A 56017-nucleotide genomic window follows, 5' to 3' on the forward strand; every position below is an offset into this window, starting at 1 on the left:
GAAAGGAAGGCTTCCGACTCCTTGTCGCCGTGCAGGATATTGCGCTCGCCGCCTTCTTCGTAATTGAGCACGAACGACAGGGCGATGCGGGCATTGCCCGGCCAGTGAGGGTGAGGAGGGTTGGAGCCGTAACCGATCAGGTCGCGTGGGTAGTCAGCGCTCACTGCAGTCTTCCTTCTTATCGTGATAACGGTGGCGTGGCGGGGCCTGGGGGGAAGGACAGGCTGGCGTCACAGCGATAGGCTGATTGTATACAACTTTTCATTCAGTTTGTAAGCCCGATTTTTTGCATTTTTCATCGATTGTGTTCATGCCTGGGTACTGCAAGAAACCTGCCTGGTTGGTCAGCTAATGGGTGAAAAGTCTTCTGTCCTCATGGTGTAGCCGCTGATCAAGAGAATACGGGGGCTTGCTTGAGGTACCCGGAAATGGGTGATTTTTATTGTGTACAATTTTTTTTAAAAGTGTCTTAATAAATTCCTCGCCGTATCCTTTCGTGCTCCGAAACGGTGCGGTCTCCTTATCAACTGACTTCAGGAGGCGCGAGGTCTGGACGTGTGAGCGCGCACAGACACGCAGAATCAATGGGACGTTTGACTACACACGTGTTGGATGCCGCGCATGGCTGCCCAGGCAGCGCCATCAAGGTCGAGTTGTACCGGGTCGAAGGTACGCAGCTGGAACTGGTCGCCAGTGCCTTGACCAACGGCGACGGCCGTTGCGATGCGCCGCTGCTGCAAGGCGATGACTACCGCACCGGGGTTTACCAGCTGCAATTCCATGCCGGTGATTACTACCGTGCCCGCGGCGTACAACTGCCCGAACCTGCGTTTCTCGATGTGGTGGTGCTGCGCTTTGGCATCTCGGCCGAGCAGGAGCATTACCACGTACCGCTGCTGATCTCGCCCTACAGCTATTCGACCTACAGAGGAAGCTAGGACTTTCCCCCCCCCACGAAGCCTGCGCAAATAGCTTCTTTGGTCTTTCGCCCGCTCACACTGCGGGCTTTTTTTCGCCCGTCGAAAATGGGGGCATCGCGAGCAAGCTCGCTCCTACAGGTTTGCAGCAGCTCTCTGTAGGAGCGAGCTTGCCCGCGATGCTTTCAGCGGCTCAACAGCGACGCGGCACCGGCGCCGCTGAACAGCCCGGCGCTGACCCGGTTGAACCAGCTCTGGCCCTTGCCGCTGCGCAGGTAGCGCGCCGCGCCGTGGGCGCCCAGGCCATAAGCCAGCTTGCACAGCAGGTCGAGCACGGTCCAGGTGGCGATCATGATCAGCAACTGGGGCAGGAAGGGTTGTTCGGCACTGAGAAACTGCGGCAGAAACGCGGCGAAGAACAGAATGTCTTTCGGGTTGCTGGCACCCAGCACAAAAGCGCGCCCGAACAGTGCGCGAAAGCGTGGTTTTGGTGCGGCCTCGGGCACTTCGGCGCCATGAGACGGCTGCCGCGATTGCTGCCAGCTTTGCCAGGCGAGATAGAACAGGTACAGCGCGCCGACGATTTTCAGGGCGCTGAACAGCTGCTCCGAGGCCAGCAGCAGGGCGCCCAGGCCCAGGGCCGAGGCGCTCAGCAGGCAGATCGAGGCAAACACGCCGCCGAGAAACGCCGGGGAGGATCGGCGCAAACCGTAATTCAGACTGTTGCTGATCATCAGCAGGGACAGCGGGCCCGGAATCAGGATCACCACCAGTGCGGCGCCGCTGAACAGCAGCCAGGTTTCCACGCTCATTACCTTTCTCCTTATGCGCAAAAGCCTCACCCGACGGGGTGAGGCTGTTTGAAACCGATGTACCTACAAGAAAATGAACTTGGCGATAAAGATCGCGCACAGCACCCACAGGCTGATGGAGATTTCCTTGTACTTGCCCGTCCCGGCCTTCAAGGCCACGTAGGTGATGAAGCCCAGGGCGATACCGTCGGCGACCGAGAAGGTCAGCGGCATCATGATGGCGGTCACGATCGCCGGGATGCTGTCGGTGGCCTCTTCCCAATCGATGTGGGCCATGCCGCCCATCATCAGCATCGCCACATAAATCAGCGCGCCGGCGGTGGCATAAGCGGGGATCATGCCAGCCAGCGGTGCAAAAAACATGGCTGCGATAAATAGCACACCTACGGTCACTGCGGTAAGACCAGTCCGACCACCTGCGGCGACGCCCGCGGCACTTTCCACATAGCTGGTCACGGGCGGAACGCCGACCACCGCGCCAAATACGCTGGAGGCGCTGTCCGCCTTCAGGGCGCGGGAGAGGTTCTCGATCTTGCCATCGGGGTTGACCAGGCCGGCGCGCTGGGCCACGCCCATCAGGGTGCCGGCGGTATCGAACATGTGCACGAAAAGGAACGCCAGCACCACGCTGATCATGCTGACGTTGAACACCCCGGCCACATCCATGGCCATCCAGGTCGGTGCCAGGCTCGGCGGGGCCGACATGATGCCCTCGTAGTGCACCAGGCCCAGGCCCCAGCCAGCCAGGGTCACGGTGATGATACTGATGAGGATCGCGCCGAATACCCGGTGATAACTGAGCACGGCAATCATCAGGAAGCAGATCGCCGCCAGCAGCGGGCCGGGTTCGCGCAGGGAGCCGAGCTTGATCAGGGTCGCCGGGCTATCGACCACGATGCCCGCGGTCTTCAAGCCGATCAGCCCCAGGAACAAACCCACGCCGGCGCCCATGGCGAAGCGCAGGCTGGCCGGAATGCTGTTGAGCAGCCATTCGCGGATCCTCGAGAAGGTCAGGAACATGAACAGCACGCCGGAGACGAACACCGCACCGAGGGCGGTTTCCCAGTTGTAACCCATGGTTCCGACCACGGTGTAGGTGAAAAAGGCGTTCAGCCCCATGCCGGGCGCCAGGCCTACCGGCCAGTTGGCGTACAGCCCCATCAACAGGCAACCCAGGGCCGCGGCGATGCAGGTGGCGACGAAGGCCGCGCCGTGGTCGATGCCGGCGTCGGCCATGATGTTGGGGTTGACGAAGATGATGTAGGCCATGGTGATGAAGGTCGTCAGACCGGCGATCAACTCGGTCTTCACCGTGGTGCCATGCAACCTGAGTTTGAAGATGCGCTCCAGCCAGCCACTGTTCAGCGGCGGCGAGAGTTCCAGCGTAGGGGCTTCGGATTTGCGGCTTTCCACAGCGAGTACTCCTCAAGAGTTTTATTATTTTTTCCAGAGCCGGGCACGTGAGGGTGGGCAGCGGCTCTTTGAGGCATGTAAGGCTTGCGGGCTTTTATTGACCTTTAGGTCAGGAACTCGCACGTGGCGAATTATGCTTTTGTATACAAAGAAAGCAAATAATGTTTTTTAGGTTGTGTGCGAAAAGTTCGCCAGAAAGGCTATATGCCCTGTAGCCGCTGGCGCAGCCTGCGATCGAGCGCGCAGCGGTCGTAATGGGGCTGACGCGGTCCTGCAGAAGCATCGGATATGCAGGTTGACGACCGCTGCGTGCTCGCGGGATGTGGTGTCAGCGGTTGTCGCCCAGAGCCTTGTTCACCGCCAGCCAGCCATCCACTGCCGCCTCGCCGGCCTCGGCGAATACCCGTTGCAGCAGCTTGACCTGCTCGCGCCGCAGCGATTGCTCAAAGCGCGCGCCGTCTTCCGTCAGCTCCAGCAGGCGTTTGCGCTTGTCACTCTGCGAGGCAACGCTGTTGACCAGGTGCATCTCCATCAATTGGCGCAGCGGGATATTCAGCGCCTGCTTGCTCACGCCCAGCGCCGTGAGCAGTTCTTTCACGCTCAGCCCCGGATAGCGGGCGATGAAAAACACGATGCGCTGGTGCACGCGACTCAGGCCGCGACGCTCGAGCATTTCGTCGGCCTTGGCGGTGAACGCCTGGTAACCAAAGAAGAAGGCTTCCATGGCGGCTTGTTGGGTGGCCTGGTTTTTAAGGTCAAGCATATTGACGTATCTGAGAAAGTCAGCGTAATTTCGGTCAAGCAGTTTGACGTATTTTCCTCCGCCTTTGCTACGGGTAACCTCATGGCCTTCTCCGAACGTGTCTCGCGTCTTAAAAGCTCACTGATCCGTGAAATCCTTGCCGCCGCGCAGCGTCCGGAAGTGATGTCGTTCGCCGGAGGCCTGCCCGCCGAGGCGATGCTGCCGAAGATCGATTGGCAGGCGATGCCGGTGTCCATGGGCCAATACGGCATGAGTGAAGGCGAGCCACAGCTGCGCGAGGCCCTGGCGGCGCAGGCCCGGGCGCTGGGCGTGCCGTGCGAGGCCAGCCAGGTGCTGGTGGTCAGCGGCTCCCAGCAGACCCTCGATCTGGCGGCCAAGCTGTACATCGACAAGGGCACCGAGATCATGCTGGAAGCGCCGACTTATCTCGCGGCACTGCAGATCTTCCAGCTGTTCGGCGCCGATTGCCTGACCGTGCCGCTTCAGGCCGATGGGCCGGATCTGGCGCAATTGCGCGCCCGCCTGGAGCAGCATCGTCCCGCGTTCATCTACCTGATCCCGACCTTCCAGAATCCTTCGGCGGTGCGCTACAGCGAAGCCAAACGCGATGCCGTGGCGGCGTTGCTCGACGAGTTCGGAGTGACCCTGATCGAAGACGAGCCTTACCGCGAACTGACGTTCGATGGCGGCAACGCCACCCCAATTGTCGGGCGCCTGCGCAAGGCCAGCTGGATCTACACCGGCACGGTGTCGAAGACCCTGCTGCCAGGGTTGCGGGTCGGTTACCTGATCGCCAGCCCGGACCTGTTTCCCCATCTGCTGCGGTTGAAGCAATCGGCGGACCTGCACACCAACCGCGTCGGCCAATGGCAGGCGCTGCAATGGATAGGTACCGAGCAGTACCAGCAGCACCTGGGCGAATTGCGCGATTTCTACCGGGTGCGCCGCGACGGTTTTCAGGCCGCCCTGCAACGTCATTTCGGTGATCTGGCCGATTGGCAGGTGCCCCAGGGCGGGCTGTTTTTCTGGTTGACCTTGAAACAGCCGCTGGACACCCGCACTTTGCTGAAAGCGGCGCTGGAGCAGGACGTGGCATTCATGCCGGGCGAACCCTTCTTCTCCGAGCCGGACCGCAATCCAGGTCACCTGCGGTTGAATTTCAGTCATATCGATCCGGCGCGTCTGGACGAAGGTCTCAAGCGGCTGGCCACCGTGGTACGTCAAGCACAGGCTGCACAGGCAGCCTAAGAGGAGAGGGCCATGTACAAGGTTTATGGGGATTACCGGTCCGGCAACTGCTACAAGGTCAAGCTGATGCTCAATCTGCTCGGTCAGCCTTACGAGTGGCACGCGGTGGACATCTTGAACGGGGATACGCAGACCGAGGCGTTTCTGGCAAAGAACCCCAACGGCAAGATCCCGGTGCTGGAGCTGGAAGACGGCACCTGCCTGTGGGAGTCGAACGCGATTCTCAACTTTCTCGCCGACGGCAGCGAATTCCTGCCGAGCGAGCCGCGTTTACGCACGCAGGTGCTGCAATGGCAGTTTTTCGAGCAATACAGCCATGAGCCGTACATCGCCGTGGCACGTTTCATCCAGCTCTATCTGGGGCTGCCGCAAGAACGCCAGCACGAATACGAGAAGCTGCAAAAGCGTGGTTACAAGGCCCTGGATGTGATGGAGCACCAGTTGGCGCGAACGCCGTATCTGGTGGGCGAGCAGTATTCGATTGCCGATATCGCGCTCTATGCCTACACCCATGTCGCCCATGAAGGTGGCTTCGACCTGGCGCGCTACCCGGGAATCCAGGCGTGGATGCAGCGGGTGGAAAGCCATCCGCGGCATATCGGGATGCTCGACTGAGCTGTTGCGGGAAACAAAAAACCGACCCTTGGGTCGGTTTTTTATGGTCTGGCGCTTGTGGGCCAGCCGGCGATTGCGCGTTTCAGGCGGCGGAGAAACGCTTGTCCAGATAATCGATGATCACCTTGGACTCGTACATCCAGGTGGTCTGGCCGTTTTCTTCGATACGCAGGCACGGCACCTTGATCTTGCCACCTTGCTCCAGCAGGGTCTGGCGATCCTGTTCGTTGTTTTTCGCGTCACGCAGGGCCACCGGAACGTTCAGGCGGTGCAGGGTGCGGCGGGTTTTCACGCAGAACGGGCAGGCGTGGAACTGGTACAGGGTCAGGCCCTTGGCGGCCTGTTCGACCTGGGCTTGAGCGGCGGCGGGGCGCTGCTGCTTGCGTGGGCGGGTGATGAAGTCGATGAAGATGATGAGCTGGCCCAGGCCGACTCGAAGCGCTTTGACGATCACGATATTGCCTCTTGCCCATGAAAGAAGGGGCGGCAGCTTACCTGATTTTTGCCAGGCGAAAAAAAACCGGCGATGAACGCCGGTTCTTTCGGGCAGCCGTTTACTTGATCAGGCTGAGAAACTCGCTGCGGGTTGCCGCGTTTTCGCGGAACTCGCCCAGCATCACCGAAGTGATCATCGACGAGTTCTGCTTCTCCACACCGCGCATCATCATGCACATGTGCTTGGCCTCGATCACCACCGCGACGCCCAGGGCGCCGGTCACTTGCTGGACTGCGTCGGCGATCTGGCGGCTGAGGTTTTCCTGGATCTGCAGGCGGCGCGCGTACATGTCGACGATGCGCGCGACTTTCGACAGGCCCAGCACCTTGCCACTCGGAATGTAGGCGACGTGAGCCTTGCCGATGAACGGCAGCAGATGGTGCTCGCACAGCGAGTAGAGCTCGATGTCCTTGACCAGCACCATCTCGCTGTTATCGGAGCTGAACAAGGCACCGTTGGTGACTTCTTCCAGCGTTTGTTCATAACCGCGGCAGAGGTACTGCATGGCTTTGGCGGCACGTTTTGGCGTGTCGAGCAGGCCCTCGCGGGAGACGTCTTCGCCCAATTGGCCGAGGATCGCCGTGTAATTCTGTTCCAGGGACATGAAACTACCTGTGGGATTTTACGCAAAGGGCAAGGGTACGGTGGCGGACCGGGCGCTGCAAGCGCGACGAAGTGGCTTTACTCGTCGCGGCCTTCCATCATGGTGCGTTTGAGCATCACGTAGACCGCCCCGGCACCGCCATGTTTGGCCTGGCACGAGGTGAAGCCGAGCACCTGAGGATGCTGGCGCAGCCAGGTGTTGACGTGGCTCTTGATCATCGGCCGCTTGCCGTCCAGGCGCACGGCCTTGCCGTGGGTGACGCGCACGCAGCGGATTTCGAACTTGGTGGCTTCGGCGAGGAATGCCCAGAGGGTTTCCCGGGCCTTTTCCACGTTCATGCCGTGCAGGTCGAGGCTGCCCTCGAAAGGGATCTGGCCGACCTTGAGCTTGCGCATCTGGCTTTCCTGAACCCCATCGCGGGCCCACATCAGATCGTCTTCCGGGCCGACGTCGATCACGAACTGATCGGACAGCCCGTCGACGGTCGTGGTTTCGGTGCGCACGCTGGCAGCCTGGCGCAGCTTGGCGATCTGCGCCCGGTCAGCCTTGGGTTTGCCGGTTTCGGCGCGATCGTGCTTGATCGGCTTGACGCCTTGGATCGCGCTTTTGAACAGGGAAAAATCGTCGTCTTGCATGTCAGCCTCCGCGAAGACCGAGCAGTTTACCCAACTCGACGGGAGAGGGGCGGGACAAAACGTGTTGCCGTCGATTCAGTCATGTTTCTTCATCAGGTGGGGAGCCATGTTCAGGGTCTGCGGCTGGCGCATGCGCCGCCGGCAGCGACGCCACAGCCAGACGCCGACATACAGCAGTAACAGACCGACCGCTAGAATCACCGCGGAACCCGCCGGACTTGCATTCAATTCGCCCAGCGCCGGAGGGCGCCCCAACAGGCTGGCGGCCCCGGCCATCGCCAGCAGCACACCGAAGGTCGCCAGCAACGCGGAGAATCCCGCGCCCAGGCGCAAACGCCAGTTCCGCGGGCCTTTGGGCCGCAGACGACGTGCGTCAAAACCATCGGATATCTTCATTCCGACCTTCCTCAATGGGTATCGGCCCTTCGACCGAAAGATGACCGGGTGGTTCCTGAGGCTAAGGCAATTACGGCAAATGAGAGGCTTTTACGGATGAGCGGCCTTGCCCCTGAAGGCGCGCCGCTCATTGCAGGTCGATCAGATCAGATCTTTGGTCAGGGCGAGGGTGGCGAAGTTGTCCGCCATGATGGCCATTTCGGTCTGCTGCACGTGCTCGGCGCTGAGGATGCCACCCTTGTAGGGCAGGTCGCGAGTGGCGCAGGCGTCTTCCACCAGGGTGCAACGAAAGCCCAGGTTCTTCGCCGCGCGCACGGTGGTGCTGACACTGGAATGGCTCATGAAACCGCAGACGATCAGATCCAGGGAGCCCAGGTCCTGCAGGCGCTTTTCCAGTTCGGTGCCATGAAAGGCGCTCGGCAGCAGCTTGCCGATGATGGTCTCGTCGCCCTGGGGTTCGAGGCCGGGGATGAATTCACCGCGCTCGCCCTGGGGGTCGAACAGGCCGCCGACGGTGCCGAGGTGGCGCACATGCACAACCGGGCGGGCGGCGGAGCGGGCGGCAGCGACCAGTTGCTTGATGTTGGCGACCGCAGCGTCCATGCCGGACAGGGCCAGGGGACCGCTGAGGTACTCTTTCTGGGCGTCGATGATCACAAGGGTCGCGTGGCTCAAATTAGCCGCTGCATAACCACGACCGCTGAGTTGAAACATCGTCTTTGGAACGGACATTCTGGGGCTCCTGTGAGTGGGGCTTTTGCGACATTGTCCTCTGGCGGAGCGCTTCTGTGAATCGCTACTAACGTAAGGTGCGTGGTTGCTGGCCTACAGCCGTGTCAAGGGCTATGGAGAATCGGGTCGAATGCGGGGAAAAGCGCCCGAACGCCCCGTAGACTCAGATTTTTCATGCGTCGTCCTCAGACGTTTTGGCTGTTAGAATCGCCAGTCGTTTTTTCAGGAGTCTGTCCCGTGATCACTTCCCGCCTGCGCACCCTGCGCGACCACATCCGTTGGGCTGTCAGCCGCTTTCATGGGGAGGATCTGTTTTTCGGCCATGGGACCGACAACGCCTGGGACGAAGCCCGCCAATTGGTACTGGGTGCCTTGCACCTGCCGTGGGAAATCGCCGACAGCTATCTGGATTGCGCACTGGAAGACGACGAACTGGTCAACCTGCAGCGCCTGCTCAAGCGTCGCATCGAAGAGCGCGTACCGACCGCCTACCTGCTGGGCGAGGCCTGGTTCTGCGGCCTGTCGTTCATTGTCGATGAGCGGGTGCTGATCCCGCGCTCGCCGATCGGCGAGCTGATCGAAAAACGTTTCGAGCCCTGGCTGGGCACCGAGCCCGCGCGCATTCTCGACCTGTGCACCGGTTCCGGCTGCATCGGCATTGCCTGCGCCTACGAGTTCCGCAATGCCGAAGTGGTGCTGGCCGACCTGTCGTTCGAAGCCCTCGAAGTGGCGAACCAGAACATCGAGCGCCATGGTGTCGATGAGCGGGTGTTCACGGTGCAGGGCGACGGTTTCGACGGCTTGCCGGGCCAGCGTTTCGACCTGATCGTGTCGAACCCGCCGTATGTGGATGCCGAGGATTTCGCCGACATGCCCGAGGAGTACCAGCATGAACCGGAGCTGGGCCTGGCCTGTGGCGACGATGGCTTGAACCTGGTGCGGCGCATGCTGGCCGAGGCGGCGGATCATTTGACCGAGAAGGGTCTGTTGATCGTCGAGGTCGGCAACAGCCAGGTCCATGTCGAAGCCCTGTACCCGGAAGTCGATTTCGCCTGGCTGGACTTCGAGCGCGGCGGTCATGGCGTGTTCATGCTCACCGCCGAGCAGTGCCGACAGCACCAGGCACTGTTCAGCTCCCGGGTCTGAGCAACCAGCGAAGCACCACAAAAAAGCCCGCCAATCGGCGGGCTTTTTGTTGTCAGCGGTGGGTCGCGATCCAGATCAGCAACCCGGCCTGGAACACCGCAAACGCCACCAGGCAGGTGATGGTAAAGCGCAGCCCGGTGTCTTCGCGCTTGTACTTGGCGACCTTTTCTTCGTGCTTGCGCAGCTTCACTTCCTGTTCTTCGAGGTTCTGCTCGGCCTGCTGCAGCATTTGCGCGGCTTCGAGGATCTCGACGAATTGCAGCTTTTCGGTGTTCCAGTTGGGCAGCAGTTCACCGACCTGCACATGCTTGACGCTGCCCTTGAGATGCTGGGCATCGGCGTAAACCACATCGAAACCCTGGACCCGCAGGAAATGATCGCGCCGCAGGCGCGTGGCCTCGTTCAGTGCATCCTTGTTCGCCAGTTCGAAACCGTCCACGCGGTAGTGCGGCCATTTCTTCTGGGCCCAGCTTGCCCCCTGCGCCAGCAGAAAGCGGCCGATGCCGCGGTTCGCCGGTTCGATCTGCAGGTTTTCCGGCTCGAAGCGCACCCGACGAGTCGTGTGGTCGACCCAGACATCCAGGTGATTCTGTTCCTTGCGCACTCGTTGGCCCGGCAGTTGGAGGGTCATGCGCAACAGGCTGTGTTCCTTGTTGCTGCGCTCGGCATAACCGAACTCGATAAAGCGCAGAGGCCGTCCGCCCGTGGCGCGATCGGTTTGCAGCGGGGCCAGGCGAAGCATCCGGTGATGCTCGGCATGGACGTCCGCCCACGGCAACGCCACGGCTTCGGGAGCGGGGTTTTCAACCTCGGTTTCGGGAGGGTTCTGGGTATCGGTCATAACGGCGAGATCCTGTCCAAGCGCTACTTGCCGACGGCAAGTGAACGGCCGGCAAAGGCTTATCGGCCGTTTTTTTCAGGACTGGAGGGGAAAACGCGTCAACGGGCGTGAAGTCCGTCAATAAAGCTGATGATGCGGGTGCCGAGTTCCGAGGCCAGGGGCAGTTGCGGATCCTTGTAGGAGGCCAGTTGCCGCTTGACGTCGTTGGGCACGATACGCAGGACATGGTTCATGCCTTCGATCAGTGCCAGTTGGGCGTCCGGCTTGGCGGCCTTGAGCATCTGCGCATCGCCGACACCGACCTGGATGTCATTACTGCCCTGGACGATCAGCGCCGGCATTTTCAGGCGGGCGAACGCGGCGGCCGGGTCTTGCCTGAACAGGGTGATCAGGTACGGCTGCACGCTGGGGCGGAAGATCACTTCCAGTTGCGGCGGCACGTCAGTGTCGACCCGGCCAGCCTTGAGGCTGTCGAGCAGTTCGTTGCTGCGCAGCATCAGCGGCGCTGGCAGGCGGTAGCTCAGTTGCTGGCGCAGCACTTGGTCCACCGGGCGGGCGGTGCCGGAGATGGAGATCACCGCCGCCGCATCGACCTGGGGCGCGGCCAGGGTGGCGATCAGCGCGCCTTCGCTGTGGCCGAGCATGATCAACGGGCCCAGGCGCGGGTCGCTCTTGAGCTTCTTGCCCCAGGCCACGGCGTCGGCGACGTAGGCGTCGAGGGTCAGGTTGCGCTCGTCCGGGGTGGCGGCGAGGCTGGCGGCCACTCCGCGCTTGTCGTAGCGCACGCTGGCGATGTTGTGCTTGGCCAGCACCCAGGCCAGGCGCTTGAGGCTGTCGTTGCGCCCGCCGTCGGGGTTGTTGCCGTTGCGGTCGGTGGGGCCGGAGCCGGAGACGATCAGGACCACCGGCACCGGGGCGTTGGACTTGGGCAGCAGCAGCGAGCCGTATAACTCGCCAGTGCCAGTGTCGAGGCTGATGGGACGTTGCAGTACGGCCGCCTGGACCAGGCCGGTGAACAGGGTAAGGCTCAAGAGAAGAACTCGCAGCATCATCACGCCATCATGGAGAAGGTGCCGGTTGGACTTCCGGACACGGATAAGGTTCGAGGATGAACTAGTTGGGGAGCCTGCGTATACTTCCCGGCTCAGTAATCCAGATTGAGTTATTTCGGCTGATTTCATGGAGCGTCCTGCATGTCCGGCAATACCTACGGCAAGCTGTTCACTGTCACCACCGCGGGCGAAAGCCATGGTCCGGCGTTGGTCGCCATTGTCGACGGCTGCCCGCCGGGTCTTGAGCTGTCGCTGGACGATCTGCAGCGCGACCTGGACCGGCGCAAGCCCGGCACCAGCCGCCACACGACCCAGCGCCAGGAAGCCGATGAAGTCGAAATCCTCTCCGGCGTGTTCGAGGGCAAGACCACCGGCTGCTCCATCGGCCTGCTGATCCGCAACACCGACCAGAAGTCCAAGGACTACTCGGCGATCAAGGATCTGTTCCGCCCGGCCCACGCCGATTACACCTACCACCACAAATACGGCATCCGCGACTACCGCGGCGGCGGTCGCAGCTCGGCGCGGGAAACCGCCATGCGCGTGGCGGCCGGGGCGATCGCCAAGAAGTACCTGGCCAGCCAGGGCATCGTGGTGCGTGGCTACATGAGCCAGCTGGGCCCGATCGAAATCCCGTTCAAGACCTGGGACTCGGTGGAAGACAACGCCTTCTTCAGCCCCGACCCGGACAAGGTGCCGGAGCTGGAAGCCTACATGGACCAGCTGCGTCGCGATCAGGACTCGGTGGGCGCCAAGATCACCGTGGTCGCCGAGGGCGTGATGCCGGGCCTGGGCGAGCCGATCTTCGACCGCCTGGACGCCGAGCTGGCCCATGCGCTGATGAGCATCAACGCGGTCAAGGGCGTGGAAATCGGCGCCGGTTTCGCCAGCGTCGCCCAGCGTGGCACCGAGCATCGCGACGAGCTGACCCCGCAAGGCTTCCTCAGCAACAACGCCGGCGGCATCCTGGGCGGGATTTCCTCCGGCCAGCCGATCGTCGCGCACCTGGCGCTCAAGCCGACCTCCAGCATCACCACCCCGGGCCGCTCGATCGACATCGATGGCAACCCGGTGGACGTCATCACCAAGGGCCGTCACGACCCGTGCGTGGGCATCCGCGCCACGCCGATCGCCGAAGCCATGATGGCCATCGTGCTGATGGATCATCTGCTGCGTCATCGTGGCCAGAATGCCGACGTGCGCGTCAGCACGCCGGTGCTGGGCCAGTTGTAATGGCGTCTCTGCCAGTCGCCACGGTCTGACGGCCGTGGCGGCGATCCCGTACTGGCGGCTCTCCAGTTTCTACCTGTTCTATTTCGCCTTGCTGGGGTCGACCGCGCCGTTTCTGGCGCTGTATTTCGATCACCTGGGGTTTTCCAGCGCGCGCATCGGCGAGCTGGTGGCGATTCCCATGCTGATGCGCTGCGTGGCGCCGAACCTCTGGGGTTGGCTTGGCGACTACACCGGCCGGCGCCTGGCCATCGTGCGTTTTGGCGCGATCTGCACGCTGCTGAGCTTTTCGCTGATTTTCGTCAGCAAGAGCTACGCCTGGCTGGCGATGGTCATGGCCCTGCATGCGTTCTTCTGGCACGCGGTATTGCCGCAATTCGAAGTGATCACCCTGGCGCACCTGCAAGGCCAGACCGCTCGCTACAGCCAGATCCGCCTGTGGGGCTCGATCGGTTTCATCCTCACGGTGGTGGCGCTGGGGCGATTGTTCGAGTGGTTGAGCCTGGACATCTACCCGGCGGCGCTGGTGCTGATCATGGCCGGCATCGTGCTCAGCAGCGCCTGGGTGCCCAACGCCCAGCCAGTGGCACAGGGCAGCCGCTTGGCCGCCGGGGGCTTTCTTGGCCAGCTGCGCAGCCCCGGCGTCCTGGCCTTCTATGCCTGCGTGGCGCTGATGCAAATGAGCCACGGTCCTTACTACACCTTCCTGACCCTGCACCTGGAACACCTGGGCTACAGCCGCGGCTTGATCGGCCTGTTGTGGGCGCTGGGGGTAGTCGCCGAAGTCTTGATGTTCCTGGCGATGAGCTGGATTCTCTCGCGGTTTTCGGTACGCCGGGTGCTGCTGGCGAGTTTCCTGCTGGCAGCCCTGCGCTGGTTGCTGCTAGGCGCCTTTGCCGAACACCTGTGGGTGTTGTTGTTTGCCCAGGTGCTGCATGCCGCGACCTTCGGCAGCTTTCATGCCGCGGCCATTCATTTCGTGCAACGCAGCTTCGGCGACCGCCAGCAAGGCCAGGGCCAGGCCCTGTACGCGGCCCTGGCCGGCACCGGCGGCGCATTGGGCGCGCTGTATTCCGGCTACAGCTGGAACGCCCTGGGCGCGACATTGACCTTTAGTATTGCAAGCCTCGCAGCGCTGGCGGCAGCCGTTATCATTGCCACACGTATGCAAGAGGAGAGGCCATGAGCCTTACCCGCGAACAGCTGGCACAGGACATCATCGAGGTCGGACGCTTTCTGTATGCCCGCGGCTGGTCCCCGGCCACCAGCAGCAACTATTCCACGCGCCTGTCGCCGAGCGCGCTATTGCTCACGGTTTCGGGCAAGCACAAAGGCCAGTTGGGCCTGGATGACGTGCTGGCCACCGACTTGTCGGGCAACAGCCTGGAACCGGGCAAAAAGCCCTCGGCCGAAACCCTGCTGCACACCCAGCTGTACCGCTGGAACCCGCAGATCGGCGCCGTGTTGCATACCCACTCGGTGAATGCCACGGTGCTGTCACGCCTGACCGCCGAGGACTTCATCGAGTTCGAGGGTTACGAGCTGCAAAAGGCCTTTGCCGGCATTTCCAGCCACGAGTCGCGGGTGTGCGTGCCGATTTTCGACAACGACCAGGACATCGCCCGGCTGGCGACCAGGATCCAGCCCTGGCTCGACGCCCATGCCGATTGCGTCGGCTACCTGATTCGCGGTCATGGCCTCTACACCTGGGGCGCGCGCATGAGTGATGCGCAGCGCCAGATCGAGGCCTTCGAGTTTCTGTTCGAGTGCGAGTTGCAGACTCGCGCCCTGTTAAACCGTTAAGGCTTGCTTCGACTGAAGTAGCCAGCGCCTGATGATATGCACTGCCTGACCGGCCTGGAAAAAGCCGCAAGGCACTGCCGATAACGAGGAATTGCCAAGATGAGCAGCCTGTCCGTTTACCACGTATCCAGCCCGGACCTGCCGAACAAGGTGCTGACCCATTTCGACGATATCGCCGCGACCCTGGCCGAGCAGGGCGTGCGCTTCGATCGCTGGCAAGCCGCCACCAGGATCCAGCCGGGCGCCAGCCAGGAAGAAGTGATAGGCGCCTATCAGGAACAGATCGACCGCCTGATGACCGAGCGCGGCTACATCACCGTCGATGTGATCAGCCTCAATGGCGATCACCCGCAGAAGGCCGAGCTGCGCGCCAAGTTCCTCGACGAACATCGGCATGCCGAGGACGAGGTGCGCTTTTTCGTCGCCGGCCGCGGTCTGTTCAATCTGCACATCGGCGACTACGTGTATGCCGTGCTCTGCGAGAAGAACGACCTGATCTCGGTGCCGGCCGGTACCGCGCACTGGTTCGACATGGGCGAGAACCCGTACCTGGTGGCGATCCGCATGTTCAACAACCCGCAAGGTTGGGTCGCCAACTTCACCGGTTCCGATATCGCCAGCCAGTTCCCGCTTCTGGAGGATTGAGCGGATGCCGATCAAGGCCATTCTCACCGACATCGAAGGCACCACCAGCGCGGTGAGCTTTGTCTTCGAGGTGCTGTTCCCCTACGCGGCGCGGCACCTGCCGGACTTCGTGCGCAAGCACGCCAGCCGGGCCGACGTTGCCGAGCAGTTGCAGGCGGTGCGCGAGGCAAGCGGCGAGCCGGCGGCGGACGTCGAGCGGGTGATCGAGATCCTCCTGGGCTGGATCGCGGAAGATCGCAAGTCCACGCCACTCAAGGCGCTGCAAGGCATGGTCTGGGAGCAGGGGTATAGGGCCGGACAGCTCAAGGGCCATGTCTACCCGGATGCGGTGGCGGCGTTGCAGCGCTGGCACCAGGCCGGCTATCGGCTGTACGTCTATTCGTCGGGTTCGATCCAGGCGCAGAAGCTGATTTTCGGTTGCTCCACTGCCGGGGACCTGGCGCCGCTGTTCAGCGGTTTTTTCGACACCACCTCGGGGCCGAAACGGGAAGTGCAGTCTTACCAGCGCATTACCCAGGCCATCGGCTGTGCGCCCGGGCAGATTCTCTTTCTGTCCGATATCGTCCAGGAGCTGGATGCGGCCCGGTCCGCCGGCCTGGCCACCTGCGGCCTGGTGCGCGAAGGCGGGGTATTGGCGGGGCATGCGAATGTGGCGAGCTTCGCCGATATCGATCCGCAGGGTTTCTGAAAAGCAATCAGGCCGTGTCAGCGCAAGGCTGGCACGGCCGGATTGGGGGTATCTGTTATTCAGCTGCCGGTGATCACCGCGAATCCGCAGCGGTGCGGATTTAAAGCGAGTGATACGACGGCAGGGCAAAACGGTTCTGGCTTTGCAGCAGGGAAATCTGTGGCAATTCGCTGGCCTGTTCGGCCAGGTCGCGACGCAACGCGCTGATCACCCACGACAACTGATCGCCCGCATGCAACTGCGCATAGGAGATCGAGCGCTTGAGCTGTTTACCTTCGCTGTTACGCAGCGTCAGCAGGATGCCGCCATCGGGCCGTGGCTGAGTGGTCACTTCGTAGTTGGAGAACAGGGAAGCGAATTTTTCTTGGATCAGGCTCATGTCTATCAGCTCCATTGGTTCTTGAATGGCAAACCTGGAGTGATAGGTGCAGCGATTGTGCCAGCCTCAATTTATTATAAAAATCGTTATAAATCATGTTGTTATAAAAATACGTCGTTTGCGTGTCCGTGCAATTTGCATGAATGGCCATCGTGCATCCTGCATTTTGCGAGATTGCGGGCCTGGGCAAGGGCTGCGGCGTAACGCTGTGACTGCCGGTTCACGCAAAAGATTCAACCGGCAAGCCCGGCCCTCAAGCGCGAGGCACCTGGCGGCGCGGAGGAGATACAAAACTTTGCAAAAACTCCATGTACAGGCCAAGAAGCGCTGACGTATTTTTTTGCCAGCGACAGGCTTGGCGCAGACTCTTTGCACAAGCCCAAGCCCTGATGTTCCGGGCTGTACAGGTCAATCAGACGTTTCACCGACATGGACAGTCATGCGTCGTGATCCCTTGGATCATGGGCGCCTGATAATAAGAAAATAGGACGTCATCATGAATGCCACGCTCTGCGTTACTGCCAATAGCATGCCCGCTGTTTCTCCCCTGTTTGCCGTGGCGGCCCGCCCTCGGCCCCCAGCTGAATAGCCCCATCGACCCTTGTCCGCCTGTCCGGCCTGGCCCCGTGCAGGATCCTTTTGCGTCGAACAGGAACCGTCATGAGCACTCATCAGCACGACATGATCACCTGGGGCATGATGCTACGGAAGTTGCCCTCCATCGCCCGGGCGTTGCCGCGGGTCATCAAGGGCATGCAGATAGCCAACGTCAAGCGCGCCGATCAACCCTGCGGGCTGGGCTGGACCTTCGAGCAGGCCACCCAACGCAACCCCGACGGCCCGGCGCTGCTGTACGGCGACCGGGTGTTGAGTTATGCACAGGCCAACCAGTGGGCCAACCGAATCGCCCATTACCTGGCGAGCCAGGGCCTCGGCAAGGGCGACGTGGTGGCGATCTTCGTCGAGAACCGTCCCGAGTTGCTGGTGAGCGTGCTGGCGGTGGCCAAGCTCGGCGGCATCTGCGCCATGCTCAATACCGCGCAGACCGGCAGTGTGCTGGTGCACAGCGTGAATCTGGTGAAGCCGGTGGCGATGATCGTCGGCGGCGAACTGCTGGATGCCTACTCGGCGATTCGCGATCAGGTCGCCATCGACGAGGCGCGCACCTGGTTCGTCGCCGATCCGGAGGTGGCGCCCGGGCCAACGCCTGCCGGTTGCATCGACCTGATGACTGCCAGCGCCGCCAGCGAATCGTCCAACCCCCCAAGTACCGCGCGGATCTACCTCGACGATCCGTGCTTCTATATCTACACCTCCGGCACCACCGGGCTGCCCAAGGCCGGCATTTTCAAGCACGGCCGCTGGATGCGCAGCTCGGCCAGCTTCGGCATGATCGCCCTCGACATGCAGCCGGCCGATATCCTGTACTGCACTTTGCCGCTGTATCACGCCACCGGGTTGTGCGTGTGCTGGGGCTCGGCCATCAGCGGCGCCTCGGGCTTCGCCATTCGCCGCAAGTTCAGCGCCAGCCGTTTCTGGGAAGACGCCCGCCGGTTCAAGGCCACCACCATTGGTTACGTGGGCGAGCTGTGCCGTTACCTGGTTGACCAGCCTGCCAGCGAGCACGACCGTGACAACCGCGTGGTGAAGATGGTCGGCAATGGCCTGCGCCCCGGCGTGTGGGGGCCGTTCAAGCAGCGTTTCGGCGTCGAGCATATCTGTGAGCTGTATGCCGCCAGTGACGGCAATATCGGCTTTACCAACGTGCTCAACTTCGACAATACCGTGGGTTTTTCCCTGGCGCCCTGGGCGCTGGTGGAGTATGCCCACGACACCTGCGCGCCGATCCGCAACGGTTCCGGCTTCATGCAGAAGGTCGCCAGGGGCGGGCAGGGCCTGCTGCTGGCGAAGATCGACGACAAGGCGCCGCTGGACGGCTATACCGAGCCGGAAAAGAACCTGAAGGTGATCCTCACCGACGTGTTCGAGAAGGGCGACCGTTACTTCAATACCGGCGACCTGCTGCGCGATATCGGTTTTGGCCATGCGCAGTTCATCGATCGCCTGGGCGATACCTATCGCTGGAAGGGCGAAAACGTCTCCACCACCGAGGTGGAGAACATCCTCCTGCGCCATCCGCAGGTTGCCGAGGCGGTGGCCTATGGCGTGGAGGTGCACAACACCAACGGTCGTGCCGGGATGGCGGCGATCACTCCGGCCGAATCCCTGGCGACCCTGGATTTCACCGAGCTGTTGCAGTTCGCCCGCGAGCATCTGCCGGGCTACGCGGTGCCGCTGTTCCTGCGGGTCAAGGTGAAGATGGAGACCACCGGCACCTTCAAATACCAGAAGACCCGGCTCAAGGAAGAAGCCTTCGACCCGTCGAAAACCGGCGGCGATCCGGTGTACGCCTGGTTGCCGGGTTCGGCGACCTATGTCCGGGTGACGGAGGCGGTGCTGGCGGATATTTGTGCCGGTCGGCACCGTTATTGATTCTGGCTATGGCCGCTCTTGAGAAAAAAGGGATGACAGGGCAGGAGCCGCTTGGGGACACTAGCGGCTTTCCGATTGGCCGAAAGTGGAGTTCCCGATGTCAGACAAAAGCCGCCAGATGACCGCAGAAGAAGCCGCCGAGTTCACCGAGCAGGTCTTCAACGTCGCACGTCAAGGCGACGCCCAGATGCTCGACAAGCTGGCGAGCAGCGGTCTGCCGGTCAACCTGCGCAATCACAAGGGCGACACCCTGCTGATGCTGGCCAGCTACTACGGGCATGTGGACGCGGTGCAGGTGCTGCTCAAGCACAAGGCCGACCCCGAGATCCGTAACGACAACGGCCAGAGCCCGATCGCCGGCGCGGCCTTCAAGGGCGACCTGGCGGTGGTCAAGGCGCTGGTGGAAGGCGGTGCCGAGGTGGAAGGCTCGTCCTTCGACGGGCGTACCGCGCTGATGATGGCGGCGATGTTCAATCGCACGGAAATCGTCGACTACCTGATCAGTAAGGGCGCCAACCCGCGAGCCACCGACGCCAACGGCGTGAGTGCACTGGACGCGGCGAAAACCATGGGCGCCGTCGACACCACCGCGCAGTTGCAGAAGTTGCTGGGCTGAGCTGAACGGCGCATGCCGCCGGGCCAAGGCCAGGCCTTGGTCGCGGCGGTAGGTTCGCGGGGCGGGTTTAGGCTATCCTGCGCGCCCGCCATTGACCCGTAACAGGATTCGCCCATGAAAACCGTCCTCGCCGAACTTATCACCAAAATCAGCTCCGGCTGCATGGGCGAAGAAGAAATCCTGCGGATCGCCGACGAGGCCGCCCAAGCCTACGCCGATCCCCAGGCCTTCCTGGCCGCCAATCCGGACATCAACTACGACGACAGCTTCCCGATCCCGCTGGGCGAATGGGTGGTGGTCGGCAGCCTGCCTGAAACCGTACTGTTCCAGGCCGACACCTACATGGACCTGTTCGCGCAGATCGTCGCGTCTTTCGGCCCGGGCGTGGCGTTCAACATCAAGCCCAAGCAACTGGCCAAGACCGAGGCCCTGACCGCGCTCAACCGCATCCAGATCCAGATGGGCAGCATGAACCCGGAAAACGGCGGCTACGTGCTGATGAACTTCAGCCAGCTGCTGGACGACGAGCTGCAAGTGGTGCTGGTCTACGGCAACGACGTGCCGCGTGTGCTGCAGCTGTGCGCCGAAGCCGGCATCGCCGCCGCACCGTCCCTGGAAGCGCTCAAGGTCGCGGTTCACGTCTGAGCTGCCGAGCCACTGACCTGACCGCGCGGGCAATAAAAAGGAACCCCGGTGCTGGCCGGCTATCCTAAGTGGGCAAGCCCTCACTTAGGAGCGACACCATGGGTTCCACCTTCAATACGCTGGTCGGCCTGATCATCCTCGCGCTGGATATCTGGGCGATCATCAATGTGCTTAAAAGCAGTGCCGAAACCGGGATGAAAATCCTCTGGGTGTTGCTGATCATCCTGTTGCCGGTTCTGGGCCTGATCATCTGGGCGATTGCCGGGCCGCGCGGCAACGTACGGCTCTGAAGGCTGGCGCGGGTTCGAAAAAGGGCCGCCAGGCCCTTTTTTATGTGACCAAATATGCGCTGCACGAAATTTTCACAAAGTCTCCATGACAATTCGCCAGCGCTGTTTTTCCGCTGCACCCCGTGCGATCTCCGGTTGCGATCCCTGACTCTGGCCATTGCCGGCCGGGTGAGGGCGCCTGCCAGTAATCAATGGCAAAGCCGCTGCTGATCGTGCAACATTTGCGCACCGCGCCATCCCCCCAGCCCTGAATGGCTACAAGAGGGCAAAGCGCAGCTGCATTCTTTTCGCAACTTCAACTTCCATTGGGTCCTAAAACGATATGGCAAACCCGGACGTCCTGAGTCAGCAGCGAGCCTCGAGTCGCCTGCTGCAACCGACCGTCAAATCGCACCTGGCTTATACGCTGCTCTGCGCGCTGGCCATGATGGTCATGCTGTCTTTGCTGCGCGTGGCGCTGCTGGTCTACAACCGCGAGATGATCCTCGACACACCGGCCTCGACCTTCCTTGAAGCCTTTGCCAACGGCCTGCGCTTCGACGTGCGCCTGGTGGTCTACCTCAGCATCCCGCTGCTGCTGGCGCTGTTCAGTGCCCGGGCCATGGCGGCTCGCGGTTTCTTCCGCTTCTGGCTGACCATCGTTTCGAGCATCGCGCTGTTCCTCGGCCTGATGGAGATGGACTTCTACCGCGAGTTCCACCAGCGCCTCAACGGCCTGGTCTTCCAGTATGTGAAGGAAGACCCGAAAACCGTGATGAGCATGCTCTGGTACGGCTTCCCGGTGGTGCGCTACCTGCTGGCCTGGGCGCTCGGCACCTGGCTGCTGAGCCTGGCGTTCAAGGGCGCCGACCGCGCGACCCGGCCGCGTGGCCCGTTCAGCGGCGGCAGCATCGGCACCCGCCAGGTCGCCCCGTGGTACGCCCGTATCGGTGTCTTTGTGGTCTGCCTGCTGGTCTGCGTGGTCGCCGCCCGCGGCACCCTGCGCCAGGGCCCGCCACTGCGCTGGGGTGACGTCTACACCACCGAATCGAACTTCGCCAACCAGCTGGGCCTCAACGGCACGCTGTCGCTGGTCGAGGCGGCCAAGAGCCGGATGGGCGAGGACCGCAGCAATATCTGGAAAGCCACCCTGCCGCAGCCCGAGGCGCAGCAAGTGGTGCGCGACCTGCTGGTGATGCCGGACGACAAGCTGGTGGACGCTGATATCGCCGCCGTACGCCGTGACTACACGCCACCGGCCGACAAGACCCTGCCGATCAAGAACGTGGTCGTGATCCTGATGGAAAGCATGGCCGGTCACTCGGTGGGTGCCCTGGGCGCTCCAGGCAATATCACCCCGTACCTGGACCAACTGTCCAAGGAAGGCCTGCTGTTCGACCGCTTCTTCTCCAACGGCACCCATACCCACCAGGGTATGTTCGCCACCATGGCCTGCTTCCCCAACCTGCCGGGTTTCGAATACCTGATGCAGACCCCGGAAGGCAGCCACAAGCTGTCCGGCCTGCCGCAGGTGCTGAGCGCCCGCAAGTATGACGACGTGTATGTCTACAACGGTGATTTCGCCTGGGACAACCAGTCGGGCTTCTTCAGCAACCAGGGCATGACCAACTTCGTCGGTCGCAACGACTTCGTCGATCCGGTGTTTTCCGATCCGACCTGGGGCGTGTCCGACCAGGACATGTTCAACCGTGGCCTGGAAGAGTTGAAGGCACGGGAAAACGGCAAGCCGTTCTATGCGCTGCTGCAGACCCTGTCCAACCACACCCCGTACGCCTTGCCGACGCCATTGCCGGTGGCGAAGGTGACCGACCGTGGCAGCCTGAACGAACACCTGACCGCCATGCGTTACTCCGACTGGGCCCTGGGCCAGTTCTTCGAGAAGGCGCGCAAGGAGCCGTACTTCAAGGAGACGCTGTTCGTGATCGTGGGTGACCATGGTTTCGGCAACGAGCGCCAGATCACCGAAATGGACCTGGGCCGCTTCAACGTGCCGATGCTGATGATCGCTCCGGGCATCCAGGAAAAATTCGGTCAGCGCAACCACACCGTGGGCACCCAGGTCGATATCGTGCCGACCATCATGGGCCGCCTCGGTGGCGAAGTGCGTCACCAGTGCTGGGGCCGCGACCTGCTCAACCTGCCGGAAGGCGACACCGGCTTTGGCGTGATCAAGCCGTCGGGCAGCGAACAGACCACCGCCATCGTCACCGCCAACCAGATCCTGGTACTGCCGCGCGAGAAGGAAATGCCGCCGAAGATCTACCAGTACGAACTAGGCGCCAACCCGCATGCCGAAGTGGTGCCGGACGCACCGCGTACCGCCGAGTTGAAGCACAAGCTGGAAGCCTTCCTGCAAACCGCCACCAAGAGCCTGCTGGATAACACCGCGGGCGTGGTGCACGGCACGCCGGACTGATTCATTGCACTAATGAAAAAGAGGCCCTAGGGCCTCTTTTTTTTCGACGGTTGAACAGTACCGAGTGTGAACGACCGATGCCTATATCCGGCCCAGTAACACGAGAATCAGCAATACCACCAGGACCACACCGATGATCCCGGACGGGCCATAACCCCAGCTTCTGGAGTACGGGAATACTGGAAGACCACCGAGCAGCAGAAGAATCAGAATAATGATCAGGATTGTGCCCATGTCGTTGTCCTTATTGGATGATCGAAGGCGCGGCTGGACTCGAAGGCAATTAATCCGTACCGCTTAATCATTCGGACTCTGTGCCTTGAAGGATGATTCCAAGTTTTTTTAATGCTTTTTGCACGCAGGCCTATTTCTTTTCGTACCGGCTGCCGGTGGCCATCGAGTTGAACTTGCAACACCGCGGGAAGTCGCACCGAGGCCCCGGTTTGCCTGGGGCATTCAGCAATCTGATGGTGCGTGGGCGGCACAAAATCCTTCGCTACACTCGCCTCATCTTTCCCGGAACAACAAGGCAACTCCTATGCAAAATCGCATGATGATCACTGGCGCCGGATCCGGCCTGGGTCGCGAAATCGCTCTGCGCTGGGCGCGCGAAGGCTGGCAGTTGGCGTTGTCGGATGTCAGCGAACCCGGCCTGCAGGAAACCCTCAGGCTGGTACGCGAAGCCGGCGGCGATGGCTTCGTGCAACGTTGCGACGTGCGTGACTATAGCCAGTTGACGGCCTTCGCCCAGGCTTGCGAAGTCAAGCTCGGCGGCATCGATGTGATCGTCAATAACGCCGGCGTGGCCTCCGGCGGCTTCTTCAGCGAATTGTCCCTGGAGGACTGGGACTGGCAGATCGCGATCAACCTGATGGGCGTGGTCAAGGGCTGCAAGGCGTTCCTGCCGTTGCTGGAAAAGAGCAAGGGCCGGATCATCAATATCGCCTCGATGGCGGCCTTGATGCAGGGCCCGGCGATGAGCAACTACAACGTGGCCAAGGCCGGCGTGGTGGCCCTGTCCGAAAGCCTGCTGATCGAGCTGGCCCAGCAGGAAATCGGCGTGCACGTGGTATGCCCGTCGTTCTTCCAGACCAACCTGCTGGATTCGTTCCGTGGCCCGACCCCGGCGATGAAGGCCCAGGTCGGCAAGCTGCTGGAAAGCTCGCCGATCAGCGCGGCGGATATCGCCGACTACATCTACACCCGGGTCGCCGCCGGCGAGCTCATGATCCTGCCCCACGAACAGGGGCGCATGGCCTGGGCCCTGAAGCAGAAGAACCCGCAGCTGCTGTATGACGAAATGACCCTCATGGCCGACAAGATGCGCGCCAAGACCAAGCAAAACGCCAGCTGAGCTTGCTCCTGCCCCGGCGCGTCGTTAGGGTTGCCAGCATCTGGCATCCCTGACGAGACCTTGCATGCTCAATTACCTGTGGTTCTTCCTCGCCGCGCTGTTCGAGATCGCCGGCTGCTACGCCTTCTGGATGTGGCTGCGCCAGGGCAAAAGCGCCTGGTGGATGGTCCCGGCGCTGGCGAGCCTGATGCTCTTCGCCCTGTTGCTGACCAAGATCGAGGCGAGCTACGCCGGCCGGGCCTATGCGGCGTACGGCGGGATCTACATCATCGCCTCGATCGGCTGGCTGGGTATGGTGGAGCGGGTGCGGCCGCTGAGTTCGGACTGGCTGGGGGTGGCGCTGTGCGTGATCGGCGCGAGCATCATCCTGTTCGGGCCGCGCTTTACCAACGGTTGAGAAACTGGCCGGGTTGCGGGCGCCGCGATGGCGCCCGGTCCCGGCCGGGAATCAGTCGAACAATTCCTTGGGCACATCGTGCTTGAGCATCAACTGGCACTGCTCGCTGTCCGGGTCGAAGACGATCACCGCCTGGCCCTTGGTCAGTGCCTGGCGCACGCGCAGGACGCGGGTTTCCAGCGGGGTGTCGTCGCCATTGTCGGTGCCGTCGCGGGTGACGAAGTCTTCGATCAGGCGGGTCAGGGTGTCGACTTCTAGTTGGTCATGGGGAATCAGCATACGGGCCTCCGGCAAACAATCCCGGATCCTACTGCGCCGGGCCCCGCGCGGCTAGGCAAACCTCGCGCGGGCCCGTAATGCCGATCATCTGTAGGAGCGAGCTTGCTCGCGATGAGCGCGCAGCGCTCGCCTTGAGGGCCCTGCGTATTTACCTGTGAGTACGTGTGGGGCGAGAGTTCAGCGCTTTGCGCTCTATCGCGAGCAAGCTCGCTCCTACAGTGGTAGCGGGGCTTTTCACCTCAGGGCTTTTGTCCCACCAGGCTGTCCACCGACGGCACCCGGGTGTCGCTTTCCATTTGTGTGTCGTGTTCCAGCTGATGGCTGAAACGGTCCAGGGAACCCTGGGCCGGCTGCGCGTCGCTGGCGAACACCGGCGGGCTGAGGATGTAGGCGCCCAGCAGGCGGCTGAGGGCCGCCAGGCTGTCGATATGGGTGCGCTCGTAGCCGTGGGTGGCGTCGCAACCGAAGGCCAGCAGGGCGGTGCGGATGTCGTGGCCGGCGGTGACCGCCGAATGGGCATCGCTGAAGTAGTAGCGGAACAGGTCGCGGCGCACCGGCAATTCGTGTTCCGTGGCCAGGCGCAGCAGGTGGCGCGACAGGTGATAGTCGTAAGGCCCGCCGGAGTCCTGCATGGCCACGCTCACCGCGTGCTCGCTGGAGTGCTGGCCGGGGGCGACCGGGGCGATGTCGATGCCGACGAATTCGCTGACGTCCCAGGGCAGGGCCGCCGCCGCGCCGCTGCCGGTTTCTTCGGTAATGGTGAACAACGGATGGCAGTCGATCATCAGCGGCTCACCGCTGTCGACTATGGCCTTGAGCGCGGCCAGCAGCGCGGCGACCCCGGCCTTGTCGTCGAGGTGGCGGGCGCTGATATGGCCGCTTTCGGTGAATTCCGGCAAGGGGTCGAACGCGACGAAATCGCCGACGCCGATGCCCAGCGACTCGCAGTCGGCACGGGTGGTGCAGTAGGCATCCAGGCGCAATTCGATGTGGTCCCAACTGATGGGCATCTCGTCCACCGCGGTGTTGAAGGCGTGCCCGGAGGCCATCAGCGGCAACACGCTGCCACGCAATACGCCGTTGTCGGTGAACAGGCTGACCCGGCTGCCCTCGGCGAAACGGCTGGACCAGCAGCCGACCGGGGCCAGGGTCAGGCGGCCGTTGTCTTTCACCGCACGCACGCTGGCGCCGATGGTATCCAGGTGCGCCGAAACCGCGCGGTCCGGGCTGTTCTTCTGGCCCTTGAGGGTGGCGCGGATGGTGCCGCGGCGAGTCAGTTCGAAGGGAATGCCCAGTTCTTCCAGGCGCTCGGCCACGTAACGCACGATGGTGTCGGTGAAGCCGGTGGGGCTGGGAATGGCGAGCATTTCCAGGAGGACTTTCTGCAGGTAGTTGAGGTCCGGTTCGGGAATCGATCGGGTCATGGAAACTCCTGATGATGAGAAGGCCATCGATGGTTTCGATGAACAAGGCGTCGGGCGCTCGCTCCCACAGTGCGTTTCTGTAGGAGCGAGGCTTGCCCGCGATAAGGCCGCGACGGTCAGCACGGGGCTTTCAGACCGCCGGCTGGCTGTGGGGAAACAACAGGTCGACAAAGCGCTCGGCCGTCGGCTGCGGTTCATGGTTGGCCAGGCCGGCGCGCTCGTTGGCCTCGATGAACACGTACTGCGGCTGGTCCGCCGCCGGCACCATCAGGTCGAGGCCGACCATCGGGATATCCAGCGCCCGCGCCGCGCGGATCGCTGCGTCCACCAATTCCGGATGCAGAATCGCGGTGACATCTTCCAGAGTGCCGCCGGTATGCAGATTGGCGGTGCGCCGCACGAACAGCCGTTCGCCGGCCGCCAGGATGCTGTCGTAGCCGTGCCCGGCGGCCTGCAGGGTGCGCTGGGTTTCATGGTCCAGGGGGATCTTGCTTTCGCCGCCGGTGGAGGCCTGGCGACGCCGGCTTTGCGCTTCGATCAGCTCGCCGATGGAGTGCTGGCCGTCGCCGATCACCTCGGCCGGCCGGCGAATGGCGGCGGCGACCACCTCGAAGCCGATCACCAGGACGCGCAGGTCCAGGCCCTCGTGGAAGCTCTCGAGCAACACCCGGCTGTCGAACTGCCGGGCGTTGTCGATCGCCTGTTGCACTTCTTCGATGGTGCGCAGATCCACGGCCACACCTTGGCCTTGTTCCCCGTCGAGCGGCTTGACCACCACCCGTTCATGCTCGTCGAGAAACGCCAGGTTGTCGTCGGCGTTGCCCGCGAGTTGTTGCGCCGGCAGGTTCAGCCCGGCCTGTTTCAGTACCTTGTGAGTCAGGCTCTTGTCCTGGCACAGGCTCATGCTGATGGCGCTGGTCAGGTCGCTGAGGGATTCGCGGCAACGCACCCGGCGGCCGCCATGGCTGAGGGTGAACATCCCGGCTTCGGCGTCGTCGACCTGCACGTCGATGCCGCGGCGATGGGCTTCCTCGACGATGATCCGCGCGTAAGGGTTGAACTGCGCCTCGGGCCCGGGGCCGAGGAACAGCGGTTGGTTGATGCCGTTCTTGCGCTTGATGGCGAAGGTCGACAGGGTGCGGAAACCCAGCTTGGCGTACAGGCACTTGGCCTGGCGATTGTCGTGCAGCACCGACAGGTCGAGGTAGCTCAGGCCCCGGCTCATGAAGTGTTCGATCAGGTGCCGGACCAGCACTTCGCCGACCCCCGGGCGGGTGCAATGCGGGTCCACCGCCAGGCACCACAGGCTGCTGCCGTGCTCCGGATCGTGGAAGGCCTTCTGGTGGTCCAGGCCCATGACGCTGCCGATCACCGCGCCGCTGTCTTCGTCTTCGGCCAGCCAGTACACCGGCCCGCCGGCATGGCGCGGGGTCAGCAAGCTCGGGTCGACCGGCAGCATGCTGCGGGCCAGGTACAGCTGGTTGATGGCCTGCCAGTCCGCCGCGCTCTGCGCCCGGCGGATGCGGAAGCCGCGAAACACCCGGGTGGCCTGGCGGTAGTCGCTGAACCACAGGCGCAGGGTGTCCGACGGGTCGAGGAACAACTGGGTCGGTTCCAGGCCGAGGATCTGCTGGGGGGCGGCGACATACAGGGCGATGTCGCGTTCGCCGGGGTGTTCGTTGAGCAGCTCCTCGGCCAGACTCGTCGGGTCGGGAAAGGTATGGCCGATCAGCAATCGGCCCCAGCCGCAATGCACGGCAATCGGGTCGGTGCCGAGGGCGCTGCGGTCTTCGGCGAAACGCGCCTGCAGACGCTCGTAGGAGGGCGCCTGACCGCGCAGCAAGCGTTGGCTGTAAGCCGTGGCATGGGGTTTCATGGTCAGATTCCTTGTTCGCTGAGCCACAGGTTCAGCGCCGCCAGTTGCCACAGCTTGGAGCCGCGCAACGGCGTCAGCTGGCCTTGTGGATCGGTCAGCAGGCGGTCGAGCATCGCCGGGTTGAACAGGCCGCGGTCCTGGCTCGGGTCGAGCAGCAGTTCACGTACCCAGTCCAGGGTGGTGCCCTGCAGGTGCTTGAGGCCGGGCACCGGGAAGTAGCCTTTCTTGCGGTCGATCACCGCGCTGGGGATCACCAGGCGCGCGGCTTCCTTGAGCACCTGCTTGCCGCCATCGGGCAGCTTGAACCGGGCCGGCACCCGCGCCGACAGCTCCACCAGCCGGTAGTCGAGGAACGGCGTGCGCGCCTCCAGGCCCCAGGCCATGGTCATGTTATCCACACGCTTGACCGGGTCGTCGACCAGCATCACCGTGCTGTCCAGGCGCAGGGCTTTATCCACAGGCTCGGCGGCGCCGGGCTGGGCGAAATGCTCGCGGACGAAATCACCGGCGGCGTCGTTGGCGGTCAGCCACTGCGGCTGCACGGTGGCCGCGTAATCGTCGTAGCTGCGGTCGAAGAACGCCTCGCGGTAGGCCGCGTAGGGATCGCTGGCGCCCTCCACCTGCGGGTACCAGTGGTAACCGGCGAACAGTTCGTCGGCGCCCTGGCCGCTCTGCACCACCTTGCAGTGCTTGGCGACTTCCCGGGACAGCAGGTAGAAGGCGATGCAATCGTGGCTGACCATGGGTTCGCTCATGGCGCGGAACGCCGCCGGCAGCTGTTCGATGATCTCGCGCTCGTCGATGCGCAGCTGATGGTGATCGGTGCCGTAGTGTTGGGCGATCAGGTCCGAATACTGGAACTCGTCGCCGCGTTCGCCGCCGGCATCCTGGAAGCCGATGGAGAAGGTCGACAGGTTATCCACACCGACTTCCCGCAGCAGGCCGACCAGCAGGCTCGAATCGACGCCGCCGGACAGCAGCACGCCGACATCCACTGCCGCCCGTTGGCGGATCGCCACGGCTTCGCGGGTGCTGTCGAGTACGCGGTCGCGCCAGTCTTCCAGGGTCAGCCCGGTTTCATCGGCGCGCGGGCCGTAGGACAGGGTCCACCAGGTTCGCTGCTCGGTGCGGCCGTCGGCTTCGATGCGCATCCAGGTGGCCGGCGGCAGTTTCTCGATGCCCGCCAGCAGCGTGCGCGGCGCCGGCACCACGGCATGGAAGTTCAGGTAATGGTTGAGCGCCACCAGGTCGAGCAGCGGGTTGATGTCGCCGCCCTTGAGCAGCGCCGGCAAGGCCGAGGCGAAACGCAGGCGCTGGCCGGTGCGCGACAGGTACAGCGGCTTGACGCCCAGGCGGTCGCGGGCGATGAACAGGCGCTTGGCGTCCCGCTCCCAGATGGCGAAGGCGAACATGCCGTTGAGCCGCGGCAGCAGATCGGCGCCCCAGGCGTGATAGCCCTTGAGCAGCACCTCGGTGTCGCCGCCGGAATAAAAGGCGTAGCCCAGGCTTTCCAGCTCGGCGCGCAGTTCGGGGAAGTTGTAGATCGCGCCGTTGAAGGCCAGGGACAGGCCCAGCTGATTGTCGATCATCGGCTGGGCCGAGCCGTCCGACAGGTCCATGATTTTCAGGCGTCGATGGCCCAGGGCTATCGGGCCCTGGCTATGGAAACCCCAGGCGTCGGGGCCGCGAGGGGCGAGGTGGTGGGTAATTCGTTCAACCGCTGCCAGGTCGGCGGGTTGATGATCAAAACGTAGTTCTCCAGCTAATCCGCACATAAGTCCTTACCGGTTTTTCCGTTGGGGAGGGGTGAGTCGTGACCTGCCAGAAACGGCAGGTACCCGGAAACTGACCCAGGTGATCCCCTGGAGTTTTAGACCGATGGGTTATAAGCGGCGGGGCGCAAGTGCGTTGCCGGCTGGGGCAAAGGCCTTGATCTGCCTGGAGTTTTGCCGTGCGGGCAGGGCCCGTGGGCGTTTGCGGGAGATGGCCAAGCGATGCCAGGGCGGCTGGCATCGCTGCTTTATTTCATGGCTTGCCGCGAATCAACCGACGCAAGGCAAAGCGATTGGGGTGACAGGCTTCGGCCACGCTGCGCGGCAGGGGCAGCGGTTCGTTGTCCAGCCAGGCGGCCAGCAACTCGCCCGACAGCGGCGCGGTGATCAAGCCGCGCGAGCCGTGGCCGCTGTTGATATACAGGCCGTCCAGCCAGGGGCAGGGCAGGTCCGGAACCTGGCGCGCGTCCTTGCCCAGCACCGCGTAGACCTCGGCGAATGCCGCCTGGTCCGCCAGGGGACCGACGATCGGCAGATAGTCCGGGCTGGTGCAACGGAAGGCGGCCCGTCCTTCGAGGGTTTGCGCTTGCAGCCGGTCGGCTTCCAGGCGTTCCACCAGGTCCCGGGAGATCTCTTCGAGCATCTGCAGGTTGCCCGCATGCTCGGCGGCGGTGGGTGTCAGGTCTTGGCTCTTGAAATCGAAACTGGCACCCAGGGTGTGTTCGCCCAGGCGCGCGGGGGCGACATAACCTTCGGCGCACACCACGGTGGCCAGGCTCTGGCTGCGCGCAGTCTGCGGCAGGCGGGTGATCTGCCCGCGGATGCGTTTGAGCGGCAGTTCGGCGCTGGCCGCAAAGCGCTTGATCTCGGCGGCGCCGGCGAGGATCACTACTTCGGCACTGGCCAGCAGCCGCTCGCCGTCCCAGGCCTGCCACTGGCCATCGACCCGGCGCAATTCCACGACATCGTGGTGGGGCAGCAGGCGAATCCGCGGGTGCGCGGCTTGCCACTGGCACAGGGCCGGCGGATGCACCCAGCCACCTTCCGGGTAGAACAGCCCGCCGTGGGCCAGGCCGACGCCGGCCAGGGCCTGGGCCTGGGGTTGGTCCAGCTGATGCAACAGGTCCGCCGGGAAGGCTGCCGCCAACTGCGCCTGGCGCTCGGCTTCCTTGGCGTTGAAGGCCAGTTGCAGCACGCCGCAGCTGTCCCAGTCGACGCCCCGTTGCAGCTGTTCGAGCTGGCGCCGGGTGTAGCCGAAACCGCTGAGGATCATCTGTGACAGGGCGGTGCCGTGGGCCGAGAGTTTCAGGTACAGCACACCCTGGGGATTGCCCGAGGCCTCCTGGGCCAGTTGCCCGTGGCGCTCCAGCAGGCTGACCCGCCAGCCCCGCGCGGCGAGGCTGGCGGCGCTGGCGCAACCGGCCAGGCCGGCGCCGATCACCAGGGCGTGTTTGTCCTGGATCTGTTGCGTGGGGCGGGCGAACCAGGGCTTGCTGGCGGCAGGCAGCGGCGTGCCTTCGGGCCAGCCGAGAAACTCGCCGCGCAGCACTTCCCACTTGTGGCCGATGCCCGGGGTGCGCTTCATCTTGAAGCCCGCGGCATTCAGCAGGCGGCGCACCCAGCCGGTGCTGGTGAAGGTGCTGATGCTCGAACCCGGCGCGGCCAGGCGCGCCAGTTCGGCGAACAGCTCGGCGGTCCACATCTCGGGGTTTTTCGCCGGGGCGAAACCGTCGAGGAACCAGGCGTCGATCTGCCCGTCGAGTTGTGGCAATTGCTCCAGGGCATCGCCGACCAGCAGGGTCAGGGTGACCCGGCCCTCGTCCAGCACCAGGCGCTGAAAGCCTTCGTGCACCGCGACATAGGCGCGCAACAGGCGCTCGGCCAGCGGGCCCAGTTCCGGCCACAGGGCCAGGGCGCGCTGCAGGTCGGCTGGTGTCAGCGGGTACTTTTCCACGCTGACGAAATGCAGGCTTGCGCTGGCGTCGGCCTGTTGCTCGAACAACTGCCAGGCGCAGAGGAAATTCAGGCCGGTGCCGAAGCCGGTTTCGCCGATGACGAAGCGGCCACTGGGCGGCAACGCGGCAAAACGCTCGCGCAGGCGGTTCTGTTCGAGAAACACATGGCGGGTTTCGTCCAGGCCCGACGCGGTGGAGAAATACACATCGTCGAAGACCCGCGAACGCGGGCGACCTTGGTCGTCCCAATCGAGCTGGGCGTGGGACTGGGGAGGGGGCAATTCGGCGCTCATGTTCGGCTCGGTAGCGGCAAGGCGGCCATTCTAGCCGATCGACACACCGGGTAATGATCCACGGCAATAAGCGGCATGTTCGGGGCCGACAAAGCCTAGGTCGATCCGCTAGTCTTGCTCCATCTTGCCAGGGAGTCGCTCATGTTCGAATCAGCCGAAATCGGTCACGCCATCGACAAAAAAACCTTTGACGCCGAAGTCCCGGCCCTGCGCGAAGCCCTGCTGGAAGCCCAGTTCGAGCTGAAGCAGAAAGCCCGTTTTCCGGTGATCGTATTGATCAACGGCATCGAAGGCGCCGGCAAGGGCGAGACGGTGAAACTGCTCAACGAGTGGATGGACCCACGCCTGATCGAGGTCCGCACCTTCGACCAGCAGACCGACGAAGAGCTGGCGCGACCGCCGGCCTGGCGCTACTGGCGGATGCTCCCGGCCAAGGGCCGCATGGGGGTGTTTTTCGGCAACTGGTACAGCCAGATGTTGCAGGGGCGGGTTCACGAGCTGTTCAAGGACGGCCGTTTCGACCAGGCCATTGCCGGCGCCGAGCGCCTGGAAAAGATGCTCTGCGACGAAGGTGCGCTGATCTTCAAGTTCTGGTTCCACCTGTCCAAGAAACAGATGAAGGCCCGCCTCAAGTCCTTGCAGGACGACCCGCTGCACAGCTGGCGCATCAGCCCGCTGGACTGGCAGCAGTCGGAGACCTACGACAAGTTCGTCAAATACGGCGAGCGCGTGTTGCGCCGCACCAGCCGCGACTACGCGCCCTGGCATGTGATCGAAGGCGTGGACCCGCATTACCGCAGCCTGGCGGTGGGCAAGATTCTCCTCGAGGGCCTGCAGAGCGCGCTCAACCGGCCGACGCTCGAAGTCGAGTCCCATGTGGCGCCGCTGGGCGAGGCGGTCGACAAGCTGACCCTGCTCGACAGCCTGGACATGAGCCAGCACCTGGACAAGGACGACTACGAGGAGCAACTGATTACCGAGCAGGCGCGCCTGGCCGGCCTGCTGCGCGACAAGCGCATGCGCAAGCACGCGTTGGTGGCGGTTTTCGAGGGCAACGACGCGGCCGGCAAGGGCGGGGCGATTCGCCGGGTAGCGGCGGCGCTGGACCCGCGCCAGTACAGCATCGTGCCGATTGCCGCGCCGACCGAGGACGAGCGGGCCCAGCCGTATCTGTGGCGCTTCTGGCGGCACATTCCGGCGCGGGGCAAGTTCACTGTGTTCGACCGTTCCTGGTATGGCCGGGTGCTGGTGGAACGGGTCGAGGGCTTTTGCAGCCCGGCGGATTGGTTGCGCGCCTATGGCGAGATCAACGACTTCGAGGAGCAGCTCGAGGACGCCGGGGTGATCGTGGTCAAGTTCTGGCTGGCGATCGACAAGCAGACCCAGCTGGAGCGTTTCCAGGCCCGCGAAGAGATTCCGTTCAAGCGTTTCAAGATCACCGAGGACGACTGGCGCAACCGCGACAAATGGGACGCCTACCGCGCCGCCGTCGGCGACATGGTCGACCGCACCAGCACCGAGGTCGCGGCCTGGACCCTGGTGGAGGCCAACGACAAGCGCTGGGCCCGGGTCAAGGTGCTGCGCACCCTCAACCGCGCACTGGAAGAGGCATTCGACAAGTCCGAGAAAAAGGACAGGAAAGGCAAGAAGGGCAAGAAATAATCGCCGCGGGTTGTGAGTGGGTCACTGGATAAACCCGGCACCGCGATGGTTTTGCATACGCCGGATGAATGATCGTCGCGGCCGGGCAAGGGCTGGATCTATGCTCGAGCCACTCACAACCGACAACAACAATGAGGTATGCCATGCGTGAAGTGGTGATCGTCGATAGCGTGCGGACCGGCCTGGCCAAGTCCTTTCGCGGCAAGTTCAACCAGACCCGTCCGGATGACATGGCCGCTCATTGTGTCAATGCGCTGCTGAGCCGCAACGGTATCGACCCGGCCAGCGTCGAGGACTGCATCGTCGGCGCCGGTTCCAACGAAGGCGCCCAGGGCTACAACATCGGGCGCAACGTCGCGGTGCTGTCGCGCCTGGGCACCGGTACCGCGGGCATGACCCTCAACCGTTTCTGTTCGTCCGGCCTGCAGGCGATCGCCATCGCCGCCAACCAGATCGCTTCCGGTTGCAGTGACATCATTGTCGCCGGCGGGGTCGAGTCCATCAGCCTGACGATGAAGAGCGTCAACACCGACAACCTGATCAACCCGCTGCTCAAGGAACAGGTGCCGGGCATCTATTTCCCCATGGGCCAGACCGCCGAGGTGGTTGCCCGGCGTTACAACGTGAGCCGTGAGGAGCAGGACCTGTATGCCCTGCAGAGCCAGCAGCGCACCGCGGCGGCCCAGGCGGCCGGGCTGTTCGATGACGAGATCGTGGCGATGGCAGTGAAGTACCGGGTCGAGGACAAGAACAGCGGCCAGGTGCAGATTCTCGACGGCGTGGTCGATCGCGACGATTGCAACCGCCCGGATACCACCCTGGAGAGCCTGGCCGGTTTGAAACCGGTGTTCGCCGAAGACGGCTCGGTGACTGCGGGCAACTCCTCGCAACTATCCGATGGCGCCTCCATGACCCTGGTCATGAGCCTGGAGCGGGCCCTGGCGCTGGGGCTCAAGCCCAAGGCGTTCTTCCGCGGCTTCACCGTGGCCGGTTGCGAGCCGGACGAAATGGGCATCGGCCCGGTGTTCTCGGTGCCCAAGCTGCTCAAGGCCAAGGGCCTGCAAGTGGACGACATCGACCTCTGGGAATTGAACGAGGCCTTCGCCTCGCAATGCCTGTACAGCCGCAACCGGCTGCAGATCGACAACGCCAGGTACAACGTCAACGGCGGCTCGATCTCCATCGGCCACCCGTTCGGCATGACCGGTTCGCGCCAGGTCGGCCATCTGGTGCGGGAACTGCAACGGCGCAACCTGCGCTACGGCATCGTCACCATGTGCGTCGGCGGTGGCATGGGCGCGACCGGGTTGTTCGAAGCGGTGCGCTAAGCCCGTCAGGCGGGGGCGGATCTGTCTGCCTTATGAACCTATCGCGGGCAAGCCTCGCGCCTACAGGACGGTGGTGTTTCTGTAGGTGCGAGGCTTGCCCGCGATGTTTTTGCGACCTGCACAGTCCTGTTTACGTTCCCCCTCCAACTGTCTCTGTGTAAGTCACGGCCCCGGGCCTAGAATGCGGGCTCTCTCCATCAGGCTTTTGGGGGTTGCATGCACATCTCGTCCGGTCGCTGGGTCTACGGCTTGTTCCTCGCACTGCTGACGGCGCTGCTGTGGGGCATCCTGCCGATCAAGCTCAAGCAAGTGTTGCTGGTGATGGACCCGGTGACCGTGACCTGGTTTCGCCTGTTGGTGTCCGGTGGTTTCCTGCTGGTCTACCTGGCGGCGGTCAAGCGTTTGCCCAGCTGGCGGGTACTCGGGCCGCGCGGCGGCTGGCTGGTGCTGATGGCGGTCTGCGGGCTGGTGGGCAACTACGTGCTGTACCTGATGGGGCTGAACCTGCTGAGCCCCGGCACCGCGCAACTGGTGGTGCAGATGGGGCCGATCCTGCTGCTGATCGCCAGCCTGTTTGTGTTCAAGGAGCGTTTCAGCCTGGGGCAGGGGATTGGCCTGGCGGTGCTGCTGATCGGTTTCGGGCTGTTTTTCAATCAGCGCCTGACCGAGCTGCTGACGTCCTTGAGCAACTACACCGCCGGGGTGCTGACGGTGCTCGCCGCCTCGGCGGTCTGGACCTTCTACGCCCTGGGCCAGAAGCAATTGCTGACGGTGTGGAATTCCTTGCAGGTGATGATGGTGATCTACCTGTTCTGCGCGCTGTTGCTCACGCCGTGGGCCCATCCTCTCGAAGCGCTTGAATTGAGCCCGCTGCAAGGCTGGCTGTTGCTGGCCTGCTGCCTGAATACCCTGATCGCCTACGGTGCCTTCGCCGAAGCACTGGCCCATTGGGAAGCGTCGCGGGTCAGCGCCACGCTGGCGATCACGCCCTTGGTGACCTTCGCCGCGGTGGCGGTGGCAGCCTGGTTGTGGCCCGAATATGTGCATGCCGAACAGATCAACGGCCTGGGGTATGGCGGGGCGGTGCTGGTGGTGCTGGGGTCGGCCTTGACGGCCCTGGGGCCTTCGCTGATGGCCGGGCTCAAGGCGCGGCGGGTACGTATGGAAATGCCGCAGAGCTAGGGCGCGTTATCGTTGATCGCGGGCAAGCCTCGCTCCTACGGAAGCAGGAGCGAGGCTGATTTGCAGTTGGCGATCAGCCCTGCTTGCCAGCCTCCAGCATGTTTTCCGGACGCACCCAGGCATCGAACTCTTCGTCAGTCAGGTAACCCAGTTCCAGGGCCGCTTCACGCAAGGTGCGGTTCTCGGCATAGGCCTTCTTGGCGATCTCGGCGGACTTGTCGTAGCCGATATGGGTGTTGAGCGCGGTGACCAGCATCAGCCCGCGCTCCAGGTGATCGGCCATTTGCACCGGGTCGGGCTCCAGGCCGGCGATGCAGTGCTGCTGGAAGTTGCTGCAGCCGTCGGCGAGCAGGCGCACCGATTGCAGCAGGTTGTGGATGATCACCGGCTTGAACACGTTCAGTTGCAGGTGGCCCTGGCTGGCGGCGAAGCCGATGGCCACATCGTTGCCCATCACCTGGCAGGCCAGCATCGACAGGGCTTCGCACTGGGTCGGGTTGACCTTGCCCGGCATGATCGAGCTGCCCGGTTCGTTGGCCGGCAGCCTGACCTCGGCCAACCCGGCCCGTGGTCCGGAGCCCAGCAGGCGCAGGTCGTTGGCGATTTTCATCAGGCATACCGCCAGGGTCTTCAGCGCGCCGGAGAGGGTGGTCAGGGGTTCGTGGCCAGCAAGGGCGGCGAACTTGTTCGGCGCGGTGACAAACGGCAGGCCGGACAAGGCCGCCAGCTCGGCGGCGATCGCCTCGCCGAAACCATGGGGCGAGTTCAGCCCGGTGCCGACGGCGGTACCGCCCTGGGCCAGCTCACAGACCGCCGGCAGGGCCGCGCGAATGGCGCGCTCGGCGTAGTCCAGTTGGGCGATGAAGGCCGACAGCTCCTGGCCGAAGGTGATGGGGGTGGCATCCATCATGTGGGTGCGCCCGGTTTTCACCAGCTTCATGTGCCGTGCCGCGAGTTCGGCCAGGCCACCGGACAGTTCGGCGATCGAGGGCAACAGATGCTGCTGCACCGCCTGGGCCGCGGCGATGTGCATTGCCGTGGGGAAGCAGTCGTTGGAGCTTTGCGAGCGATTCACATGGTCGTTGGGGTGCACCGGGCTCTTGCCGCCGCGCGGGTTGCCGGCCAGTTCGTTGGCGCGACCGGCGATCACCTCGTTGACGTTCATGTTGCTCTGGGTACCGCTGCCGGTCTGCCAGACCACCAGTGGGAACTGGTCGTCATGCTGGCCGTCCAGCACCTCGTCGGCGGCCTGTTCGATCAGGCGAGCAATGTTGGCCGGCAGGTCGCCGTTGCGGTCGTTGACCCGGGCCGCGGCCTTCTTGATCAACGCCAGGGCATGCAGGACCGACAGCGGCATGCGCTCGTTGCCGATGGCGAAGTTGATCAGCGAACGCTGGGTCTGGGCGCCCCAATAGGCTTCGTCCGGGACTTCAACCTGGCCAAGGCTGTCGGTTTCGATTCGACTCATCGTGCTCACTCCTGTAGGTCTGATTGCGCAGTTTAGGCCGTGATCCACCGCCTGGGTTCCATAAAGCGCCTTTTGTGTCATTTGGTCGAGCAAATGCAGGCACCACAAGGCTTGGGGTTGAGCGACAGAGTTTTTTAGGCGCAGAATGGTCGCCCTTGGGGTTATACCTCGCCTGCTAGAAAAGGAAACTCGATGACTCGTCTTCGTGCCATCTGTACCGCGGTTGCTCTGGTTTGCGCCAGCGGCCAGGTGCTTGCCGATACCGCCAGCCACAACGCCAGTGCCGAAGCTTTCCTGACCCTGGCGCACGCTGACAAGCTGGGCACTCCGGTGTACATGCAAGTGCAGCAAATGTTCGCTCAGCGTTTTGAACAGACCAAAGCCCCAGAGTCGAAAAAAGCCGTGCTGGAAACCTACCAGGCCAAGGCCAACGCCGCCCTGGACCAGGCCATCGGCTGGAACAAGCTGAAGCCGGACATGGTCAAGCTCTACACCAGCAACTTCAGCGAATCCGAGCTCAAGGACCTGGTGGCGTTCTACCAGTCGCCGCTGGGCAAGAAAGTCCTGGAAAAAATGCCGCAGCTGACCCAGCAATCGGCCCAGATGACCCAGGCCAAGCTGGAAAGCGCGGTACCGGTAGTCAACAAGCTGCTGGCCGACATGACCGCCGAACTCGAGCCTAAGGCCGCACCGGCGAAGAAGAAGTAAGCGGAGCCAGGAATGACCATGCAACAACGTATCGAGTCGGCACTGGGCGCATTGCAGCCTGAGCATTTGCAGGTGCTGGATGAAAGCCACATGCACAGCCGCGGCCTGGAAACCCACTTCAAGGCCGTGCTGGTCAGCGAGCAGTTTGCCGGGCTCAACAGCGTCAAGCGTCACCAGAAGGTCTACGCGACCCTGGGCGAGCTGATGGGCCAGTTTCATGCGTTGGCGCTGCATACCTACACGCCAGAGGAATGGGCGAAGATCGGCGTGGCCCCGGCCTCGCCGACCTGCGCTGGCGGCAGCAAGCATTAACCACAGGTTTTTTGCTAGAATCCGCAACGCGCCGCTCAGTCGGCGCGTTTTTTTTGCATCCGGTTCACCCTTTGCGAGGGTAGCCACCTGGAGAATTACCCATGACACAACAGATTGTCGTGGCGGCACTGTATAAGTTCGTCACCCTCGAAGATTACGTTGCCCTGCGCGAACCGCTGCTCGAGGCGATGCTCGACAACGGCATCAAGGGCACCCTGCTGATCGCCGAAGAAGGCATCAACGGCACCGTTTCTGGCAGCCGCGAAGGCATCGACGGGCTGCTGGCCTGGCTCAAGAACGACCCGCGCATGGTCGACATCGATCACAAGGAATCGTACTGCGACGAGCAGCCGTTCTACCGCACCAAGGTCAAGCTCAAGAAAGAGATCGTGACCCTGGGCGTGCCCGGCGTCGATCCGAACAAGAAGGTCGGCACCTATGTCGAGCCGCAGGACTGGAACGCGCTGATCAGCGACCCGGAAGTGCTGCTGATCGACACCCGTAACGACTACGAGGTTTCGATCGGCACCTTCGAAGGCGCCATCGACCCGAAGACCACCAGTTTTCGCGAATTCCCCGACTACATCAAAGCCAACTTCGACCCGAGCAAGCACAAGAAAGTCGCGATGTTCTGCACCGGCGGCATTCGTTGCGAGAAAGCTTCGAGCTACATGCTCAGTGAAGGCTTCGGCGAGGTCTTCCACCTCAAGGGCGGTATCCTCAAGTACCTCGAAGAGGTGCCGCAGCAAGAGAGTAAATGGCAGGGCGACTGCTTCGTCTTCGATAATCGGGTGACCGTGCGTCACGACCTCAGCGAAGGCGACTACGATCAATGTCATGCCTGCCGCACGCCGGTAAGCGTCGAGGATCGCGCCAGCGAGCACTATGTGCCGGGTATCAGTTGCCCGCACTGCTGGGACACGCTGAGCGAGAAAACCCGCCGCAGCGCCATCGACCGGCAGAAGCAGATTGAACTGGCCAAGGCTCGCAACATGCCGCACCCGATCGGTTACAACTACAAGCAATCTTCTTCCGAGGCCTGAGCCATGTCTGCCCGCCTGCTCTATGTGATGGACCCGATGTGTTCGTGGTGCTGGGGCTTCGCTCCAGTGGCCGAGGCCCTGGTCGAGCAGGCGCGGGCCGCGGGCGTCGAGTTGCATCTGGTGGTGGGCGGCCTGCGGACCGGCAGCGGCTCGGCACTGGAGCCGACCACCCGCCGCTATATCCTCGAACACTGGCAGGCGGTCACCGAGGCCACCGGCCAGCCGTTCAAGTTCGAGGGCGCCTTGCCCGACGGTTTTGTCTATGACACCGAGCCTGCGTGCCGCGCCATCGTCACGGCGCGCAGCCTGGCGCCGGATTGCGCCTGGAAACTTTTGCGGCTGATCCAGTGGGCTTTTTACGTCGAAGGCCGGGATGTCACTCGCGCCAGCGTTCTGGTGGAACTGGCCGAGGAAGCGGGCGTGCCGCGCATCGAGTTCGCCGAGGCGTTCGATCGCGCCGAGCAGCATGCCGCGACCGCCGCCGATTTCACCTGGGTCCAGGACCTGGGGATCGCCGGTTTCCCAACGATGCTGGCCGAGCGCAATGGCCAGCTGGCCTTGTTGACCAATGGCTACCAGCCCCTGAGTGAGCTGTCTCCACTGCTCGGCCGCTGGCTGGAGCGTGCCGCCTGTGCGTGATCCACAAGCACCGGAACCCGTCGATCGCCTGAGCTGGGCGCAAGTCCGCCGGCTGGCACTGCAGCATAAAAAAGCCCTGTGGGTCGCCAATGGCGTGGCCGTCCTGGCGACGCTGTGCAGCGTGCCTATCCCGTTGCTGCTGCCGCTGTTGGTGGACGAAGTGCTGCTGGGGCATGGCGATGCCGCGCTGAAGGTGATGAACCATGCGTTGCCCGCGGGCTGGCAGAGCGCCGCCGGCTACATCGGCCTGATGTTGCTGATCACCCTGATGCTGCGTTGCTCGGCGCTGCTGTTCAACGTGCTGCAGGCCCGGTTGTTTGCCGGGTTGGCCAAGGACATTGTCTATCGCATCCGCCTGCGGCTGATCGAGCGCCTCAAGCGCATTTCCCTGGGCGAGTACGAAAGCCTGGGCAGCGGTACGGTGACGACTCACCTGGTCACCGACCTCGACACCCTCGACAAGTTTGTCGGCGAAACCCTCAGCCGTTTTCTGGTGGCCATGCTCACGCTGGTGGGCACCGCGGGCATCCTGATGTGGATGCATTGGCAACTGGCGCTGCTGATCCTGTTGTTCAATCCCCTGGTGATCTACGCCACGGTGCAGTTGGGCAAGCGGGTCAAGCACCTGAAAAAGCTCGAGAACGACAGCACCTCGCGTTTCACCCAGGCCCTGACCGAAACCCTGGATGCGATCCAGGAAGTCCGCGCGGGCAACCGCCAGGGCTTTTTCCTCGGCCGTCTCGGCCGGCGTGCCCAGGATGTGCGGGACTACGCGGTGGCTTCGCAATGGAAGAGCGACGCCTCCAATCGCGCCAGCGGGCTGCTGTTCCAGTTCGGTATCGATATCTTCCGTGCGGCGGCCATGCTCACCGTGCTGTTTTCCGATCTGTCCATCGGCCAGATGCTGGCTGTATTCAGCTACCTGTGGTTCATGATCGGCCCGGTGGAACAACTGCTGAACCTGCAGTACGCCTACTATGCCGCCGGTGGCGCGTTGTCGCGTATCAACGAGCTGCTGTCGCGGGCCGACGAGCCGCAGTATGCCGGCGGTGTCGACCCGTTCCAGGGGCGCGAGACCGTGGGTATCGAAGTCAGCGGCCTGAGTTTCGGTTACGGCGACGAACTGGTGCTGGACCAGATGAACCTATCGATCGAGCCGGGGGAGAAGGTGGCGATCGTCGGCGCCAGCGGCGGCGGCAAAAGTACCCTGGTGCAGCTGTTGCTGGGGCTCTACACACCGCAGGCGGGCGTGATTCGTTTTGGCGGCAAGACCCAGCAGGAAATCGGCCTGGAAACCCTGCGGGAAAACGTGGCGGTGGTGTTGCAGCATCCGGCGCTGTTCAACGACAGCATCCGCGCCAACCTGACCATGGGCCGCGAGCGCAGCGACGAAGCCTGTTGGCGGGCGTTGGAAATTGCCCAGTTGGACTCGACGGTCCGCGCCCTGGCCAACGGCCTGGACAGTGTGGTCGGTCGTTCCGGCGTGCGTCTGTCTGGCGGCCAGCGCCAGCGCCTGGCAATCGCGCGAATGGTCTTGGCCGAACCCAAGGTGGTGATCCTCGACGAAGCCACCTCCGCGCTGGACGCCGCCACCGAGTACAACCTGCACCAGGCGCTGACGCGTTTCCTCCACGGCCGGACCACGCTGATCATTGCCCACCGCCTGTCCGCGGTAAAACAGGCGGATCGGGTTCTGGTGTTCGATGGCGGGCAGATTGCCGAAGATGGCGACCATCAGCAGCTAATTGCCGACGGCGGCCTTTACGCCAAGCTTTACGGGCATTTACAGCAAGTCCAGCGACCTTGAGTTTTATCCGGTTTTCTGTGCTTAGTGCTTGAATTCTCTGGTGGAAATGACCCTCCTGGGACGCGGCCCTGTCGCGTCTCGACTGGCATCGTGCTTGAACGTCATGGCCTGTGCGTTCGAGGCGGCGGAAATTAGCCTAGTCTGTGCTGTCAGGAGCGGTATTTTCTCGGGTGTTCATCTGGCAGTGCTTATGCAAGGGACCTCATGAAGCAAAAGCGGACTCTCGGAACGCCACGGTTATTGGGCATCGTCTGGCCATTTATTGCGGTGGTGTTGTTTCAAGCGCTGTTGGGTGGCCTCAGCTTATATGTCCTTTCGGCGGTACGTGTTTACGTTGCCGGGGAGAGCCTTTGGTCCAAGGGCCAGAAGGACGCCATCTACTACCTCAATCTCTACGCCGACAGCCGCGACGAATCGATCTTTCTGAAGTACCAGAATGCTATTGCCGTGCCTCAGGGCGGGCATGAACTGCGGGTCGCGCTGGATCAGCAACCGCCCGACCTGAATGCCGCGCGGGCGGGGATTCTCAAGGGGGGCAACCACCCTGACGACAGCGACAGCGTGATCTGGCTGTACCTGAACTTCCGCCATTTCAGCTACCTGGAAAAAGCCATCGACCTGTGGACCGTGGGCGACAGTTATCTGGTGCAGCTCGACAGCGTAGCCCATGAAATGCACCGCAGCATTACCAGCAACCAGGCCTCTGAAGCCGATATCCAGCGCTGGAAGAACCAGATTTTCGCCATCAACGATGGCGTGACGCCTGCGGCCAAGGCCTTTAGCGATGCTCTAGGCGAGGGTTCGCGGGTCATCCTGCGGCTGTTGCTGATCACCAACCTGGCCACCGCGCTGGGGCTGATTGTCCTGGCCTTGCTGCGCACCCATAAGCTGCTGGCCCAGCGTCATGAATTCGCCAGCGCCCTGCAGTTGGAAAAGGAACGGGCGCAGATCACCCTGCAATCCATTGGCGACGGTGTCATCACCACCGACGTGGACGGCGCTATCGCCTACATGAACCCGGCCGCCGAGGAAATGACCCACTGGAAGGCTGAACAGGCGGTGGGACTGCCGCTGGCGGCCTTGTTCAACCTGCTGGATGAAAATGCCCAGGCCGATGGCTTCACCCTGATCGAGCACATTCTCAGCGGTCAGCTCAGTGGTGGCAGCGAGCACTCGAAGCTGATCCAGCGCCTGGATGGCAGCACGGTGTCGGTGACCCTGGTCGGCGCGCCGATCCAGAATGCCGGCAAGGTCAGCGGTACGGTGCTGGTGCTGCACGACATGACCCAGGAGCGCCAGTACATCGCCAACCTGTCCTGGCAGGCGACCCACGACGCCTTGACCGGCCTGGCGAACCGTCGCGAGTTCGAATACCGCCTGGAGCAGGCATTGCACAGCCTGAGCCGGCAACCGGGGCGGCACGCCCTGATGTTCCTCGATCTGGACCAGTTCAAGCTGGTCAACGATACCTGCGGCCATGCGGCAGGGGACGAGTTGCTTCGGCATATCTGCGCCTTGCTCCAGTCGGGGCTGCGCGAGGGCGATACCCTGGCGCGCCTGGGGGGCGATGAGTTCGGCATCCTGCTGGAGAACTGCTCGCCGGAAGCGGCGGAAAAGATCGCCGAAGGCCTGCGCCAGACGGTGCAGAACCTGCATTTTGTCTGGAAAGGCCGGCCCTTCGTCACCACGGTCAGCATTGGCCTGGTGCATGTGGCGCAAACCCCGACCACTCTCGAAGCATCACTGCGGGCAGCGGACATGGCGTGCTATATGGCCAAGGAGAAAGGGCGCAACCGGGTCCAGGTCTATCACGCGGACGACTCGGAGCTGTCCCTGCGGTTCGGTGAAATGGCCTGGGTACAGCGCCTGCACATGGCCCTGGAGGAAAACCGCTTCTGTCTTTATGCCCAGGAAATAGCCGCCCTGGGTCATGTGGACCGGCTCGGCGGGCACATCGAGATTCTGCTGCGCCTGCACGACGAGGCCGGGCGGATGATCCTGCCCGACAGCTTTATCCCGGCCGCCGAGCGTTACGGCCTGATGACCTCCCTGGACCGTTGGGTGGTGGAGAATGTGTTCAAGATCATCGCCGAATGCATCCGCGAGGAGCGCGAAGGGCCCCTGGCGATGTGTGCGATCAATCTGTCGGGCGCGACCATCGGTGACGAGGCTTTCCTGGACTTCCTGCGCGAGCAGTTCATCGTCCACGGTGTGCCACCGGACCTGATTTGTTTTGAAATCACCGAGACCAGCGCTATCTCCAATCTCGGTAGTGCGATTCGATTTATCAACGAGCTCAAGGGCTTGGGCTGTCACTTTTCGTTGGATGACTTTTGTGCGGGAATGTCGTCATTCGCTTATCTCAAACATTTGCCTGTAGACTTCCTCAAGATCGATGGAAGTTTTGTAAAGGATATGCTGGACGACCCGATCAATCGCGCGATGGTCGAGGTGATCAACCATATCGGTCATGTGATGGGCAAGCGTACGATTGCCGAGTTTGTCGAAACACCGCAGATTGAGCAGGCATTGTTGGAGATTGGCGTGGATTACGCTCAGGGCTACCTGATCGAGCGCCCGCAACTCTTCACCTGCGACAGTCTGCAGTGCCGGCCTTCGCGACCACAGCCTCTGTTATTCAAGGCTCCTGGCACGTTCCGTTGAATCTCTCGCTGATCCGTACCATCACCATCAAAAGGAGCCCCGACAGTGATCGACGCATTCAACAGAACCGGTCCGCTCATGGACGCTGCAAGCTATCCGGCCTGGGCCCAGCAGCTGATCCAGGATTGCAGCGAGAGCAAGCGCCGCGTGGTCGACCACGAACTGTACCAGCGCATGCGCGACAACAAGCTCAGCAACAAAACCATGCGCCAGTACCTGATCGGCGGCTGGCCGGTTGTCGAGCAATTCGCCCTGTACATGGCGCAGAACCTGACCAAGACCCGCTTCGCCCGTCACCCCGGGGAAGACATGGCGCGGCGCTGGCTGATGCGCAATATCCGGGTCGAGCTCAATCATGCCGATTACTGGGTGAACTGGAGCCGCGCCCATGGCGTGAGCCTGGAAGATCTGCAGGCGCAACAGGTCCCACCGGAACTGCACGCCCTGAGTCATTGGTGTTGGCACACCAGCTCCGCCGACTCATTGATCGTGGCGATCGCTGCGACCAACTACGCAATCGAGGGCGCCACGGGTGAGTGGTCGGCGCTGGTCTGCTCCACTGGCGTGTATGCGGCGGCCTTTCCCGAAGAAGAGCGCAAGCGGGCGATGAAGTGGCTGAAAATGCATGCCCAGTACGATGATGCGCATCCTTGGGAGGCGCTGGAAATCATCTGTACCCTGGCCGGCATGAAGCCGAGCAAAGCCTTGCAGGGCGAGCTGCGCCAGGCGATCTGCAAGAGTTATGACTACATGTACCTGTTCCTGGAGCGTTGCATGCAACAGGAAAAGACCCCAGCGGCCCGTGAGCGGATGGCGCTGGTCGAAGGTTGAATGGCGGCCTCCGATGGAGGCGGCCCCAGCTATTTCTCAGCCAGCCATTGCCAGGCGATTGCGGCCTTCGCGCTTGGCCACATACAGCGCGCTGTCCGCACGACGCAGCAGGCTCTCGGCTGATTCCCCCGGCAGCAGGGTCGAGCAACCCAGGCTGACCGTCAGCTCGATCAACTTGCCATCCGCCCAGTAATCCTTGGCCTGGGCTGCCTGGCGCAGCCGTTCTCCCACCATGGCGGCGGCATCGCGGCCGGTATTGGACAGCAGGATCAGGAACTCCTCGCCGCCAAAACGAAACACCATGTCGACGTTGCGCAACTGCGCCTTGATGGCCGCGGCAACAGCCTTGAGCACTTCATCGCCGGCGCTGTGGCCGTGGCTGTCGTTGATTCTCTTGAAGTGATCGATATCCAGCATCAGCAGCGACAGTGGGTGCAGGTGGCGGCGGGCCATTTCGATTTCCCGTTGCAGTGTCTGGTCCATGGCGATCCGGTTGCCGGTATCGGTCAAAGGGTCGCGCAGGGCGCTACGGGTCGCGGCCCGATAGAGCAGGGCGTTGCGCATCGGATAAAGCAGGGTGGACAGCAGGGACTCCAGATGGCCCTGTTCCTGGTCGCTGAAACGCTGATTGCGCCGAAATACCAGCTCGCCCATGGTCTCGCCTTCATGGCTCAGGCTGTAGCTGATGGAGTGGTGGCCGCGCTGGCCGAACTCCAGGCGCAGGTCGCTGGGCTTGTGCTGGTAAACCAGGGCATCCAGGGGCACAAGGCGTTGGGTTTCGCGGAAGAACAGGCCGAGAATGCGTTGCGGTTCCAGGCTGGTCTGTAATTGCAGGCTCAGTTGCTGGCGCAACTGGGCAAGGCTGACCGGGCGTTGCAGGAGTGGTGACTGCTGGCCAAAGCCCAGGCGTTGCAATTTGGCGCTATCGAAGTCAATTGCGTTGGTCTGGGTGGGTATTTTCATATGGCGTGAGCCCCTGGGCACGTAATGCAGTCTTACTGGCTGGGTGAGAGCGGCTCATGGCTGCACGTCATACTGTTCCATCAGTCCCGTAGGACAAGCGATCACAGTCTAATCCGCTTTACGGGCCGTTATAAGCCCCGACTCGATCGTCGCTGAGTTTCGCCAATACATTGCCTATTTGAGGGAGATGAGAGCGAAAGTCATGCCATTCGCTTCATCCGAGTAAAATGCTTTTGAATTCAGCGGGTTGGCTGACAGTTCCAAGGCTTGGGGTGACCCAGGATGGCATTTGTCTGGCGATGACAGGGTGGAAGACTGCCAGGAAAGGAGTGCCGCGACGGTATTCCGCCGCGGCCAAAGAAAGGATTACTGGGCGTCGAATGCCTGGCCGTTGATCCCGTTACTGTCCGGACCCATGAGGTACAGGTAGACCGGCATGATCTCCTCGGGGGCCGGGTTGTTGCTCGGGTTTTCCCCTGGATAGGCCTGGGCGCGCATGCTGGTGCGGGTAGCGCCCGGATTGACACTGTTGGCGCGCACCGGTGCGACACCGTCGACTTCGTCGGCCAGGGTTTGCATCAGGCCTTCGGTGGCGAACTTTGAAACGCCATAGGCGCCCCAGTAGGCACGGCCCTTGCGGCCAACGCTGCTGGAGGTGAACACCACCGAGGCGTCCTGGGACAGCTTGAGCAGCGGCAGCAGGGTACTGGTCAGCATGAACATGGCATTGACGTTGACTTGCATCACCCGCATGAAGTTCTCGCCCGACAGCTGTTCCAACGGCGTGCGCGGACCAATGATCGAGGCATTGTGCAGCAGGCCATCGAGGTGACCGAACTCGGCTTCGACCATGGCGGCCAGCTCGTCGTACTGGTGCGGCAGGGCGGTTTCCAGGTTGAACGGAATCACCACCGGCTGAGGGTGGCCGGCGGCTTCGATCTCGTCATAAACCTGGATCAGGTTGGCTTCGGTCTTGCCCAGCAGCAATACGGTGGCGCCGTGGGCGGCGAAGGTCTTGGCGGCAGCGGCGCCGATGCCGCGACCGGCGCCGGTGACCAGGATGACCCGATCCTTGAGCAGTTCGGGGCGGGCGGAATAATCAAACATAAAAACCTCGGGAAATCAGAAGCGAAAGCCTGGGCCGATCAGCAACTGCATAGCGCCTGGTCCAGGACCTGGCGCAGTTCCAGCGGATGGTCGACCACCACGTCGGCGCCCCAGTGCTTGGGATTGTCGTCCGGATGGATGTAACCGTAGGTCACGGCGGCGGTCCTGGTGCCTGCGTCGCGGCCCGATTCGATGTCACGCAGGTCGTCGCCGACGAACAGAACGCTGGCCGGGTCGAGGTCGAGCATCTTGCACGCCAGGATCAACGGTTCCGGATCGGGTTTGCTGTTCTTTACGTGATCCGGGCAGATCAGCAGGGCGGAACGTTCCGCCAGGCCCAGCTGCTGCATGATCGGCTCGGCAAAGCGCACCGGCTTGTTGGTGACCACGCCCCAGAGCAGATTGGCCTTCTCGATATCGGCCAGCAGCTCGGCCATGCCGTCGAACAGCTTGCTGTGCACTGCGCAATGCTTGAGGTAGCGCTCCAGAAACTCCAGGCGCAGATCCTCGAACCCCGGGGATTCCGGGTCCATCGAGAAGGTCACGGCGACCATCGCCCGGGCGCCACCGGAGATTTCGTCACGGATATGTTTGTCCGTGATCGGCGCGAGGCCGCGGTCGGCGCGCATGGCTTGGCAGATGGCGATGAAGTCCGGCGCGGTGTCGAGCAGGGTGCCGTCCATGTCGAAAAGAACTGCTCTGATACGCATGGGCTTATTCCTCCCGCAGGGTCTGGATCATGTAGTTGACGTCGACGTCGGCGGCCAGCTTGTAGTGCTTGGTCAGCGGGTTGTAGGTCAGGCCGATGATGTCCTTGACGGTCAGGCCGGCGTCGCGGCTCCAGGCACCCAGTTCGGAAGGCCGGATGAATTTCTTGAAGTCATGGGTGCCGCGTGGCAGCAGCTTCATGATGTATTCGGCGCCGATGATGGCGAACAGATAGGCCTTCGGATTGCGGTTGATGGTGGAGAAGAACACCTGGCCACCGGGCTTGACCATGCGAAAGCACGCGCGGATCACCGAGGAGGGGTCTGGTACGTGCTCGAGCATCTCCAGGCAGGTGACGACGTCGAACTGCTCGGGCATCTCCTCGGCCAGGGCTTCGGCGGTGATCTGCCGGTATTCGACGTTCACCCCTGACTCCAGTTGATGCAGCTGTGCCACCGCCAGCGGGGCCTCGCCCATGTCGATGCCAGTTACCGTGGCGCCGCGCTGGGCCATGGCTTCGCTGAGGATGCCGCCGCCGCAACCGACGTCGAGGACTTTCTTGCCGGCCAGGTTGACACGCTCGTCAATCCAGTTGACCCGCAGCGGGTTGATATCGTGCAGCGGTTTGAATTCGCTCTCGCGGTCCCACCAGCGATGGGCGAGGGCTTCGAATTTGGCGATTTCGGCGTGGTCGACGTTACTCATGGGTAATCCTCTGAATCTGGAAAATTCTGGCTGTCGGTCTCGAGCCGGGCTCGAGGGTTCCTGCTATTCGGTATGGCCGCTGATGCGCCGGCCCCAGGCTGTCGCCGTGGCGTGCAGCTGTTGTTCGTCCATGCGCGTCAGGCGCCGGTCGTCGAGCAATTGCTTGCCGGCGACCCAAAGGTGTTTCACGCAATCGTGGCCGGTGGCATATATAAGCTGCGAAACCGGGTCATAGATCGGTTGCTGCGCCAGGCCGGACAGGTCGAATGCCACCAGGTCCGCGGCCTTGCCGAGTTCCAGCGAGCCGATCTCGCTCTCCAGGCCCAGGGCCCGCGCGCCGTTGAGGGTGGCCATGCGCAGCGCCTGGTGGGCATTCAGGGCGGTGGCCGAGCCTGCCACGGCCTTGGCCAGCAGTGCGGCGGTGCGGATTTCGCCGAGCAGGTCCAGGTCGTTGTTGCTGGCGGCCCCGTCGGTGCCTACCGCAACATTGACGCCAGCCTGCCACAGCCGTTCCACCGGGCAGAAGCCGCTGGCCAGTTTCAGGTTCGACTCCGGGCAATGAATGACATTGCTATTGGTTTCTACCAGCAAAGCCAGGTCGTCATCGCTGATTTGGGTCATGTGTACGGCCTGGAAGCGCGGCCCGAGCAGTCCCAGTCGCGCCAGGCGCGCCAGGGGCCGCTCGCCGTGCCGGGCGATGGCCTGCTCCACTTCGAAGGCGGTTTCATGGACATGCATATGAATGGAGGCATCGAGTTCTTCGGCAATGATCCGGATCTTCTCCAGGTTTTCGTCGCCGACCGTGTAAGGCGCGTGGGGGCCGAAGGTGATCTTGATGCGCGGATGATGCTTGAGATCGCTGAACAGCTCGACGCCCTGGCGGATGGCCTCGTCGGCGCTGTGGGCGCCCGGAATCGGAAAGTCGAGGACCGGAATGGCGATCTGCGCCCGAATGCCGCTGTTGTGCACGCGCTCGCTGGCAACCTTCGGAAAGAAGTACATGTCGGAAAAGCAACTGATGCCGCCTTTGAGCTGTTCGGCGATGGCCAGGTCGGTACCGTCGCGGACGAAAGCTTCATCGACCCATTTGGCTTCGGCGGGCCAGATGTGGTTCTCCAGCCAGGTCATCAATGGCAGATCGTCGGCCAGGCCGCGGAATAGGGTCATTGCCGCATGGCCGTGGGCGTTGATCAGGCCAGGGCTGAGCAGCATGCCCGGCAACTCGCGGACCTCGGCCGCCTGCAGCTTCAAGGCCTCGGCGCGCGGGCCGATGAACACGATGCGGCCGTCGCGGATACCCAGGCCATGCTCCTTGAGCACCACGCCGGCCGGTTCAACAGGCACCAGCCAGGTCGGCAACAGGAGTAGGTCGAGCGCAACGACAGGGTTCGGCATCGAAGATCGGTTCCAGGGCGTTTGTGGAGGATGGCGAAGTATACCCGAGCGTCTTCGCCGGGGGCTCGCTATAATCGGCGGCTTTTGTTCATGAGTGCGGGGTGAGGGATGCGCGATCGACTGTTGGCAGCGGAGAAGGTGAAGGCCATCGATTGGCGGGATGACGCCCTGTATCTGCTCGATCAGCGTATTTTGCCCTTCGAGGAAAGCTGGATTGCCTACACCAGCGCGGCTGGCGTCGCGCAGGCCATTCGCGAAATGGTGGTGCGTGGCGCGCCGGCGATCGGTATCAGCGCCGCGTATGGTGTGGTCCTGGCGGCGCGCGCGCGTTTTGCCGCCGGTGGTGACTGGCAGGCAGCGATGGAGCAGGACTTCGCACTGCTCGCCGACTCGCGTCCGACCGCGGTCAACCTGTTCTGGGCGCTGAACCGCATGCGTGAACGCCTGGAGCGCCTCAAGGGCCACGCCGACCCGCTGGCGGTGCTGGAGGCGGAAGCCCTGGCCATTCATGAAAGCGACCGCGAAGCCAACCTGACCATGGCCCAGTTGGGTGTCGACCTGATTCGCCGGCATCAGGGCAATGCCCAGGCCATCCTGACCCACTGCAATACCGGCGCCCTGGCGACCGGCGGCTTCGGAACGGCCCTGGGGGTGATTCGCGGGGCCTTTATCGAAGGTATGGTCGAGCGGGTGTATGCCAATGAAACCCGTCCCTGGCTGCAGGGTTCGCGGCTGACCGCCTGGGAGCTGGCCAACGAAGGCATCCCAGTGACCTTGAATGCCGACTCCGCTGCCGCACACATCATGAAAACCAAGGGCGTGACCTGGGTGATCGTCGGCGCCGACCGCATCACCGCCAATGGCGACGTGGCGAACAAGATCGGCACCTATCAGCTGGCGGTCAATGCAATGCACCACGGCGTGCGTTTCATGGTGGTCGCGCCGAGTTCGACCATCGACATGGCCCTGGCCAGTGGCGAAGACATTCCGATCGAGGAGCGTGATGGCAAGGAGCTGCTCGAGGTCGGCGGCAAGCGGGTAGGGGCGGATGTGGAGGCCTATAACCCGGTATTCGACGTCACCCCGGCGGACCTGATCGACGCCATCGTCACCGAGAAAGGCATAGTCGAGCGTCCCGACACCGCGAAACTGGCCCAGTTGATGTGCCGCAAGCGCTTGCACTGAGATCGTTTTGCAAAAGGTTTCGCTGACGGCTGCCGTGGGGTGGTCGTCAGTCCGGGAAAAAATCCGCATTTACGCGCGAAATCAGCCTCTGAGCTTCTCTCGTCTCTTATCAGCCTGTCACCGGTCAACTAACTATGCTCCATGCGCATCAGGGGGATAGGTGCGTGGCGGCGATTGTGATAACATCCGGCGGTTTCCAAGGTGGTCCGAAGTGACCGCCTTCACTGCGCAAATCCATGGCATAACTTGTTGATTTGTCGTAAGTCGGTGCATGGCACTAGGCCTGCAGCGGCGAGCTTCGTTCGTCCCATATGGATGTGACGAAGTTTCACCAGAAAAAGGAATCAGGCTTCTCATGGGCGAACTGGCCAAAGAAATCCTCCCGGTCAATATCGAAGACGAGCTGAAACAGTCCTATCTCGACTACGCGATGAGCGTAATCGTCGGGCGGGCACTGCCTGATGCGCGCGATGGCTTGAAGCCCGTGCACCGGCGTGTGCTGTACGCGATGAGCGAGCTCGGTAACGACTGGAACAAGCCGTACAAGAAATCTGCCCGTGTTGTCGGTGACGTGATCGGTAAGTATCACCCGCACGGTGATACCGCGGTGTACGACACCATCGTTCGTATGGCCCAGCCATTCTCCCTGCGCTACCTGCTGGTAGACGGCCAGGGTAACTTCGGTTCGGTCGACGGCGACAACGCGGCGGCCATGCGATACACCGAAGTGCGCATGACCAAGCTGGCGCACGAGCTGCTGGCCGACCTGCACAAGGAAACCGTGGACTGGGTGCCGAACTACGACGGCACCGAACTGATCCCCGCGGTCATGCCGACCAAGATCCCCAACCTGCTGGTCAACGGTTCCAGCGGTATTGCCGTGGGCATGGCGACCAACATTCCGCCGCACAACCTCGGTGAAGTCATCGACGGTTGCCTGGCCCTGATCGACAACCCGGAACTGACCGTCGATGAGCTGATGCAGCACATCCCGGGCCCGGACTTCCCGACCGCGGCGATCATCAACGGTCGTGAAGGCATCATCGAAGCCTACCGTACCGGCCGCGGGCGCATTTACATGCGTGCCCGCTCGATCATCGAGGACATCGACAAGGTCGGTGGCCGCCAGCAGATCGTCATCACCGAGCTGCCTTACCAACTGAACAAGGCGCGTCTGATCGAGAAGATCGCCGAGCTGGTCAAGGAGAAGAAGCTCGAAGGCATCACCGAGCTGCGCGACGAGTCCGACAAGGACGGTATGCGCGTGGTGATCGAGCTGCGCCGTGGCGAAGTGCCGGAGGTTATCCTCAACAACCTCTACGCCCAGACCCAGCTGCAGAGCGTGTTCGGTATCAACATCGTTGCGCTGATCGACGGTCGTCCGCGGATCCTCAACCTGAAGGACCTGCTGGAAGCCTTCGTGCGTCACCGCCGTGAAGTGGTGACCCGCCGTACCGTGTTCGAACTGCGCAAGGCTCGTGAGCGTGGTCACATTCTCGAAGGCCAGGCCGTTGCCCTGTCGAACATCGACCCGGTCATCGCCCTGATCAAGGCCTCGCCGACCCCGTCGGAAGCCAAGGAAGCGCTGATCAGCACGCCTTGGGAGTCCAGCGCGGTGATGACCATGGTCGAGCGTGCCGGCGCGGATTCCTGCCGTCCGGAGAACCTCGATCCGCAATACGGTCTGCGCGACGGCAAGTACTTCCTGTCGCCAGAGCAGGCACAAGCCATTCTGGAATTGCGTCTGCACCGCCTGACCGGCCTCGAGCATGAAAAACTGCTGGCCGAGTACCAGGAGATCCTCAACCAGATCGGCGAGCTGATCCGCATCCTCAACAGCGCCACGCGCCTGATGGAAGTGATCCGCGAAGAGCTGGAAGTGATTCGCGCCGAATACGGCGATGTGCGTCGCACCGAGATCCTCGATGCCCGTCTCGACCTGACCCTGGGCGACATGATCCCGGAAGAAGAGCGTGTCGTGACCATTTCCCACGGCGGCTATGCCAAGACCCAGCCGCTGGCCGCGTACCAGGCCCAGCGTCGTGGCGGCAAAGGCAAGTCGGCAACCGGCGTCAAGGATGAGGACTACATCGCTCACCTGCTGGTGGCCAACAGTCACACCACGCTGTTGCTGTTCTCCAGCAAGGGCAAGGTCTACTGGCTGAAAACCTATGAAATCCCCGAGGCGTCCCGTGCCGCCCGCGGTCGTCCGCTGGTCAACCTGCTGCCGCTGGATGACGGTGAATACATCACCACCATGCTGCCGGTCGAGGAATACACCGAGGGTCACTACATCTTCATGGCGACCGCCAACGGCACCGTGAAGAAGACCCCGCTGGAATCCTTCAGCCGTCAGCGCAGCGTCGGTCTGATCGCGCTGGAACTGGACGAGGGCGATGTGCTGATTTCCGCCGCGATCACCGATGGCGAACGCGAAGTCATGCTGTTCTCCGATGGCGGCAAGGTGACCCGCTTCAAGGAGTCCGACGTTCGTGCCATGGGCCGTACTGCCCGTGGTGTGCGCGGCATGCGTCTGCCGGAAGGGCAGAAGCTGATCTCCATGCTGATCCCGGAAGAAGGCAGCCAGATCCTCACCGCTTCGGCGCGGGGTTATGGCAAGCGCACGGCGATCACCGAGTTCCCTGAGTACAAGCGTGGCGGTCAAGGCGTTATCGCCATGGTCAGCAACGAGCGTAACGGTCGTCTGGTCGGCGCGGTCCAGGTGCTCGACGGCGAGGAAATCATGCTGATTTCCGACCAGGGCACCCTGGTGCGCACCCGGGTCGATGAAGTGTCCAGCCTGGGCCGTAACACCCAGGGCGTGACCTTGATCAAGCTGGCCAGCGACGAAACGCTGGTAGGCCTGGAACGGGTTCAGGAGCCGTCCGAAGTCGAAGGCGACGAATTAGAAGGCGAGGATGGCGAGGTGCTCGAGGGCGTCGTGCTGGATGCGGCGACCGACTCGGATGATGCCGTCGAAGGCCAGCAGGCTGACGCCGCAGGCGAAGAAGAGTCGCAAGACTAAATAAATCGTAGCAGGGCAGAGTGTTTGCTCTGTCCGCTACCGTGAATGCATAGCGAGAGTGGATGTGAGCAAACGAGCCTATAACTTCTGCGCAGGTCCCGCTGCGCTACCTGAAGCTGTCCTGTTGCGTGCCCAGGCCGAATTGCTGGATTGGCATGGCAAGGGCCTGTCGGTCATGGAGATGAGCCATCGCAGCGATGAGTTCGTCTCCATTGCCACCAAGGCCGAGCAGGATCTGCGTGATCTGCTGAATATCCCCTCGAACTATAAAGTGCTGTTTCTGCAAGGCGGCGCCAGCCAGCAATTTGCTCAGATCCCGCTGAACCTGTTGCCGGAAAATGGCACGGCCGACTATATCGACACCGGTATCTGGTCGCAGAAAGCCATTGAAGAAGCCTCGCGCTACGGCCATGTCAATGTGGCTGCCACCGCCAAGCCTTACGATTACTTCGCTATCCCTGGCCAGAACGAATGGCAGCTGTCGAAAGACGCGGCCTACGTGCACTATGCGCCGAACGAAACCATCGGCGGCCTGGAATTCCAGTGGATCCCGGAAACCGGCGACGTTCCGCTGGTGGCCGACATGTCTTCCGACATCCTCTCGCGCCCTGTGGATATCTCCCGCTTCGGCATGATCTATGCCGGCGCGCAGAAAAACATCGGCCCGAGCGGCATCCTGGTCAATATCGTTCGCGAGGACCTGCTGGGTCGCGCGCGTTCGCTGTGCCCGACCATGCTCGACTACAAGGTCGCGGCGGATAACGGCTCGATGTACAACACTCCGCCGACTCTGGCCTGGTACCTGTCCGGCCTGGTGTTCGAGTGGCTCAAGGAGCAGGGTGGGGTGGAAGCCATCGCCAAGCTCAATGACGTCAAACAGCGCACCCTGTACGACTTCATCGACGCCAGCGGCCTGTACAGCAACCCGATCAACAAGTCGGACCGCTCGTGGATGAACGTGCCGTTCCGCCTGGCCGATGACCGTCTGGACAAGCCGTTCCTGGCCGGCGCCGACGCGCGTGGCCTGCTGAACCTCAAGGGGCACCGTTCGGTAGGCGGC

The 56017-nt window shown here is 62.8% G+C and carries 53 protein-coding genes (2 of these 53 cut by a window edge); 29 read left to right on the top strand and 24 right to left on the bottom strand.

Going from position 1 to position 56017, the window contains the following annotated elements:
• Positions 1-164 carry the start of an allantoinase PuuE gene (puuE, locus tag BMY68_RS13085; protein WP_007921782.1) on the bottom strand. The gene continues 763 nt to the left of window position 1, outside the view, so the window shows 164 of its 927 coding nt (coding positions 1-164); its start codon is at positions 162-164; its stop codon lies beyond the left edge, outside the window.
• A gap of 420 nt (positions 165-584) precedes the next feature.
• On the opposite strand from puuE, the gene uraH reads away from it, so the two are divergent.
• Positions 585-938 (top strand): hydroxyisourate hydrolase, encoded by a 354-nt coding sequence (uraH, locus tag BMY68_RS13090; RefSeq protein WP_085531827.1) that lies wholly within the window; start codon positions 585-587, stop codon positions 936-938.
• A gap of 164 nt (positions 939-1102) precedes the next feature.
• On the opposite strand, the gene BMY68_RS13095 is transcribed toward uraH, so the two are convergent.
• The 3 genes from BMY68_RS13095 to BMY68_RS13105 form a co-directional block, all read right to left on the bottom strand.
• Entirely contained in the window at positions 1103-1729 is a 627-nt protein-coding gene (locus BMY68_RS13095; protein WP_085531825.1) for a LysE family translocator, read from the bottom strand.
• A 63-nt stretch (positions 1730-1792) separates the two neighbouring features.
• Positions 1793-3142, bottom strand: coding sequence for an NCS2 family permease (locus BMY68_RS13100; RefSeq protein WP_009050208.1), 1350 nt, complete (start codon positions 3140-3142; stop codon positions 1793-1795).
• A gap of 328 nt (positions 3143-3470) precedes the next feature.
• Positions 3471-3905: a MarR family transcriptional regulator gene (locus BMY68_RS13105; protein ID WP_085531823.1), complete on the bottom strand. Its 435-nt coding sequence runs from the start codon at positions 3903-3905 to the stop codon at positions 3471-3473.
• Positions 3906-3986: 81 nt separating this feature from the next.
• Here BMY68_RS13105 and BMY68_RS13110 point away from each other — a divergent pair, with 81 nt between their 5' ends.
• Both BMY68_RS13110 and BMY68_RS13115 read left to right on the top strand, forming a co-directional pair.
• Positions 3987-5153 (top strand): aminotransferase-like domain-containing protein, encoded by a 1167-nt coding sequence (locus BMY68_RS13110; protein ID WP_085531821.1) that lies wholly within the window; start codon positions 3987-3989, stop codon positions 5151-5153.
• 12 nt (positions 5154-5165) lie between these two features.
• Complete coding sequence (locus tag BMY68_RS13115; RefSeq protein WP_007932276.1) at positions 5166-5768, top strand: glutathione S-transferase family protein; 603 nt, start codon at positions 5166-5168, stop codon at positions 5766-5768.
• An 82-nt stretch (positions 5769-5850) separates the two neighbouring features.
• Here the strand turns inward: BMY68_RS13115 and BMY68_RS13120 are convergent, their stop codons facing one another.
• The 5 genes from BMY68_RS13120 to BMY68_RS13140 form a co-directional block, all read right to left on the bottom strand.
• Positions 5851-6222, bottom strand: a complete 372-nt coding sequence (locus BMY68_RS13120; protein WP_062825020.1) for a glutathione S-transferase N-terminal domain-containing protein — start codon at positions 6220-6222, stop codon at positions 5851-5853.
• Between the two features lie 100 nt (positions 6223-6322).
• On the bottom strand, positions 6323-6868 hold the full coding sequence (gene folE / locus BMY68_RS13125) for a GTP cyclohydrolase I FolE (RefSeq protein WP_003204506.1): 546 nt from the start codon (positions 6866-6868) through the stop codon (positions 6323-6325).
• A 77-nt stretch (positions 6869-6945) separates the two neighbouring features.
• Positions 6946-7503, bottom strand: a complete 558-nt coding sequence (locus BMY68_RS13130) for a Smr/MutS family protein (protein ID WP_085531819.1) — start codon at positions 7501-7503, stop codon at positions 6946-6948.
• Positions 7504-7578: 75 nt separating this feature from the next.
• The gene (locus BMY68_RS13135; protein ID WP_007932271.1) at positions 7579-7899 is read right to left on the bottom strand and encodes a hypothetical protein; all 321 of its coding nucleotides are present in this window, start codon (positions 7897-7899) and stop codon (positions 7579-7581) included.
• Positions 7900-8040: 141 nt separating this feature from the next.
• A complete protein-coding gene (locus BMY68_RS13140; RefSeq protein WP_085531817.1) occupies positions 8041-8631 on the bottom strand; it encodes a cysteine hydrolase family protein in 591 nt (196 codons plus the stop codon).
• Between the two features lie 237 nt (positions 8632-8868).
• Here BMY68_RS13140 and prmB point away from each other — a divergent pair, with 237 nt between their 5' ends.
• Positions 8869-9777, top strand: a complete 909-nt coding sequence (gene prmB / locus BMY68_RS13145; RefSeq protein WP_085531815.1) for a 50S ribosomal protein L3 N(5)-glutamine methyltransferase — start codon at positions 8869-8871, stop codon at positions 9775-9777.
• Positions 9778-9829: 52 nt separating this feature from the next.
• Here the strand turns inward: prmB and BMY68_RS13150 are convergent, their stop codons facing one another.
• Together BMY68_RS13150 and BMY68_RS13155 are read right to left on the bottom strand one after the other, a co-directional pair.
• Positions 9830-10618: a hypothetical protein gene (locus tag BMY68_RS13150; protein ID WP_053262215.1), complete on the bottom strand. Its 789-nt coding sequence runs from the start codon at positions 10616-10618 to the stop codon at positions 9830-9832.
• A 98-nt stretch (positions 10619-10716) separates the two neighbouring features.
• Positions 10717-11670, bottom strand: coding sequence for an alpha/beta hydrolase (locus tag BMY68_RS13155; protein ID WP_085531812.1), 954 nt, complete (start codon positions 11668-11670; stop codon positions 10717-10719).
• A gap of 141 nt (positions 11671-11811) precedes the next feature.
• Here BMY68_RS13155 and aroC point away from each other — a divergent pair, with 141 nt between their 5' ends.
• The 5 genes from aroC to mtnC all read left to right on the top strand — a co-directional run bounded on the left by aroC (position 11812) and on the right by mtnC (position 16036).
• Positions 11812-12903 (top strand): chorismate synthase, encoded by a 1092-nt coding sequence (gene aroC, locus BMY68_RS13160; RefSeq protein WP_007932265.1) that lies wholly within the window; start codon positions 11812-11814, stop codon positions 12901-12903.
• 34 nt (positions 12904-12937) lie between these two features.
• Positions 12938-14086 carry an MFS transporter gene (locus tag BMY68_RS13165; protein WP_085531810.1) on the top strand — a complete coding sequence of 383 codons (1149 nt, stop codon included), beginning with the start codon at positions 12938-12940 and terminating at the stop codon, positions 14084-14086.
• Positions 14083-14703: a methylthioribulose 1-phosphate dehydratase gene (locus tag BMY68_RS13170; protein ID WP_085531808.1), complete on the top strand. Its 621-nt coding sequence runs from the start codon at positions 14083-14085 to the stop codon at positions 14701-14703. The genes BMY68_RS13165 and BMY68_RS13170 overlap by 4 nt, the downstream gene beginning before the upstream one ends.
• Before the next feature lie 99 nt (positions 14704-14802).
• Positions 14803-15348 carry a 1,2-dihydroxy-3-keto-5-methylthiopentene dioxygenase gene (locus BMY68_RS13175; RefSeq protein ID WP_009045041.1) on the top strand — a complete coding sequence of 182 codons (546 nt, stop codon included), beginning with the start codon at positions 14803-14805 and terminating at the stop codon, positions 15346-15348.
• Between the two features lie 4 nt (positions 15349-15352).
• Positions 15353-16036, top strand: a complete 684-nt coding sequence (gene mtnC / locus BMY68_RS13180; protein WP_085531806.1) for an acireductone synthase — start codon at positions 15353-15355, stop codon at positions 16034-16036.
• 100 nt (positions 16037-16136) lie between these two features.
• On the opposite strand, the gene BMY68_RS13185 is transcribed toward mtnC, so the two are convergent.
• Positions 16137-16415, bottom strand: coding sequence for a DUF3509 domain-containing protein (locus BMY68_RS13185; protein WP_009045039.1), 279 nt, complete (start codon positions 16413-16415; stop codon positions 16137-16139).
• 660 nt (positions 16416-17075) lie between these two features.
• Between BMY68_RS13185 and BMY68_RS13190 the strand changes: the two genes are divergently transcribed.
• The 5 genes from BMY68_RS13190 (at position 17076) to BMY68_RS13210 (ending at position 22875) form a co-directional block, all read left to right on the top strand.
• The gene (locus tag BMY68_RS13190) at positions 17076-18908 is read left to right on the top strand and encodes a long-chain-acyl-CoA synthetase (RefSeq protein ID WP_085531804.1); all 1833 of its coding nucleotides are present in this window, start codon (positions 17076-17078) and stop codon (positions 18906-18908) included.
• Between the two features lie 97 nt (positions 18909-19005).
• Positions 19006-19524, top strand: a complete 519-nt coding sequence (locus BMY68_RS13195) for an ankyrin repeat domain-containing protein (protein WP_038577028.1) — start codon at positions 19006-19008, stop codon at positions 19522-19524.
• 114 nt (positions 19525-19638) lie between these two features.
• Complete coding sequence (locus BMY68_RS13200; protein WP_085531802.1) at positions 19639-20169, top strand: hypothetical protein; 531 nt, start codon at positions 19639-19641, stop codon at positions 20167-20169.
• Positions 20170-20267: 98 nt separating this feature from the next.
• A complete protein-coding gene (locus tag BMY68_RS13205) occupies positions 20268-20459 on the top strand; it encodes a PLDc N-terminal domain-containing protein (RefSeq protein WP_007932252.1) in 192 nt (63 codons plus the stop codon).
• Positions 20460-20781: 322 nt separating this feature from the next.
• A complete protein-coding gene (locus tag BMY68_RS13210; RefSeq protein WP_085531800.1) occupies positions 20782-22875 on the top strand; it encodes an LTA synthase family protein in 2094 nt (697 codons plus the stop codon).
• 81 nt (positions 22876-22956) lie between these two features.
• Here the strand turns inward: BMY68_RS13210 and BMY68_RS13215 are convergent, their stop codons facing one another.
• Complete coding sequence (locus BMY68_RS13215) at positions 22957-23109, bottom strand: DUF3309 family protein (RefSeq protein ID WP_085531798.1); 153 nt, start codon at positions 23107-23109, stop codon at positions 22957-22959.
• A 304-nt stretch (positions 23110-23413) separates the two neighbouring features.
• Between BMY68_RS13215 and BMY68_RS13220 the strand changes: the two genes are divergently transcribed.
• Together BMY68_RS13220 and BMY68_RS13225 are read left to right on the top strand one after the other, a co-directional pair.
• A complete protein-coding gene (locus BMY68_RS13220; RefSeq protein ID WP_085531796.1) occupies positions 23414-24229 on the top strand; it encodes an SDR family oxidoreductase in 816 nt (271 codons plus the stop codon).
• A gap of 64 nt (positions 24230-24293) precedes the next feature.
• Positions 24294-24626: a YnfA family protein gene (locus BMY68_RS13225; protein WP_007932246.1), complete on the top strand. Its 333-nt coding sequence runs from the start codon at positions 24294-24296 to the stop codon at positions 24624-24626.
• A 51-nt stretch (positions 24627-24677) separates the two neighbouring features.
• Here the strand turns inward: BMY68_RS13225 and BMY68_RS13230 are convergent, their stop codons facing one another.
• The 5 genes from BMY68_RS13230 to mnmC form a co-directional block, all read right to left on the bottom strand.
• The gene (locus BMY68_RS13230; RefSeq protein WP_007932245.1) at positions 24678-24905 is read right to left on the bottom strand and encodes a YheU family protein; all 228 of its coding nucleotides are present in this window, start codon (positions 24903-24905) and stop codon (positions 24678-24680) included.
• 239 nt (positions 24906-25144) lie between these two features.
• Positions 25145-26329 (bottom strand): osmoprotectant NAGGN system M42 family peptidase, encoded by a 1185-nt coding sequence (locus BMY68_RS13235; protein ID WP_062825034.1) that lies wholly within the window; start codon positions 26327-26329, stop codon positions 25145-25147.
• Between the two features lie 130 nt (positions 26330-26459).
• Entirely contained in the window at positions 26460-28205 is a 1746-nt protein-coding gene (gene ngg, locus BMY68_RS13240) for an N-acetylglutaminylglutamine synthetase (protein ID WP_085531794.1), read from the bottom strand.
• Between the two features lie 2 nt (positions 28206-28207).
• Entirely contained in the window at positions 28208-29980 is a 1773-nt protein-coding gene (locus tag BMY68_RS13245; protein WP_085531792.1) for an N-acetylglutaminylglutamine amidotransferase, read from the bottom strand.
• Between the two features lie 250 nt (positions 29981-30230).
• Positions 30231-32225, bottom strand: coding sequence for a bifunctional tRNA (5-methylaminomethyl-2-thiouridine)(34)-methyltransferase MnmC2/FAD-dependent 5-carboxymethylaminomethyl-2-thiouridine(34) oxidoreductase MnmC1 (mnmC, locus tag BMY68_RS13250; RefSeq protein WP_085531790.1), 1995 nt, complete (start codon positions 32223-32225; stop codon positions 30231-30233).
• Between the two features lie 141 nt (positions 32226-32366).
• Here mnmC and pap point away from each other — a divergent pair, with 141 nt between their 5' ends.
• From pap to BMY68_RS13265, 3 genes are all read left to right on the top strand, one after another.
• A complete protein-coding gene (pap, locus tag BMY68_RS13255) occupies positions 32367-33887 on the top strand; it encodes a polyphosphate:AMP phosphotransferase (protein ID WP_085531789.1) in 1521 nt (506 codons plus the stop codon).
• 143 nt (positions 33888-34030) lie between these two features.
• A complete protein-coding gene (locus BMY68_RS13260; protein WP_009045027.1) occupies positions 34031-35215 on the top strand; it encodes a thiolase family protein in 1185 nt (394 codons plus the stop codon).
• 216 nt (positions 35216-35431) lie between these two features.
• Entirely contained in the window at positions 35432-36397 is a 966-nt protein-coding gene (locus tag BMY68_RS13265; RefSeq protein ID WP_053262200.1) for a DMT family transporter, read from the top strand.
• A 73-nt stretch (positions 36398-36470) separates the two neighbouring features.
• Here the strand turns inward: BMY68_RS13265 and BMY68_RS13270 are convergent, their stop codons facing one another.
• On the bottom strand, positions 36471-37865 hold the full coding sequence (locus tag BMY68_RS13270; protein ID WP_053262199.1) for a class II fumarate hydratase: 1395 nt from the start codon (positions 37863-37865) through the stop codon (positions 36471-36473).
• 192 nt (positions 37866-38057) lie between these two features.
• On the opposite strand from BMY68_RS13270, the gene BMY68_RS13275 reads away from it, so the two are divergent.
• The 7 genes from BMY68_RS13275 to BMY68_RS13305 all read left to right on the top strand — a co-directional run bounded on the left by BMY68_RS13275 (position 38058) and on the right by BMY68_RS13305 (position 45869).
• The gene (locus BMY68_RS13275; RefSeq protein WP_009045024.1) at positions 38058-38573 is read left to right on the top strand and encodes a DUF2059 domain-containing protein; all 516 of its coding nucleotides are present in this window, start codon (positions 38058-38060) and stop codon (positions 38571-38573) included.
• A 12-nt stretch (positions 38574-38585) separates the two neighbouring features.
• Positions 38586-38885, top strand: coding sequence for a BolA family protein (locus BMY68_RS13280; RefSeq protein WP_007932228.1), 300 nt, complete (start codon positions 38586-38588; stop codon positions 38883-38885).
• Positions 38886-38986: 101 nt separating this feature from the next.
• Positions 38987-39928, top strand: a complete 942-nt coding sequence (locus tag BMY68_RS13285; protein WP_085531787.1) for an oxygen-dependent tRNA uridine(34) hydroxylase TrhO — start codon at positions 38987-38989, stop codon at positions 39926-39928.
• Positions 39929-39964: 36 nt separating this feature from the next.
• On the top strand, positions 39965-40567 hold the full coding sequence (locus BMY68_RS13290) for a DsbA family protein (RefSeq protein WP_175534841.1): 603 nt from the start codon (positions 39965-39967) through the stop codon (positions 40565-40567).
• Entirely contained in the window at positions 40560-42374 is a 1815-nt protein-coding gene (locus tag BMY68_RS13295; protein WP_092160476.1) for an ABC transporter ATP-binding protein, read from the top strand. The genes BMY68_RS13290 and BMY68_RS13295 overlap by 8 nt, the downstream gene beginning before the upstream one ends.
• A gap of 204 nt (positions 42375-42578) precedes the next feature.
• Positions 42579-45038 (top strand): EAL domain-containing protein, encoded by a 2460-nt coding sequence (locus BMY68_RS13300; protein WP_085531781.1) that lies wholly within the window; start codon positions 42579-42581, stop codon positions 45036-45038.
• A 45-nt stretch (positions 45039-45083) separates the two neighbouring features.
• On the top strand, positions 45084-45869 hold the full coding sequence (locus BMY68_RS13305) for an iron-containing redox enzyme family protein (RefSeq protein ID WP_085531779.1): 786 nt from the start codon (positions 45084-45086) through the stop codon (positions 45867-45869).
• A gap of 36 nt (positions 45870-45905) precedes the next feature.
• Here BMY68_RS13305 and BMY68_RS13310 read toward each other — a convergent pair whose 3' ends face one another.
• From BMY68_RS13310 to BMY68_RS13330, 5 genes are all read right to left on the bottom strand, one after another.
• Positions 45906-46832 (bottom strand): GGDEF domain-containing protein, encoded by a 927-nt coding sequence (locus BMY68_RS13310; protein WP_053262197.1) that lies wholly within the window; start codon positions 46830-46832, stop codon positions 45906-45908.
• Positions 46833-47198: 366 nt separating this feature from the next.
• Positions 47199-47939, bottom strand: coding sequence for a YciK family oxidoreductase (locus BMY68_RS13315; protein ID WP_085531777.1), 741 nt, complete (start codon positions 47937-47939; stop codon positions 47199-47201).
• A 38-nt stretch (positions 47940-47977) separates the two neighbouring features.
• Entirely contained in the window at positions 47978-48649 is a 672-nt protein-coding gene (gene mupP / locus BMY68_RS13320) for an N-acetylmuramic acid 6-phosphate phosphatase MupP (protein WP_085531775.1), read from the bottom strand.
• 4 nt (positions 48650-48653) lie between these two features.
• Complete coding sequence (gene ubiG, locus BMY68_RS13325) at positions 48654-49352, bottom strand: bifunctional 2-polyprenyl-6-hydroxyphenol methylase/3-demethylubiquinol 3-O-methyltransferase UbiG (protein ID WP_007932212.1); 699 nt, start codon at positions 49350-49352, stop codon at positions 48654-48656.
• A 63-nt stretch (positions 49353-49415) separates the two neighbouring features.
• Entirely contained in the window at positions 49416-50747 is a 1332-nt protein-coding gene (locus BMY68_RS13330) for a TRZ/ATZ family hydrolase (protein WP_085531773.1), read from the bottom strand.
• 108 nt (positions 50748-50855) lie between these two features.
• Between BMY68_RS13330 and mtnA the strand changes: the two genes are divergently transcribed.
• The 3 genes from mtnA to serC all read left to right on the top strand — a co-directional run.
• Positions 50856-51932 carry an S-methyl-5-thioribose-1-phosphate isomerase gene (mtnA, locus tag BMY68_RS13335; protein ID WP_085531771.1) on the top strand — a complete coding sequence of 359 codons (1077 nt, stop codon included), beginning with the start codon at positions 50856-50858 and terminating at the stop codon, positions 51930-51932.
• Between the two features lie 355 nt (positions 51933-52287).
• Positions 52288-54957 (top strand): DNA gyrase subunit A, encoded by a 2670-nt coding sequence (gene gyrA / locus BMY68_RS13340; RefSeq protein ID WP_085531770.1) that lies wholly within the window; start codon positions 52288-52290, stop codon positions 54955-54957.
• A 64-nt stretch (positions 54958-55021) separates the two neighbouring features.
• On the top strand, positions 55022-56017 hold the 5' portion of the coding sequence (gene serC / locus BMY68_RS13345) for a 3-phosphoserine/phosphohydroxythreonine transaminase (RefSeq protein ID WP_029527103.1). It continues 90 nt past the right edge of the window; the window shows 996 of its 1086 coding nt (coding positions 1-996); its start codon is at positions 55022-55024; the stop codon falls past the right edge of the window.

This window comes from Pseudomonas sp. NFACC41-3, assembly GCF_900109505.1.
GTDB classification, from domain to species: domain Bacteria; phylum Pseudomonadota; class Gammaproteobacteria; order Pseudomonadales; family Pseudomonadaceae; genus Aquipseudomonas; species Aquipseudomonas chlororaphis.

Coding starts and splice junctions, on each gene's coding strand:
- uraH (WP_085531827.1), top strand. CDS start 585: ATGGGACGTTTGACTACACACGTGTTGGATGCCGCGCATGGCTGCCCA.
- BMY68_RS13095 (WP_085531825.1), bottom strand. CDS start 1,729: ATGAGCGTGGAAACCTGGCTGCTGTTCAGCGGCGCCGCACTGGTGGTG.
- BMY68_RS13105 (WP_085531823.1), bottom strand. CDS start 3,905: ATGCTTGACCTTAAAAACCAGGCCACCCAACAAGCCGCCATGGAAGCC.
- BMY68_RS13110 (WP_085531821.1), top strand. CDS start 3,987: ATGGCCTTCTCCGAACGTGTCTCGCGTCTTAAAAGCTCACTGATCCGT.
- BMY68_RS13115 (WP_007932276.1), top strand. CDS start 5,166: ATGTACAAGGTTTATGGGGATTACCGGTCCGGCAACTGCTACAAGGTC.
- folE (WP_003204506.1), bottom strand. CDS start 6,868: ATGTCCCTGGAACAGAATTACACGGCGATCCTCGGCCAATTGGGCGAA.
- BMY68_RS13130 (WP_085531819.1), bottom strand. CDS start 7,503: ATGCAAGACGACGATTTTTCCCTGTTCAAAAGCGCGATCCAAGGCGTC.
- BMY68_RS13135 (WP_007932271.1), bottom strand. CDS start 7,899: ATGAAGATATCCGATGGTTTTGACGCACGTCGTCTGCGGCCCAAAGGC.
- BMY68_RS13140 (WP_085531817.1), bottom strand. CDS start 8,631: ATGTCCGTTCCAAAGACGATGTTTCAACTCAGCGGTCGTGGTTATGCA.
- BMY68_RS13150 (WP_053262215.1), bottom strand. CDS start 10,618: ATGACCGATACCCAGAACCCTCCCGAAACCGAGGTTGAAAACCCCGCT.
- BMY68_RS13155 (WP_085531812.1), bottom strand. CDS start 11,670: ATGATGCTGCGAGTTCTTCTCTTGAGCCTTACCCTGTTCACCGGCCTG.
- aroC (WP_007932265.1), top strand. CDS start 11,812: ATGTCCGGCAATACCTACGGCAAGCTGTTCACTGTCACCACCGCGGGC.
- BMY68_RS13170 (WP_085531808.1), top strand. CDS start 14,083: ATGAGCCTTACCCGCGAACAGCTGGCACAGGACATCATCGAGGTCGGA.
- BMY68_RS13175 (WP_009045041.1), top strand. CDS start 14,803: ATGAGCAGCCTGTCCGTTTACCACGTATCCAGCCCGGACCTGCCGAAC.
- mtnC (WP_085531806.1), top strand. CDS start 15,353: ATGCCGATCAAGGCCATTCTCACCGACATCGAAGGCACCACCAGCGCG.
- BMY68_RS13185 (WP_009045039.1), bottom strand. CDS start 16,415: ATGAGCCTGATCCAAGAAAAATTCGCTTCCCTGTTCTCCAACTACGAA.
- BMY68_RS13190 (WP_085531804.1), top strand. CDS start 17,076: ATGAGCACTCATCAGCACGACATGATCACCTGGGGCATGATGCTACGG.
- BMY68_RS13195 (WP_038577028.1), top strand. CDS start 19,006: ATGTCAGACAAAAGCCGCCAGATGACCGCAGAAGAAGCCGCCGAGTTC.
- BMY68_RS13200 (WP_085531802.1), top strand. CDS start 19,639: ATGAAAACCGTCCTCGCCGAACTTATCACCAAAATCAGCTCCGGCTGC.
- BMY68_RS13205 (WP_007932252.1), top strand. CDS start 20,268: ATGGGTTCCACCTTCAATACGCTGGTCGGCCTGATCATCCTCGCGCTG.
- BMY68_RS13210 (WP_085531800.1), top strand. CDS start 20,782: ATGGCAAACCCGGACGTCCTGAGTCAGCAGCGAGCCTCGAGTCGCCTG.
- BMY68_RS13215 (WP_085531798.1), bottom strand. CDS start 23,109: ATGGGCACAATCCTGATCATTATTCTGATTCTTCTGCTGCTCGGTGGT.
- BMY68_RS13220 (WP_085531796.1), top strand. CDS start 23,414: ATGCAAAATCGCATGATGATCACTGGCGCCGGATCCGGCCTGGGTCGC.
- BMY68_RS13225 (WP_007932246.1), top strand. CDS start 24,294: ATGCTCAATTACCTGTGGTTCTTCCTCGCCGCGCTGTTCGAGATCGCC.
- BMY68_RS13230 (WP_007932245.1), bottom strand. CDS start 24,905: ATGCTGATTCCCCATGACCAACTAGAAGTCGACACCCTGACCCGCCTG.
- BMY68_RS13235 (WP_062825034.1), bottom strand. CDS start 26,329: ATGACCCGATCGATTCCCGAACCGGACCTCAACTACCTGCAGAAAGTC.
- ngg (WP_085531794.1), bottom strand. CDS start 28,205: ATGAAACCCCATGCCACGGCTTACAGCCAACGCTTGCTGCGCGGTCAG.
- BMY68_RS13245 (WP_085531792.1), bottom strand. CDS start 29,980: ATGTGCGGATTAGCTGGAGAACTACGTTTTGATCATCAACCCGCCGAC.
- mnmC (WP_085531790.1), bottom strand. CDS start 32,225: ATGAGCGCCGAATTGCCCCCTCCCCAGTCCCACGCCCAGCTCGATTGG.
- pap (WP_085531789.1), top strand. CDS start 32,367: ATGTTCGAATCAGCCGAAATCGGTCACGCCATCGACAAAAAAACCTTT.
- BMY68_RS13260 (WP_009045027.1), top strand. CDS start 34,031: ATGCGTGAAGTGGTGATCGTCGATAGCGTGCGGACCGGCCTGGCCAAG.
- BMY68_RS13265 (WP_053262200.1), top strand. CDS start 35,432: ATGCACATCTCGTCCGGTCGCTGGGTCTACGGCTTGTTCCTCGCACTG.
- BMY68_RS13270 (WP_053262199.1), bottom strand. CDS start 37,865: ATGAGTCGAATCGAAACCGACAGCCTTGGCCAGGTTGAAGTCCCGGAC.
- BMY68_RS13275 (WP_009045024.1), top strand. CDS start 38,058: ATGACTCGTCTTCGTGCCATCTGTACCGCGGTTGCTCTGGTTTGCGCC.
- BMY68_RS13280 (WP_007932228.1), top strand. CDS start 38,586: ATGACCATGCAACAACGTATCGAGTCGGCACTGGGCGCATTGCAGCCT.
- BMY68_RS13285 (WP_085531787.1), top strand. CDS start 38,987: ATGACACAACAGATTGTCGTGGCGGCACTGTATAAGTTCGTCACCCTC.
- BMY68_RS13290 (WP_175534841.1), top strand. CDS start 39,965: ATGTGTTCGTGGTGCTGGGGCTTCGCTCCAGTGGCCGAGGCCCTGGTC.
- BMY68_RS13300 (WP_085531781.1), top strand. CDS start 42,579: ATGAAGCAAAAGCGGACTCTCGGAACGCCACGGTTATTGGGCATCGTC.
- BMY68_RS13310 (WP_053262197.1), bottom strand. CDS start 46,832: ATGAAAATACCCACCCAGACCAACGCAATTGACTTCGATAGCGCCAAA.
- BMY68_RS13315 (WP_085531777.1), bottom strand. CDS start 47,939: ATGTTTGATTATTCCGCCCGCCCCGAACTGCTCAAGGATCGGGTCATC.
- mupP (WP_085531775.1), bottom strand. CDS start 48,649: ATGCGTATCAGAGCAGTTCTTTTCGACATGGACGGCACCCTGCTCGAC.
- ubiG (WP_007932212.1), bottom strand. CDS start 49,352: ATGAGTAACGTCGACCACGCCGAAATCGCCAAATTCGAAGCCCTCGCC.
- BMY68_RS13330 (WP_085531773.1), bottom strand. CDS start 50,747: ATGCCGAACCCTGTCGTTGCGCTCGACCTACTCCTGTTGCCGACCTGG.
- mtnA (WP_085531771.1), top strand. CDS start 50,856: ATGCGCGATCGACTGTTGGCAGCGGAGAAGGTGAAGGCCATCGATTGG.
- gyrA (WP_085531770.1), top strand. CDS start 52,288: ATGGGCGAACTGGCCAAAGAAATCCTCCCGGTCAATATCGAAGACGAG.